Annotated in this window: 39 protein-coding genes; 17 read left to right on the top strand and 22 right to left on the bottom strand. The window is 64.8% G+C overall.

The features are described from left to right. The first annotated feature begins 287 nt into the window (after nucleotides 1-287). Entirely contained in the window at nucleotides 288-1049 is a 762-nt protein-coding gene (locus tag AC4HIX_RS15150; protein WP_490399563.1) for an NAD kinase, read from the top strand. A 438-nt stretch (nucleotides 1050-1487) separates the two neighbouring features. Here the strand turns inward: AC4HIX_RS15150 and AC4HIX_RS15145 are convergent, their stop codons facing one another. The 4 genes from AC4HIX_RS15145 to AC4HIX_RS15130 all read right to left on the bottom strand — a co-directional run bounded on the left by AC4HIX_RS15145 (nucleotide 1488) and on the right by AC4HIX_RS15130 (nucleotide 7946). After that, nucleotides 1488-2933 (bottom strand): amidase family protein, encoded by a 1446-nt coding sequence (locus tag AC4HIX_RS15145; RefSeq protein WP_490399562.1) that lies wholly within the window; start codon nucleotides 2931-2933, stop codon nucleotides 1488-1490. A gap of 145 nt (nucleotides 2934-3078) precedes the next feature. Beyond that, a complete protein-coding gene (gene prpE / locus AC4HIX_RS15140; protein ID WP_490399561.1) occupies nucleotides 3079-4968 on the bottom strand; it encodes a propionate-CoA ligase PrpE in 1890 nt (629 codons plus the stop codon). A 263-nt stretch (nucleotides 4969-5231) separates the two neighbouring features. Then, nucleotides 5232-5624 carry a GFA family protein gene (locus AC4HIX_RS15135; protein ID WP_490399560.1) on the bottom strand — a complete coding sequence of 131 codons (393 nt, stop codon included), beginning with the start codon at nucleotides 5622-5624 and terminating at the stop codon, nucleotides 5232-5234. Nucleotides 5625-5672: 48 nt separating this feature from the next. Continuing rightward, complete coding sequence (locus tag AC4HIX_RS15130; protein WP_490399559.1) at nucleotides 5673-7946, bottom strand: NADP-dependent malic enzyme; 2274 nt, start codon at nucleotides 7944-7946, stop codon at nucleotides 5673-5675. A gap of 164 nt (nucleotides 7947-8110) precedes the next feature. Here AC4HIX_RS15130 and AC4HIX_RS15125 point away from each other — a divergent pair, with 164 nt between their 5' ends. From AC4HIX_RS15125 to AC4HIX_RS15100, 6 genes are all read left to right on the top strand, one after another. After that, complete coding sequence (locus AC4HIX_RS15125) at nucleotides 8111-9199, top strand: cupin domain-containing protein (protein ID WP_490399558.1); 1089 nt, start codon at nucleotides 8111-8113, stop codon at nucleotides 9197-9199. Between the two features lie 66 nt (nucleotides 9200-9265). Then, nucleotides 9266-9682, top strand: coding sequence for a cytidine deaminase (locus AC4HIX_RS15120; RefSeq protein WP_475051328.1), 417 nt, complete (start codon nucleotides 9266-9268; stop codon nucleotides 9680-9682). Beyond that, nucleotides 9682-10986, top strand: coding sequence for a thymidine phosphorylase (locus AC4HIX_RS15115; RefSeq protein ID WP_490399557.1), 1305 nt, complete (start codon nucleotides 9682-9684; stop codon nucleotides 10984-10986). The genes AC4HIX_RS15120 and AC4HIX_RS15115 overlap by 1 nt, the downstream gene beginning before the upstream one ends. Next, nucleotides 10986-12197: a phosphopentomutase gene (locus AC4HIX_RS15110; protein ID WP_490399556.1), complete on the top strand. Its 1212-nt coding sequence runs from the start codon at nucleotides 10986-10988 to the stop codon at nucleotides 12195-12197. Before AC4HIX_RS15115 ends, AC4HIX_RS15110 begins: the two co-directional genes overlap by 1 nt. A 75-nt stretch (nucleotides 12198-12272) precedes the next feature. Continuing rightward, complete coding sequence (gene upp / locus AC4HIX_RS15105; protein WP_475051332.1) at nucleotides 12273-12905, top strand: uracil phosphoribosyltransferase; 633 nt, start codon at nucleotides 12273-12275, stop codon at nucleotides 12903-12905. Between the two features lie 180 nt (nucleotides 12906-13085). Continuing rightward, complete coding sequence (locus AC4HIX_RS15100; RefSeq protein ID WP_490399555.1) at nucleotides 13086-14429, top strand: SPOR domain-containing protein; 1344 nt, start codon at nucleotides 13086-13088, stop codon at nucleotides 14427-14429. Between the two features lie 85 nt (nucleotides 14430-14514). Here AC4HIX_RS15100 and AC4HIX_RS15095 read toward each other — a convergent pair whose 3' ends face one another. The 3 genes from AC4HIX_RS15095 to AC4HIX_RS15085 form a co-directional block, all read right to left on the bottom strand. Then, nucleotides 14515-15327 (bottom strand): class I SAM-dependent methyltransferase, encoded by an 813-nt coding sequence (locus tag AC4HIX_RS15095; protein ID WP_490399554.1) that lies wholly within the window; start codon nucleotides 15325-15327, stop codon nucleotides 14515-14517. A gap of 112 nt (nucleotides 15328-15439) precedes the next feature. Beyond that, complete coding sequence (locus tag AC4HIX_RS15090; RefSeq protein ID WP_490399553.1) at nucleotides 15440-16450, bottom strand: hypothetical protein; 1011 nt, start codon at nucleotides 16448-16450, stop codon at nucleotides 15440-15442. Nucleotides 16451-16554: 104 nt separating this feature from the next. Continuing rightward, complete coding sequence (locus tag AC4HIX_RS15085; RefSeq protein WP_490399552.1) at nucleotides 16555-18183, bottom strand: AMP-binding protein; 1629 nt, start codon at nucleotides 18181-18183, stop codon at nucleotides 16555-16557. Nucleotides 18184-18258: 75 nt separating this feature from the next. Here AC4HIX_RS15085 and AC4HIX_RS15080 point away from each other — a divergent pair, with 75 nt between their 5' ends. The 3 genes from AC4HIX_RS15080 to AC4HIX_RS15070 all read left to right on the top strand — a co-directional run bounded on the left by AC4HIX_RS15080 (nucleotide 18259) and on the right by AC4HIX_RS15070 (nucleotide 20854). Then, the gene (locus AC4HIX_RS15080) at nucleotides 18259-19182 is read left to right on the top strand and encodes a DMT family transporter (RefSeq protein ID WP_490399551.1); all 924 of its coding nucleotides are present in this window, start codon (nucleotides 18259-18261) and stop codon (nucleotides 19180-19182) included. A 143-nt stretch (nucleotides 19183-19325) separates the two neighbouring features. Beyond that, a complete protein-coding gene (locus tag AC4HIX_RS15075; protein WP_490399550.1) occupies nucleotides 19326-19991 on the top strand; it encodes a sulfotransferase family 2 domain-containing protein in 666 nt (221 codons plus the stop codon). Between the two features lie 182 nt (nucleotides 19992-20173). Further along, entirely contained in the window at nucleotides 20174-20854 is a 681-nt protein-coding gene (locus AC4HIX_RS15070; protein WP_490399549.1) for a Hint domain-containing protein, read from the top strand. A 70-nt stretch (nucleotides 20855-20924) separates the two neighbouring features. Here the strand turns inward: AC4HIX_RS15070 and AC4HIX_RS15065 are convergent, their stop codons facing one another. The 9 genes from AC4HIX_RS15065 to AC4HIX_RS15025 all read right to left on the bottom strand — a co-directional run bounded on the left by AC4HIX_RS15065 (nucleotide 20925) and on the right by AC4HIX_RS15025 (nucleotide 30243). After that, nucleotides 20925-23126, bottom strand: coding sequence for a 3-hydroxyacyl-CoA dehydrogenase NAD-binding domain-containing protein (locus AC4HIX_RS15065; RefSeq protein ID WP_490399548.1), 2202 nt, complete (start codon nucleotides 23124-23126; stop codon nucleotides 20925-20927). Then, nucleotides 23123-23608: a cupin domain-containing protein gene (locus tag AC4HIX_RS15060; protein ID WP_490399547.1), complete on the bottom strand. Its 486-nt coding sequence runs from the start codon at nucleotides 23606-23608 to the stop codon at nucleotides 23123-23125. Before AC4HIX_RS15060 ends, AC4HIX_RS15065 begins: the two co-directional genes overlap by 4 nt. Further along, nucleotides 23608-24819 (bottom strand): acetyl-CoA C-acetyltransferase, encoded by a 1212-nt coding sequence (locus tag AC4HIX_RS15055; protein WP_490399546.1) that lies wholly within the window; start codon nucleotides 24817-24819, stop codon nucleotides 23608-23610. Before AC4HIX_RS15055 ends, AC4HIX_RS15060 begins: the two co-directional genes overlap by 1 nt. 10 nt (nucleotides 24820-24829) lie before the next feature. Next, nucleotides 24830-25462, bottom strand: a complete 633-nt coding sequence (locus AC4HIX_RS15050; RefSeq protein ID WP_490399545.1) for a glutathione S-transferase family protein — start codon at nucleotides 25460-25462, stop codon at nucleotides 24830-24832. A 278-nt stretch (nucleotides 25463-25740) separates the two neighbouring features. Then, entirely contained in the window at nucleotides 25741-26889 is a 1149-nt protein-coding gene (locus tag AC4HIX_RS15045) for an acyl-CoA dehydrogenase family protein (RefSeq protein ID WP_490399544.1), read from the bottom strand. Between the two features lie 26 nt (nucleotides 26890-26915). After that, nucleotides 26916-27128, bottom strand: coding sequence for a hypothetical protein (locus AC4HIX_RS15040; protein ID WP_008556741.1), 213 nt, complete (start codon nucleotides 27126-27128; stop codon nucleotides 26916-26918). 73 nt (nucleotides 27129-27201) lie between these two features. Beyond that, a complete protein-coding gene (locus tag AC4HIX_RS15035) occupies nucleotides 27202-28983 on the bottom strand; it encodes an acyl-CoA dehydrogenase C-terminal domain-containing protein (protein ID WP_490399543.1) in 1782 nt (593 codons plus the stop codon). Nucleotides 28984-29059: 76 nt separating this feature from the next. Next, nucleotides 29060-29461, bottom strand: coding sequence for a MerR family transcriptional regulator (locus AC4HIX_RS15030; protein WP_475051355.1), 402 nt, complete (start codon nucleotides 29459-29461; stop codon nucleotides 29060-29062). A 413-nt stretch (nucleotides 29462-29874) separates the two neighbouring features. Beyond that, nucleotides 29875-30243, bottom strand: coding sequence for a MerR family transcriptional regulator (locus AC4HIX_RS15025; protein WP_475051356.1), 369 nt, complete (start codon nucleotides 30241-30243; stop codon nucleotides 29875-29877). 124 nt (nucleotides 30244-30367) lie between these two features. Between AC4HIX_RS15025 and AC4HIX_RS15020 the strand changes: the two genes are divergently transcribed. Genes AC4HIX_RS15020 through AC4HIX_RS15010 form a run of 3 tightly spaced genes read left to right on the top strand, consistent with a single transcriptional unit; the run spans nucleotide 30368 to nucleotide 32629 of the window. Next, on the top strand, nucleotides 30368-30790 hold the full coding sequence (locus AC4HIX_RS15020; RefSeq protein WP_475051358.1) for a PaaI family thioesterase: 423 nt from the start codon (nucleotides 30368-30370) through the stop codon (nucleotides 30788-30790). Continuing rightward, complete coding sequence (locus AC4HIX_RS15015) at nucleotides 30787-31305, top strand: PaaI family thioesterase (RefSeq protein WP_421056055.1); 519 nt, start codon at nucleotides 30787-30789, stop codon at nucleotides 31303-31305. Before AC4HIX_RS15020 ends, AC4HIX_RS15015 begins: the two co-directional genes overlap by 4 nt. A gap of 4 nt (nucleotides 31306-31309) precedes the next feature. Continuing rightward, on the top strand, nucleotides 31310-32629 hold the full coding sequence (locus AC4HIX_RS15010; protein ID WP_490399542.1) for an MATE family efflux transporter: 1320 nt from the start codon (nucleotides 31310-31312) through the stop codon (nucleotides 32627-32629). A 111-nt stretch (nucleotides 32630-32740) separates the two neighbouring features. Here the strand turns inward: AC4HIX_RS15010 and arsC are convergent, their stop codons facing one another. Genes arsC through AC4HIX_RS14995 form a run of 3 tightly spaced genes read right to left on the bottom strand, consistent with a single transcriptional unit; the run spans nucleotide 32741 to nucleotide 34472 of the window. Then, nucleotides 32741-33082, bottom strand: coding sequence for an arsenate reductase (glutaredoxin) (gene arsC / locus AC4HIX_RS15005; protein ID WP_490399541.1), 342 nt, complete (start codon nucleotides 33080-33082; stop codon nucleotides 32741-32743). Next, nucleotides 33079-34137: a quinone-dependent dihydroorotate dehydrogenase gene (locus AC4HIX_RS15000; RefSeq protein ID WP_490399540.1), complete on the bottom strand. Its 1059-nt coding sequence runs from the start codon at nucleotides 34135-34137 to the stop codon at nucleotides 33079-33081. The genes arsC and AC4HIX_RS15000 overlap by 4 nt, the downstream gene beginning before the upstream one ends. Next, nucleotides 34134-34472, bottom strand: coding sequence for a DUF952 domain-containing protein (locus tag AC4HIX_RS14995; RefSeq protein WP_490399539.1), 339 nt, complete (start codon nucleotides 34470-34472; stop codon nucleotides 34134-34136). The genes AC4HIX_RS15000 and AC4HIX_RS14995 overlap by 4 nt, the downstream gene beginning before the upstream one ends. A 253-nt stretch (nucleotides 34473-34725) precedes the next feature. Here AC4HIX_RS14995 and AC4HIX_RS14990 point away from each other — a divergent pair, with 253 nt between their 5' ends. Beyond that, nucleotides 34726-36306 (top strand): bifunctional metallophosphatase/5'-nucleotidase, encoded by a 1581-nt coding sequence (locus AC4HIX_RS14990; RefSeq protein ID WP_490399538.1) that lies wholly within the window; start codon nucleotides 34726-34728, stop codon nucleotides 36304-36306. Between the two features lie 152 nt (nucleotides 36307-36458). Beyond that, nucleotides 36459-36767 carry a DnaJ family domain-containing protein gene (locus AC4HIX_RS14985; protein WP_490399537.1) on the top strand — a complete coding sequence of 103 codons (309 nt, stop codon included), beginning with the start codon at nucleotides 36459-36461 and terminating at the stop codon, nucleotides 36765-36767. 6 nt (nucleotides 36768-36773) lie between these two features. On the opposite strand, the gene AC4HIX_RS14980 is transcribed toward AC4HIX_RS14985, so the two are convergent. Then, nucleotides 36774-38522 (bottom strand): tetratricopeptide repeat-containing sulfotransferase family protein, encoded by a 1749-nt coding sequence (locus AC4HIX_RS14980; RefSeq protein WP_490399536.1) that lies wholly within the window; start codon nucleotides 38520-38522, stop codon nucleotides 36774-36776. Nucleotides 38523-38612: 90 nt separating this feature from the next. Between AC4HIX_RS14980 and AC4HIX_RS14975 the strand changes: the two genes are divergently transcribed. Further along, nucleotides 38613-39302 (top strand): SOS response-associated peptidase, encoded by a 690-nt coding sequence (locus AC4HIX_RS14975; protein WP_490399535.1) that lies wholly within the window; start codon nucleotides 38613-38615, stop codon nucleotides 39300-39302. Nucleotides 39303-39306: 4 nt separating this feature from the next. Here AC4HIX_RS14975 and AC4HIX_RS14970 read toward each other — a convergent pair whose 3' ends face one another. Beyond that, nucleotides 39307-39798 carry a MarR family winged helix-turn-helix transcriptional regulator gene (locus AC4HIX_RS14970; protein WP_490399534.1) on the bottom strand — a complete coding sequence of 164 codons (492 nt, stop codon included), beginning with the start codon at nucleotides 39796-39798 and terminating at the stop codon, nucleotides 39307-39309. 162 nt (nucleotides 39799-39960) lie between these two features. Between AC4HIX_RS14970 and mnmH the strand changes: the two genes are divergently transcribed. Then, nucleotides 39961-41013, top strand: a complete 1053-nt coding sequence (gene mnmH / locus AC4HIX_RS14965; protein ID WP_490399533.1) for a tRNA 2-selenouridine(34) synthase MnmH — start codon at nucleotides 39961-39963, stop codon at nucleotides 41011-41013. Nucleotides 41014-41184: 171 nt separating this feature from the next. Here mnmH and selD read toward each other — a convergent pair. Next, the coding region (gene selD / locus AC4HIX_RS14960; RefSeq protein ID WP_490399532.1) for a selenide, water dikinase SelD at nucleotides 41185-42100 on the bottom strand (916 nt) is incomplete at its 5' end.

Here is a 42100-nt window from a genome sequence, read left to right as displayed (position 1 = left end):
TCAGCTCGATCTCGTCGCGCTGGCGGCCCAGTTCCGCGGTGATCGAAGCATAAAGCTCAGGATCGCGCTCGGCGAGGGATTGGGTGAAAAAGCCGGGATCACGGGTCGCTTCAGTCATGGTGGCTCCGTTTGAGCTGGGGTCAGAATTGAGGGATTTCCTATCGGAAACATCTTTGCGCAGGAAGCCTGTAAAGCGACATTTCCCTGCGACAGAACGGCAACTATGGCCTTTGGCGGAAAGCTGTGATTGTTTCGGAACCAGTTGCCTAATACCGGAAACAGATTTGATGGGTTTGAGAATCGCCTTTCTGGCCAGCGAGGTGGAGGTTGCCCAGAAAGCACTCGCCGAACTGACCCGCCGCTATGGGCAAGTGCCCCCCGAAGAGGCTGACATTATCGTGGCGCTCGGCGGTGACGGCTTCATGCTGCGCACTCTGCACACAATGGTCGATCACCCGGCGCCGGTTTACGGCATGAACCGCGGCACCGTTGGCTTTCTTATGAATGAATACCGCGAGGACGGGCTGATCGAGCGGCTCGGGGATGCGGTCAAGGAAATCATCAACCCGCTGTCGATGACCGCCATGGACCGCCGCGGCGAGGTGCACAAGGCGCTGGCAATCAACGAGGTGTCGCTGCTGCGCGCGGGCCCGCAGGCGGCGCGGCTCAGGGTGTCGGTGGACGGCCGGGTGCGGATGGAGGAATTGGTGTGCGACGGCGCGCTGGTGTCCACCCCTGCAGGCTCCACTGCCTACAACTACTCGGCGCATGGGCCGATCCTGCCGATCGGGGCCGACGTGCTGGCGCTGACCGCCATTGCCGCCTTCCGCCCGCGGCGCTGGCGCGGCGCGCTGTTGCCCAGCAATGCAATGGTGCGGTTTGACGTGCTGGAGGCGGACAAGCGCCCGGTGATGGCTGATGCGGACTCGATTTCGGTGGCCGATATCGACTGGGTCGAGATCCGCACCGATCCGGAGATCCGCCACAAGATCCTGTTCGATCCCGGCCACGGGCTGGAAGAAAGGCTTATTTCCGAGCAGTTTACTTAACTGTTTAACGGGACATTCACGAGTTTGTGAACTTCCCGGTAAGGATTCCATGCGATGCTTTTCCACAGGCAGATGTGGATGGCTTCTGCCGCAGGGCTGACGCGCCACGGTGCCGTGCCGGTGTGTTTCGAGTAACCAGTGTCATTGTTTTCCGCCGGTAACGCCCAGGGAGCCTGCGCCCCAAGCCGGGTTCGCCTGGTGTGGCGGGACGGCTGCTGTATGTAGTGAGTTGATTGGGTATGGAAGTTCCCCGGGGGCGGTTTACTCCGTTCCCGGGGACCTAAGCGACTATTGCGGAGCCATATCCATTGCGGAGGCAAGGTGCCTTCAGCGCTTCTTCGCCCTCAGCGCTACTTGGGATGAGTGAGCATCGCCGGGTTTATTTCTGTTAAGGGCCACAAGCCGGCACGCCGCCGTCTTGGCTTGAAACCTTACGGATCACGCAGTGCAACCCGACTGCATCTTCTCCCACAGCGGCAGGCACATGCGGCCGGCGCGGGCCTCGATTGCGGCGCAGGCGTCCACGGCCAGGTCCTCGCGCCAGCGGCGGGCGGCGATCTGCACATTGATCGGCTGGGGGCCGTTGGGCAGCTTCGCCAGCCGGGCCGGAACGGAGGCTGCAGGCAGGCCGAGGAAGTTCATCGCGTAGGAATAGACGGCACACCCCAGCACCTCATGCACGCCGTCCGCGCCCTCGGTGTCGCGGTCGGGCCGGAAGAATGGCTGCGGCAGGAAGGGTGACAGCACCAGCGGGTAGTCCTCCATGAACAGTGACCATTGCCGCGCGTAATGGGTCCGCTTGGCCATCATCTGCAGCAGCTCGTCGCCGGAGAAGGGCGGAAACTCCTGGAAGTAGACGGCGAAGATATCCCGCACGGTCTGCGAGCCGGCGGCATCCACGTCCTGCTTCATCAGCGCGTAGATTTCTCCCATCAAAGCGCGGTAGCCAGTGCGCCCGGCCTCAAAGACATTCGGCGGCTCCGCCTCCTCGACAGCATAACCGGCATCTGCCAGCGCATCGCGGGCAAAGTCGAGCGCTGCTTTGACCTCCGGGTGGAGCTCACAGCCGTGGGTGTTTTTGGTAAAGGCAACCTTGATGGGGCCGTCCGGCGCCGCGCCGTGCCAGGGCATCGGCACATGGAAGGGGTCGCGCGGATCGGCGGCAATCAGCGAAGGCATCGACAGGTTCAGGTCCTCTGCCGTGCGGGTGATCAGCCCCTGCACAGACATCAGTTGCGCCAGCAGCCCGCGTTCCGCCGTCTGGCTGGGGTTCCAGGCAGGCACCCGGCCCAGGCCCGGCTTTACCGTCACGGCGCCGTTGGCCGCGGCGGGAAACCGCAGGGAGCCGCCGATGTCATTGCCGTGCGCCAGCGCGCCGATCCCGGCCATCACGGCCGCCCCCGCGCCGCCCGAGGATCCGCCGGGCGAGATATGGCGCCCCCAGGGGTTATGGGTGCGGCCAAACAGCGGGTTGTCGGTATCGGCCCGGAAGGAGAACTCCGGAGTATTGGTGCGCCCGATCACCACCGCGCCGGCCTTGTGCAGGTTCTCCACCACCGGGGCGTCCGCCGGGGCAATCAGGTCTTTAAGCGCGGTAACGCCGTTGGAGGTGGCGTGGCCCTTCTGGTCAACGTTGATCTTGATGGTGACCGGCACCCCTTGCAGCGGGCCGGGCTGCGCGCCGCCTGCACGCGCCGTGTCCAGCGCGTGGGCGCGTTCCAGCGCCTCGGCACTCAGATCCTCAACCACTGCGTTCAGGCTGGGGTTCACCGCGTTCATCCGGCTGATGGAGGCTTGCACTGCGTCCTCGGCGCTCAGATCCCCGGCGCGGGTCAGGGCAGTCAGTTCAGTGGCGCTCAGTTGCCAGAGTTCCGGTTTTGTCATGCTCAAGCCTCCCTGGCCGCAGCCTAGGCGGGCAGGGCGGAGTTGCAAGCAAAACCGGACGGAAAACAGGCTCCGCCTGCGGGCGGAGCCTTCAAAAAATCCTCGCAAGATTTTGGGCCGTTTCCAGCGCCGGGAAACTCGCGCGTTACTTGGCGTAGCCGATGGTCTGCAGCGCCGCGGTGATCTCGTCCAGGATCGCGGGATCGTCGATCGTCGCGGGCATCTTCCACGGGGTTCCGTCAGCGATGTTCACCATGGTTCCGCGCAGGATTTTGCCGGAGCGGGTCTTGGGCAGCCGGTCGACCACAACCGCCAGCTTGAAGGCAGCCACCGGGCCGATCTTCTCGCGCACCAGTTTCACGACCTCGGACACCACTTCGCCATGATCGCGGTCCGCACCCGCGTTCAGGCACAGGAAGCCAACGGGCATCTGCCCCTTGAGGCTGTCCGCCACGCCGATCACCGCGCATTCGGCGACATCCGGATGACCCGCCAGTACTTCCTCCATGCCGCCTGTCGACAGCCGGTGGCCGGCCACGTTGATCACGTCATCGGTGCGCGCCATGATGTAGAGATAGCCGTCCTCGTCCTTCATGCCGGCGTCGCCGGTCTCGTAATAGCCGGGGAAAGTGTTGAGATAGCTCTTCTTGAACCGCTCTTCCGCATTCCACAAAGTCGGCAGGGTGCCCGGCGGCAGCGGCAGTTTCACCGCAATCGCGCCTAGCTCGCCCGCCGCAACAGGGTTGCCGCCCTCATCAAGGATATCCACCTCATAGCCCGGCATCGGCACCGCAGGCGAGCCGAGCTTGGTCGGCAGTTCCTCGATCCCCAGGGGGTTGGCGGCAATCGACCAGCCGGTCTCGGTCTGCCACCAGTGGTCGACCACCGGCACCTTCAGCTGCTCCTGCGCCCAGGTGATGGTGTCCGGGTCAGCGCGCTCGCCCGCCAGATAGACTTGGCTAAGGCAGCTGAGGTCGTACTTCTTGACGTACTCGCCCTTGGGATCCTCCCGCTTCACCGCGCGGAATGCGGTGGGAGCGGTGAAGAAGCTTTTGACCTTATGCTCGGAAATCACCCGCCAGAAGGTCCCTGCATCCGGCGTGCCGACCGGCTTGCCCTCGAACACGATGGTGGTGTTACCGTGGATCAGCGGCCCGTAGCAGATGTAGCTGTGGCCCACGACCCAGCCCACATCCGAAGCGGCCCAGAACACATCGCCGGGATCGACGTTGTAGATGTTCTTCATGGTCCAGTTCAGCGCCACCAGCTGGCCTGCGGTGTGGCGGATCACCCCCTTGGGCTGGCCAGTGGTGCCGGAGGTGTAGAGGATGTAGGAGGGGTGGTTGCCCTCGACCGGCACACATTCGGCAGGTTCCACACCGTACTGGAAACCGTGCCAGTTCACGTCGCGGCCCGGGATCAGCTCCGCCACTTCCTGCTCGCGCTGGAAGATCACGCAGAACTCCGGCTTGTGCTCCGCCAGGTCGATGGCGCCATCCAGCAGCGGCTTGTAATGCACGATGCGGCCCGGCTCGATGCCGCAGGAGGCAGCGATGATCGCCTTGGGCTTGGCATCGTCGATCCGCACCGCCAGTTCGTTAGAGGCAAAGCCGCCGAACACCACCGAATGCACCGCGCCAATGCGGGCGCAGGCCAGCATCGCCTCCAGCGCCTCGGGGATCATCGGCATGTAGATGATGACGCGGTCGCCTTTCTCCACCCCCTTGGCGCGCAGCGCGCCGGCCAGGGTGGCCACGCGGTTGCGCAGCTCGACATAGGAGATTTCACGCTTGGTATGGGTGACCGGGCTGTCATAGATGATCGCGGTCTGCTCGCCGCGCCCCTCTTCGACATGGCGGTCAACAGCGTTGTAGCAGGTGTTCACCTTGGCATCGGCAAACCACTCATAAAGGCCGTCGCCCTTGTCAAACAGCGCCTGCTTCGGGGCCTCGTCCCAGCTGATGCCCTTGGCGGCCTCCATCCAGAAACCTTCCGGGTCCTGTTTCCAGGCGGCGTAAATGTCCTGATATCCCATGGTGTCTATCTCCTCCTGCCAAATGGGTAGGCGAGGAACCGGGGAGCGGGCAAGTTTTGCCGTTTCCGTACGCAAGGTTCGTCAAGGAATTTACAGGTTTCACCCGGATTTGCGCAGATGGTTTACCAGATTTACAAGTCTTGGCCGGTTTGCAGCCCGTCTGCTTTGCAAACCAGAGTTTGCTGCAGAATAATTCGGGAAGGCGCCGAAATTTTGCAAACCTGCAAATTCAGTTGCGGCCCCGCAGGCCCTGCCGCCGGGAATCACCCGGTAGAGGATTTGGCGTAGCGCGGCAGGCTGTCTTTCAGCTCCAGCCAGCTCACGTGGTCGGAATGGAACACATGGAACCTGGGCGGCATAGCGGCGGGGCTTTCCAGCGTGGCCGTGTAGAGGTGAATGTTCACCGGATCGCGGGCGGTGCGGTAGGCCATCTGGGTGCCGCAGGCGCCGCAGAACAGGCGTTCGACGCCTTCCGATGAATTGTAGGCCTTGGGTTCCGCACCGGACCAATTGACCGCCTCATGCGGCAGTCCGAAGAATGCGGTGACAGGTGCCGCGCAAATACGGCGGCAGTCGGCGCAGTGGCAATAGCAGCTCCAGGCCGCCTCGGCCTGGCTTTCCCAATGCACGGCGCCGCAGTGGCAATGCCCTTTCATCGCTGGCCTCCCTGGATGGGCGGCCAGCGGTATTTCGCGGCCGCGCAGTTAACCGTAGTGCGCCACCGGGGTGCCGGCAATGGCGGCCATGTTCAGCAGCCCGCGCGCGGTGATCGAGGGGGAGACGATGTGGGCGCGGTTGCCCATGCCCATCAGGATCGGCCCCACTTCCAGCCCGCCGGCCCGCATCTTCAGAATGTTGCGCACGCCCGAAGCCGCATCGGCATGGGCAAAGATCAGCACATTGGCCGCGCCCTCCAGCCGGGAATTGGGGAAGATCCGCGCCCGCAGTTCCGGGTCCAGCGCGGTGTCGATATTCATCTCACCCTCATAGGCGAAGTCCCGGCGCTTGTCGTCGAGGATCTCCAGCGCGGCGCGCAGACGGCTGCCGGTATCGCAGGAGATATTGCCGAACTGCGACTGCGAGCACAGCGCGATCTTGGGCTCGATCCCGAAGCGGCGCACGTGCCGGGCCGCGCCGATCACGGTTTCGGCAATCTGCTCCGGCGTCGGTTCGATCCGCACATGGGTGTCGGCGATGAACAGCGGCCCGTCCTCCAGGATCATCATCGACAGCGCTCCGTGCGGGGAATAGCTGTTGCCGCCCAGAACCTGCTGCACATAGTTCAGATGCCAGCGGTACTCGCCGAAGGTGCCGCACAGCACGCTGTCCGCCTCACCGCGGTGCACCATGATGGCGCCGATGGCGGTGGTATTGGTGCGCATGATCGCCTTTGCCAGATCCGGCGTCACGCCTTGGCGCTGCATCACCTTGTGATAGCTGTTCCAGTAATCGTAATAGCGCGGGTCGTTTTCCGGGTTCACCAGCTGGAAATCGCGGCCTGGGCGCACGTCCAGTCCCAGCTTCTCGCAGCGGCGCTCGATCACCTCGGGCCGGCCGATCAGGATCGGGGTTTCGGTGGTCTCCTCCAGGATAGCTTGCGCCGCGCGCAGCACACGCTCGTCCTCGCCTTCGGCAAAGACAATGCGGCGGGCCGCGGCACGGGCGGCCTCGAACACCGGCCGCATCAGCAGGGCGGATTTGAACACGGTCTGGTTCAGCTTCTGCTTATAGGCCTGGATATCCTCGATCGGGCGGGTCGCAACACCGCTCTCCATCGCGGCCTTGGCCACGGCAGAGGAGACCACTGCCACCAGCCGCGGATCAAACGGCTTGGGGATCAGGTAGTCGGCGCCAAAGGTCAGCTGCTCACCCTTGTAGGCCGCAGCCGCCTCGGCCGAAGTGGTGGCGCGGGCCAGCTCGGCGATGCCGTCGACGCAGGCAATCTGCATCTCGTCGTTGATCTCGGTCGCCCCCACGTCCAGCGCCCCGCGGAAGATGAAGGGGAAGCACAGCACGTTGTTGACCTGATTGGGGAAATCGCTGCGGCCTGTGGCAATGATCGCATTCGGCGCGACCTTGCGCGCCAGGTCGGGCATGATTTCCGGGGTCGGGTTGGCGAGCGCAAAGATGATCGGCCGCTCCGCCATCTTCTCCACCATCTCCGGCTTCAGCACATTGGGGCCGGAGAGACCAAGGAACAGGTCCGCACCATCCATCACCTCATCCAGCGTGCGCAGGTCCGAGGACTGGGCAAAGGCCGCCTTCTGCGGGTTCATGTCCTCCTCGCGGCCCTCGTAGACCAGCCCGTGAATGTCGCACAGCCAGATGTTTTCCCGCTTCACGCCCAGCTTCACCAGCATGTTGAGGCAGGCAATCCCCGCCGCGCCGCCGCCGGTGGAGACGATCTTGATCTCTTCAAACGACTTGCCCGCCACATGCAGCGCGTTCTTGGCCGCGGCGCCGACCACAATCGCGGTGCCGTGCTGGTCGTCGTGGAATACCGGAATGTTCATGCGCTCGCGGCAGATTTTCTCTACCACAAAACAATCCGGCGCCTTGATGTCCTCCAGGTTGATCGCGCCAAAGGTCGGCTCCATCGAGCAGACGATCTCTGCCAGCTTTTCAGGGTCGCTCTCGTTGATTTCGATGTCAAAGCAGTCGATGCCCGCGAAGTTCTTGAACAGAACCGCTTTGCCTTCCATCACCGGCTTGGAGGCCAGCGCGCCGATGTTGCCCAGCCCCAGCACCGCCGAGCCGTTCGACACCACCGCCACCAGGTTGCCGCGCGAGGTGTAGCGGGCCGCATTGGCTTCATCCGCCTTGATCTCGGTGCAAGCCTCCGCGACGCCGGGCGAGTAGGCGCGCGCCAGATCGCGCCCGTTGGCCATCGGCTTGGTCGCCCGGATCTCCAGCTTACCGGGGCGCGGAAACTCGTGATAATTGAGTGCGGCTTGGCGCAGGTTCTGTGAATCGGACATCTGGCGCTCCTCGAAAATCGTATTGTTTAGTGTTAAACCATTTTTCCTGCCGGAAACCTAGCGCAAACTGACGCAATCGGACGCGGCGGCGACCGGACGGCGGCTTCTTGCATAAATCCTGCCCCGCGGCCACAGTTCCGGGCAAATGAAAAGGGAGTGAAAAAGTGAGCGATACAATCGCCGAAATCCGCCTGCCCACGCAGGAACTGCGCGACGATATTCCGTTCTACACCAAGGTCTTGGGCATGAAGATGGACATGATCTATCCGGCAGATGATCCGCGCACCGCAGTGTTTTCCGGCCACGGTTTGCGCCTGCGCATCGAAAAAGGGGCAGAGGAAAGCCCCGGCACAATCCGCATTCTGACTGAAGATCCTGATGGATTTGCCGAAGGCCAGCGCCGCCTGACCGCGCCCAATGGCACCAAAGTCGAGATCGAGGAGCGCCACCCGCCGATGGTGATGCCGGAAACGGTGCACAGCTTCGTGGTCCGCCGTCTCAAGGACCAGGCGCCCTGGATCATTGGCCGTGCGGGGATGCACTACCGCGACCTGGTGCCGGACCGTTTGGGCGGCTCGATCATTGCCAGCCATATCCGTATCCCGGACGGCGGCCCGGTGCCGGATATGGTGCATTTTCACCGCGTCGGCTTCCAGCTGATCTTCTGCATCCACGGCTGGGTCGATGTGGTCTATGAGGACCAGGGAGACAAGATGCGGCTGACCGCGGGCGACTGCTTCATCCAGCCGCCGGAAATCCGCCACCGGGTGCTGGAGGCCAGCGACAACGTGCAGGTGATCGAGATCGGCGTGCCGGCAGAACATGTCACTGAAATCGACCACGAGATGACCCTGCCGACCCCGCACTACCGCCCCGAACGGGAATGGCAGGGCCAGCGTTTTGTCTACAACAAGGCCGAGGGTGCCGCGTGGATGCCGTTCCGCCTGCCGGGCTACATCTGCCGCGACACCACGATTGCTGAGAACACCAAGGGCGTGGCCGGCGTGCAAGTGGTGCGCCGGGGCGAGGGCGCGCCGCAATGGGCGGCGCATGATACTGACATCCATTTCACGTTCGTCATGAACGGCGAGGTGACGCTGGAGGGCGAGGGCCGCGAGCCCTACCGGCTGGAGCAGGGCGACGCCTTTGTCATCCCGCCCGGCATGAAGACCCGCCTCAGCGAGCCGTCGCAGGACGTGGAACTGCTGGAGGTGACCTTGCCCGGCGTGTTCAATACCATGCTGGGGCAGTGACGGAACCGCACCCGGGGGGCTTTCGCTTCCCGGGCCGTTTCCGCTATCCTGCGGCATCTTGACCAAATGATCAAAAACCGGGGAATCGCCATGAGCCTCAAAGCCGCTGCCGCCGCCGTCCGCGAAAACGCCCACGCGCCTTATTCCAACTTCAAGGTCGGCGCTGCCGTGCGCTCTGCCTCCGGCCAGATCTACGTTGGCTGCAACGTCGAAAACGTCGCCTACCCCGAAGGCACCTGTGCCGAGGCCGGCGCCATTGCGGCGATGGTGGCTGCGGGGGAGACGGAACTGGCAGAGGTCTATGTGATCGCAGACTGCCCGACCCCGATCACGCCCTGCGGCGGCTGCCGTCAGAAGATCAAGGAATTCGCCAGCGGCGATGTGAAGGTCATCATGGCGACCACCGACGGCGCTGAGCAGGAGACCACCATTGGCGGCCTGTTGCCGGGGGCCTTTGACGCGGATCACATGGAGCGGAGCTGATGGACGCCCGTGCCATCAACGCAAAGCTCCGGCGCGGCGAGACACCGGGCGAAGCGGACTTGCGCTGGTTTGCCGAAGGCCTGGCCAGTGGCGCGGTTTCTGACGCGCAGGCCGGGGCTTTTGCCATGGCCGTCTGCCTGCAAGGCCTCAGCGTCGAGGGCCGCCGCGCCCTGACGCTGGCGATGCGTGACACCGGCGATGTGCTGCAATGGGATCTGGACGGCCCGGTGCTGGACAAGCATTCCACCGGCGGGGTGGGGGACTGCGTCTCGCTGCTGCTGGCGCCGGCGCTTGCGGCCTGCGGCGCCTATGTGCCGATGATTTCGGGGCGCGGCCTCGGCCACACCGGCGGCACTCTGGACAAGCTGGAAGCCATTCCCGGCGTCTCCATCAACGTCAGCGAAGACGATCTGCGGGGCATGATGCGGGATGCTGGCTGCGCCATTGTCGGCGCTACTGCCCAGATAGCGCCTGCGGACAAGCGGCTCTATGCTATCCGCGATGTAACCGCGACCGTGGAAAGCGTCGACCTGATCACCGCCTCGATCCTGTCCAAGAAGCTGGCCGCCTCCCCGGACGCGCTGGTGCTGGACGTGAAAATCGGCTCCGGCGCATTTATGAAAACCGCCGATGAGGCCCGCGCGCTGGCGCAATCGCTTTGCGATACGGCCAACGCGGCGGGCTGCCGGACCTCGGCGCTGATCACCGATATGAACCAGCCGCTGGCGCCCGCGCTTGGCAACGCGCTGGAGGTGGCGGAGGTAATGCAGGTGCTGACAGGCGATGCGTCCGGCCCGCTGGCGGAAATCTCCGCGGTGCTGGGCGGCGAGCTGCTGGCCCACGCCGGTCTGGCCGCGGATGCGGCAAAGGGCGCGGCTCAGATCACCGCCACCCTCACCGATGGCCGCGCTGCGGACCGCTTTGCCCGGATGATATCGGCCTTGGGCGGCCCTGCGGATTTTGCCGCCACGTGGCAGGACCATCTGCCCGGCGCCGAAGTCGTGCGTGACGTCAAGGCACCATCGGCGGGTCATATCTCTGCCATGAACGGCGAGGCGCTGGGGCTGGCCGTTGTCAGCCTAGGCGGCGGCCGCATGGTGGAAAGCGACCGCATCCACCCCGGCGTCGGGATTTCGGACATCGTCCGCCTGGGCCAGCAGGTCGGGGCAGGGGACACTCTTGCCCGCATCCACGCGGCCAGCGATGATGCGGCAGAGGTGGCGGAGGCGGCCATTCTCGCGGCAATCTCCATCGGGGAGGCGCCGGACGCCCTGCCGCCGCTGGTTCACGAAAGGATCTCCTGATGCCCCGTGCCTTTCTTGTGGTGATGGATTCCGCCGGCATCGGCGGCGCGCCGGATGCCGGGACCTTCTTCAATGGCGACTTGCCGGACCTGGGCGCCAATACGCTGGCCCATATCGCCCAGGCCTGCGCTGCCGGCAAAGCGGAGGACGGCCGCAGCGGGCCGCTGCACGTGCCGAACATGGAACGCCTCGGTCTCGGCGCAGCAATGCGGCTGGCGTCCTCGGTCCCGTTTCCGGGGCTGGAGGCAGAGCCGCAGGGCCGTTGGGGCTGCTCCCGCGAACTGAGCCGCGGCAAGGACACGCCCTCAGGCCATTGGGAGCTGGCGGGCCTGCCGGTCCCCTGGGACTGGCACTATTTCCCTGATCAGGCGCCGTCCTTTCCCGATGATCTGACCGCCTTCGTCGCGGAGCAGGCGGGCACCGATGGCATCCTGGGCAACTGCCACGCCTCCGGCACGGTAATTCTGGACGACCTCGGCGCGGAACACATGCGGACCGGCAAACCGATCTGCTATACCTCCGCCGACAGCGTTTTCCAGATCGCCGCGCATGAGGAGACCTTCGGCCTCGACCGTCTCCTGAAACTGTGCGAAGCCATCGCCCCGCGCCTTCACGCGATGAAGGTGGGCCGGGTCATTGCGCGTCCCTTCCTTGGCTCGGCGGAGGAGGGCTTCACCCGCACCACCAACCGCCGCGATTACGCCATCACCCCGCCTGCGCCGGTGCTGACCAACTGGGTGCAGGACGCAGGGCGCAAGGTTCACGCCATCGGCAAGATCGGCGACATCTTCTCCATGTCCGGCATCGGCACATTGAAAAAAGGTGCGGATGCCAAGCTGATGGAGCATCTGTTTGACGCGGTTGAGACGGCGGAGGAGGGCAGCCTGACCTTTGCCAACTTCGTCGAGTTCGACAGCCTGTACGGCCACACCCGCGATATCTCCGGCTATGCCCGTGCGCTGGAGTGGTTCGACGGTGAAATCGGCCGCCTGCTGCCCAAGCTGCGCAAGGGCGACATGCTGGTGCTGACTGCCGATCACGGCAATGATCCCAGCTGGCCCGGCTCCGACCACACCCGCGAACAGGTGCCGGTGCTGATCGCGGGACTTGACGCGGGCCCCATCGGGCAGGTCAAATTCGCCGATGTGGGCGTCTCCATCGCGGCCCACCTGAATGTTCCGGCCCAAGGCCCCGGCAAGAGTTTTCTTTGACCTCATGGTCAAAACCCGCTTGCCTGCCGCGGCGAAGGCCGTAAAAGCGCTGCAACCAAATCTGAGGAGTGCCCCATGACCGACCACCTGACCGTTGTTGATCACCCGCTTGTGCAGCACAAGCTGACCCTGATGCGGGACAAGGGCACGTCCACCGCGGGCTTCCGCCGCCTGCTGCGCGAGATCACCCAGCTGCTGGCCTATGAAATCACCCGCGAAATGCCGCTGACCACCACCAACATCGAAACCCCGATGGAGGAAATGGAAGCACCGATCCTGGCGGGCAAGAAGCTGGCGCTGGTCTCCATCCTGCGGGCGGGCAACGGCATGCTCGACGGCGTGCTGGAGCTGATCCCCTCGGCCCGTGTCGGTTTTGTCGGCCTCTACCGCGACGAGGAAACCCTGCAGCCGGTGCAATACTACTTCAAGGCGCCCGAAGGGCTGAAGGACCGGCTGGTGATTGCAGTGGACCCGATGCTGGCCACCGGCAACAGCTCGGCTGCGGCCATTGACCTGCTGAAAGAAGCCGGCGCCAACAACATCCGCTTCCTGTGCCTGCTGGCCTCGCCCGAGGGCGTTGCCAAGATGAAGGAAGCCCACCCCGACGTGCCGATCGTCACCGCCTCGCTGGACCGCGAGATCAACGCCAAGGGCTATATCCTGCCGGGCCTGGGCGATGCCGGCGACCGGATGTTCGGCACCAAATGACCGCTGGTGCGCCAAGGCGCCGCCGCGCGCCTTGGCCGCTTTCCGGGACAATCCGGAACCGGTGCCAATTAGGTTCAATTGGCGCAAAAATTGCCGGGATGCGGCCGTATTGTTGCCGCAGAATCTTTACTCACTCACCAGAGTCGGGCATCCTGCAGCCATATTTTGTGGGGCGCAGGAATGAAAATAACTAGAATTATTGCACTGGCCATCATCGCGGGGACAACAGGCGCAGCAGGTATACAGGCACAAACCCTGCGTCCGTCCAGCCCGCCGTCCGAATATCCGCCAGCCTCTTACAAAGGGAGGCAATTCGTCGACAGCCGCGGTTGTGTCTACATCCGGGCGGGCATAGACGGCAATGTAACCTGGGTGCCGCGGGTAACCCGCTCGCGCAAGCAGGTTTGCGGATACAAGCCGACCAGGCTGGCCGGGACCACACGGCAGCAGCCGCAAGCCTCGGCGCCGGAACTGATCACGCTGGAACCCAGCCAGCAGCCCGCTCAGTCCGCAGCCGCCAAGCCAGCCCCCGCGAAACCTGCGCCTGCCGCGGCCCAACCGGCGGCGGCCAGCCCGCCGCCCAAGGTGGTGACCACCGCCAAGCCGCGGCGCACGCCGCAAACCACCAGCGCCCGTCCAGCCCCCGCGGCCGCCCCGTCGCCCAAACCCGCAGCCAGAAAAGTGGTGCGCACGGCCCCGAAACCGGCACAGGCACCGGCCGCTGCTGCGCCGCAGCCCTCCGCCGGCAGCCCCTGCGCAGGTATTTCGGAGATCAGCCGCAAGTACACGAACTCCACCGGCGCGCGCTGCGGCCCGCAAACAGCCCCGCCTGTTACCTACGTTGGTCCGCAATCCTCTTTGCGGCTGACACCCAACACACGCGTTGTGCAGGCACACATCCACCAGGACCGCCGCCTCAGCAACAGTTTCACGGTGCCCAAGGGCTACCGCCCGGTCTGGACCGACGGCCGCCTGAACCCGCAGCGGGCGACACGCACGGTGCGCCCCGCGGTGGTGACCGGCTTTTCCCAGGCTCCTGCCGGGTATCTGATGGTGGAGCGCGCGGATGGCCGCCTGAACCCCATGCGCGGCGTCCGCACGCCTCAAGGGGACGCGCAGATGGCTCAAATCTGGAGCGACGGCGTGCCGCGCAAACTGGTGCAGCTGCCGCTCGACCGCCCCACGGTCAGGCTGCCGCGCGAAGCCCGCCGCAGCCCGGCTGAGGCCAGGGTATCAAAGCTGCGCCTTTCCACTCGCTCTGCCCCCGGCGCGGCTGCGCCCAAGCAAGCCGTGACCGCGCAGCGCTATGTCCGGGCCGCAACCTATGCAAACGCGGATCAGGCCCGGGCCGCCGCCCGCAAGCTGGCGGCGTCCGGTCTGCCGGTGCGGATGGGGACCGTCAGCCGCAAGGGGCAGCCGCTTAAGGTCGTTCTGGCGGGACCGTACCGCGATAGCGGCCAGGCAGCAGCGGCATTGGCCAAGGTGCAGCGCGCAGGTTTCAGCGGCGCCCGGCTCAGCAAGTAGCATCATTGGCGCAATCGGATGCAAAGGCCGGGTTTCTGCCCGGCCTTTTGACGTTGTGTTGCCGGCAAAAGCCCGCGGCGGGCTGCTATTGCCGCCGGCAGGTAAACACGACAGCGGCAAGGGGCATTTGCAACGGCGGCGGCCCGAAGCGGCGGCGCAAGGCGTCCAGAATGGCACTGGCGACTTCGTCGGGATCCACCCCGCCGCGGGAACGGATTTCTTCGATCAGCGGGTTGCCATAGACCAGCGCTTCGGCAAATCTCTCTGCGTCACCGATGGGTTTTTCCAGCCTGACCCCGTCGTGGCTGACATCTGCCCAGTCGTTACCATTCAGGTCTGCGGTCACAGCCGCGGTATCGCCATAGTGGAACGGCACCTTGTAGAACCCCGGCGGATCATCGGGAAAAAACTGTGCTGCTTCGGTGTGGGCAATCTCTGCAAACGGGTTCTCCGTCATGGGTGCCCAGACGCTGAAAAGATAGTGCCCGCCGGGTTTCAGCACCCGCGCGGCCTCCCGGAAGGCGGCAGCCTTGTCCGGAAAGAACATCACCCCGAACTGGCAGGCAACCAGGTCAAAGCTGCCGTCCTCAAAAGGAAGCTCCATCGCATCGGCAGCGTGAAAAGATACATTCGTGATGCCGGACAGCTTGGCCTGCGCCAGCTTCAGCATCGGCTCGTTAAGGTCCGTGACGGTCAGCTTGCTTTCCGCAGGCAGCCTCCTCCTCAGCCGCTGCGACACGATCCCGGTTCCTGCGGCAAGCTCCAGGACATCTTTCGGGCTGTGTCGGCGGCACCGGTCCGCCAGATCATCTGCATAGTCATGAAAAATGACCGGCCCCAGGCCCCTGTCGTAATGGCTTGGAATATCCCCCGTGAAACTGGTTGCATTCCCCGGCATGGCGCAATCCCCCCTGAATGTGCATGTGCCCAGATGCGGCGGATCATAGCAGATCCGGCACCTTCAGGCGATTGCCGGGGACTTCAAGCGGGCCGGAGGGCAGCAGGCAGGGTCAGCCGCAGATGTTTTGCAGCTGCACCCAGTCGCGGTCGTTCAGCACCGGCTGCAACTCGCGGCCGGCCATCGGGTCGGCCTCGATCAGCCCCAGAACCGACTCGCCGGTGATGTCCAGCGCATAGGCATAGGGCGAGGAGGGCAGGGCGGCGCGGGCGAACTCCGCCAGCAGCACCTGGTCCGGCACAGCGGGCCGCGGGCTGGCCAGGGTGGCTTCGGAATAGGCGTCCAGCGTGGACCGGTCCAGATCCCCGGTGGTCAGCAGCTTGAACGCGGCTGTCACCCCGCCTGCCTGCAGCAGCTCGTGCATCGGATCGCTGGCTTCAGCGCGCGCGCGTTCGGCCAGGATCGCGCCGGCCGCAACCGCCGGATCTTCGAAGTCCTCAACAAAGGACCGGTTCAGCAGCACGATGCCGCCGGGCAGATGCAGGCTGCCGGGAATGCCGGAGCGCAGGATCGCCAGCTGCCGGACCCCGGTCCGCTGCGCCAGGTCCCTCAGGATCGGGGCGGCTTCGGGGGTGGCGCAGGCAGGGCCGGAGACCCGCTCGATCCGGCCCAGCAGGGCCTGGCCGATGGCCTTGCGCTTGATCTCAGGCACCACGCTGACGGCATGGCGGGTGACCGCCCCCGGCAGCCACAGCACCATCAGCGCCAGAACCAGCGCGAGGACCCCCAGGATACTCACCGCGCGCAGCCGCCCGGGGTGCGCGCGGGACCGGCCGATGGCGTTCTGCACCCGTGCAATCGCTTCCAGCATTGCGGTCTCGTCCTGGGTGATTTCCAGCGTCTCGCCGGGGTCGCCATCAGGGTGGAAGAGGGCCGGAAACTCGCCGGGATTGGCGCGCTCCACCGCGGCCAGCGACCAATGCGCCAAAGGGCGGTCGTTCATGCTGGCAATGGTCAGCGTCGCATCGCCCAGCGAGATGATCACATCCCGCCGCTGTGCCTCAGGATCCGCGCGCCACAAGCCCGCAGCCTCCAGCCGCTCAAATTCCTTCAATGCCGTCATGCAGCCTGCCCGGCCCCCGTGTTTTTGATTGCCGCCAGAATAATCACATAAAACAGGGGCGGCAATTTGCTTTGCCGCCCCGGATGCCATTTCGTCCGAAAATCTTAGAGTGACTTGGCGATTTTTCTCAGTTCGAACTTCTGGATCTTGCCGGTGGAGGTCTTGGGCAGCTCCTGGAACACCACTTTCTTGGGCGCCTTGAAACCCGCCAGCGTCTCCCGCGAGAAGGCGATCAGGGCGGCCTCGTCGGTGCTGGAGCCGGGCTTCAGCTCGACAAAGGCGCAAGGCACCTCGCCCCATTTCTCATCCGGCATCGCCGCAACCGCGGCCAGCAGCACATCAGGATGCGCCATCAAGACGCCCTCCACTTCGACAGAGGAGATATTCTCGCCGCCCGAGATGATAATGTCCTTTGCCCGGTCGGCAATCTGGATGTAGCCATCCGGGTGCTGCACGGCGAGGTCGCCGGAGTTGAAATAGCCGCCTTTGAAGGCCTCGGCAGTGGCTTCAGGGTTCTTCAGATAGCCCTTCATCACCACATTGCCGCGCAGCGCGATCTCACCCTGGCTCTGGCCGTCCATCGGCAGCACATTGTGCTCGCTGTCGCGCACCACCACCGGCTCCAGCATCGGCATCGCGACACCCTGGCGGGATTTCCTGGCGGCAATACCCGCCTTGTCCAGCCCGTCCCATTCGCCTGCCTTCCAGTAGCATTCGGTGACATGGCCGAAGGTCTCGGTCAGCCCGTAGACATGGGTGATGTTGAAGCCGAGGTCCTCGATCTTCGACAGCGTTGCCGGGGCGGGCGGGGCGCCTGCGGTGAACACCTCGACCGTGTGATCGAACGTGCGGCGCTCTTCGTCCAGGGCGTTGACCAGCATGTTCAAAACGATCGGCGCGCCGCCGAAATGGGTGACGCCTTCGTAGTGAATGGCGTTGTAGATGTTCTGCGCTGAGATATCGCGGCAGCAGACCAGGGTGCCGCCGACCAGCGGCATCATCCAGGTGTGGTTCCACCCGTTGCAGTGGAACAGCGGCACGATGGTCAGATAAACCGGGTGCAGCACCATCCGCCAGGACACCACTGTGCCCATGGTCATCAGATAGGCGCCGCGGTGGTGGTAAACCACGCCCTTGGGCCGCCCGGTGGTGCCGGAGGTGTAGTTCAGCGCCAGGCTTTCCCACTCGTCCTCAGGCATGATCCACTGGAACTCCGGATCGCCGCCGGCCAGCAGTGCCTCATATTCCGTATGCCGGCCGGTCGCGTGCCAGCTTGCCTGATCGTCTGCCACCTCAATCAAGACCGGAGCAGGGCCTTCCATCTCCTCCACCGCGGCCTCGGCCAGTTCCAGGAACTGGGGGTCGACCAGCACTGCCTTGGCCTCGCCGTGATCAAAGATGTAGGACACCGTGCCCGCATCCAGCCGGGTATTTATGGTGTTCAGTACCGCGCCGCAGGCAGGCACGCCGAAATGCGCCTCGGCCTGGGCCGGGATGTTGGGCAGCAGAGTCGCCACCACATCGCCAGGCTTCACCCCCAGCTTGGCCAGACCCGAGGCGAGGCGGCTGCAGCGCTCGTGGTACTCGGCATAAGTCTTGCGGTGCTTTCCATAGCTTACTGCCAAGTGGTCCGGGAACACCTGCGCCGCCCGTTTCAGATGCGACAGCGGCGTCAGCGGCACATAATTCGCGGCGGTCTTCTCAAGACCGGTTTCATCCGCCATCCACCCCATCAGTTTCCTCCCTGAATCACTTTGATGTCGTTTAGAGAACAGATATTGCGGAAAGTTGCGGGCAATGGGAAGAGCATGAAACAAACAGCAACGCTTAATGCGGAGACCAGCAGCCAAGCGGCAGCAGCCCAAGCCATGCTTGCGGCCATGCTGATCATCGGCATCACCGACAATGCCGTGCCGCTGATGGCTGAGCATATCGGCCTGGGGCAGTTCTATCTGATGCGCAGCTTTGTGGCGCTGCCGTTCCTGTGGCTGATGGCACGGGCCGGGCTGGGCGGGCTCCGCTGCCGCAACTTCGGCGCCGTGCTGTTGCGCGCGGTTCTGGTGGCGGTGTCGATGGTGTTTTACTTCTCCGCCGTGGCGCTGATGCCGATTGCGCAGGCGCTGGCGGGGCTGTTCACCTCGCCGATTCTGATCGTGGTGATCTCTGTCCTGTTCCTCAGAATGCGGATCGGCTGGGTCCGGGTTGCGGCCGTGCTCTGCGGCTTTGCAGGCGTGCTGATGGTGCTGCAGCCTGATCCCGCGGCCTTTAACTGGCTGATCCTGGTGCCGGTGGCGGGCGGGCTGTTCTATGCGCTCGGTTCGCTGGCGACCGGGTTGTACTGCCAGGGGGAAAGCACCGTCGCGATGCTGTTCATCTATCTCCTGGTCCAGGGTTTTCTGGGCGCGATGCTGCTGGCCGGGCTGGAGATCTGGCCGCAGGCGGTGCCCGCGGGCGCCGATGGCTTTGTCACCCGCGGATGGGTCTGGCCGCTGTGGGATATATCGCATCTGATCCTGCTGCAGGGCTGCGCCGCAGTCGGCGGCGTGTTCCTGATCACCAAGGCCTACCAGCTGGGCGAGGCGTCCTTTGTGGCAGTGTTCGAGTATTCGGTGATGATCGTCGGCCCGGGCGTTGCCTGGGCCTATTGGGGGCAAGCCCTGAACGTCTGGCAGCTGCTGGGGATCGCGCTGATCATCGCGGCGGGGTCAACCATCGCGCTGCGGTCGCGATAGCCGGGGCAGGGGCGCTGCCCCTCTTGGCCCCTCGGGCCAATTCACCCCGGAGTATTTTTGCAAAGGTGAAATGGCGGGGGCGTCTGAGCCAGCGGGTGCGGATCGGCATTTCCATCTCCGGATCAATGCCATAGGGTTTGCCCATGATCCTGTCCCAAGGCCGCCGGTACGTCTTTATCCATATTCCCAAGACCGGCGGCACCGCGCTGTCGCTGGCGCTGGAGGCGCGCGCCATGGCGGACGACATGATGCTGGGCGACACGCCGAAAGCGCTGAAACGCCGCCGCCGGCTGAAGGACGCACATGCGCGCGGCCGTCTGTGGAAGCACTCCTCCCTTGCCGATATCGAGGGGCTGGTGCCGGAAGAAACCCTGCGCGGGCTGTTTGCCTTTACCATGGTGCGCAACCCCTGGGACCGCGCGGTGAGCTATTATCACTGGCTGCGGGAGCAAAGCTTTGATCATCCGGCCATCGGCCTGGCGCAAAGCCTGGCGTTCCGCGCCTTTGTGCAGCACCCTGATGTCATCAAAGCCTTCCGCGGCAGCCCGGCGTCCTCCTACATGCGCCATGCCGACGGGACTGAGCAGTGCGGTCTCTATATCCGGCTGGAGCATTTCAAGGACGACGCGCAGCCGCTGTTCGACCATCTCGGCTTTGCGCTGGATCTGCCGCGCGCCAACGAAAGCGGACGGCAGCGCGACTGGCGGCCCTATTATGACGATGCCTCAGCTGACGCCATTGCCACCGCCTGCGCGCAGGATATCGCGCAATTTGAATACTCTTTTAACGATTCCCTCCTATCCAAGTGACGTGATGCAGCGCTGAGATTGGCAGGCTGGGACTTGAACCGGCACCGGCCATCCCGATTGGCGCGAAAACGTAAACATTGACCGGTTTTTGCCTCAATTCCGGCCCATAAGCGGCAAGGAATAAAAGAAAAGATCGGATCGGCCAAAGGGCGCGCCGCCTTGGCTGCAGGAAAGGAACGCAGATGCTGGATTGGCTTCTGAAACGCTCACAGGTGCCGATGGAACGCGCCATGAACAGCGGCTTTCCCCTGATCACTGTGGGTCAGGGCGGTTTTCTGGCGGGCACGCATGTGGCCTCCAACCTGGGCTGGCGTCCGGTGGAGGCACTGACGCCGGGCGACAAGGTGCTGACTTTTGATCACGGAATGCAGGTGATTGCGGAACTGCAGCGCGAAACCATCCTGCCGGGCGAGGGCGAGCTGGAACCGGCCCGCTGCCCGCTGCTGGTGCCGCGGGATGCGCTGATGAACCGGGTGCCCCTGTGGCTGATGCCGGATCAGGGCGTGCTCTTGGAGAGCGAGCTGGTCGAGGACGCACAGGGCGACCCATTTGCTGTTGTTCCGGCCTGCGCGCTGGAGGGCTACCGCGGCATCCGCCGGATGCATCCGGGCGCGCAGCTGGATCTGGTCACGCCGCGCTTTGCTCAGGACCAGGTGATCTATCTGGAGGCTGGCATGCTGGGCTTCTCAGCCGCGCCGCGCAACCTGATGTGCGGCCGGGTTTTCCAGGAGGACAGCGCCTACAGGGTGCTGCCGCCCGAGGAGGCGCGCGGGCTGGTACTGTCGATCATGGCTGAAGATGAGCATTGGACTGCCCCTGGCGCCGGCGGGGTCCGGGCAGACTGCCAGCCGCCGCTGAGCTGATAGGCGGCACCGGAATTTCAACTGAAAACGGCCAGGGTCATCCCTGGCCGTTCTGTGTTTAAAAAGGCCGTCAGGCCGCCGCGGAGTCTTCCGGGGCAAAGCGGGTGTAGAAGCTCTGGCCTTTCTCCGCCATCTCACGCAGCAGCGCCGGGCAGGTGAAACGCTCGCCGAACTTCTCCGTCAGGCTGTCGCAACGCTCGGCTGCGTAGGGCGTGCCCAGGATGTCCAGCCAGCTGAGCGGCCCGCCCGACCAAGGCGCAAAGCCCCAGGCCAGGATCGCGCCCACGTCGCCCTCGCGGATGTCCATCAGCACGCCTTCCTCCAGCGCCCGCACCGCTTCCAGCACCTGCGCAAACATCAGCCGTTCCTGCACTTCGATCAGATCGGGCTGCTCGGCCGCCAGCGGGTACTTCTCCTGCAGGCCTTTCCAGTACTCAACGCGCTTGCCCTTGTCGTCATACTCGAAGAAGCCCGCGTTCGACTTGCGCCCTAGACGGCCCTGTTCCTCCATCCAGAAGATCAGGTCATCAGCCGGGCTTTCCGGGTAGGCATCGCCCATCGCCGCCTTGGTGGCGCGGGCGATCTTGGCGCCCAGATCAATCGAGGTCTCATCGGTCAGCTGCACCGGCCCCACCGGGAAGCCCAGCTGCCGCGCCGCGTTGTCGATCAGGACGGGCGAGACGCCCTCGGTGATCATCCGCATCCCTTCGTTGATGTAGGGGATGATGCAGCGGTTGGCGTAGAAGAAGCGCGCATCGTTGACCACGATCGGCGTCTTGCGGATCTGGCGCACATAGTCCAGCGCCTTGGCCACCGCGCGGTCCCCGGTTTCCTTGCCCTTGATGATCTCCACCAGGAACATCTTCTCAACCGGCGAGAAGAAGTGGATGCCGATGAACTGATCCGGACGGCTCGAGGCCTTGGCCAGCTCGGTGATCGGCAGGGTAGAGGTGTTGGAGGCAAAGATGCAGTCTTCGGGGATGATCGCCTCGACCTTCTTGGTCATCTCGGCCTTGACGCCCGGATCCTCGAACACCGCCTCGATGATCAGGTCGCAGCCCTTCAGCGCCTCCAGATCGGTGGTCGCGGTGATCTGTGCGAGCAGCGCCTCTTTCTTTTCCTCGGTCGCCTTGCCGCGCTTGATGCCCTTGTCCATATAGGACGCGGAATAGGCCTTGCCCTTGTCGGCAGCCTCCTGGTCGCGGTCGATCAGCACCACTTCCATGCCCGCCTGGGCGGAAACTAGCGCGATGCCTGCGCCCATCATGCCGGCACCCAGCACGCCGACCTTCTTGACCGACTGGTCCGGCACGCCCTTGGGCCGCACTGCGCCTTTTTCCAGCGCCTGCTTGTTCAGGAACAGCGAGCGGATCATGGCGGAGGACGAGGGGTTCATCAGCACCGAAGTGAAGTGCCTTGCCTCGATCTTCAGCGCGGTGTCGAAATCGACCAGCGCACCCTCATAGATCGACGACAGCAGCGCCTTGGCCGCCGGAAACGCGCCTTGGGTCTTGCCGTGCACCATTGCCGAGGCACCGACAAAGGTCATGAAGCCCGCGGGGTGATAAGGCGCGCCGCCCGGCATCTTGTAACCCTTGGCGTCCCAGGGCTTGACCAGATCGGCGTCCTTGGCGTTCAGCACCCATTCCTTGGCCGCCGCCAGCGGATCCTCGGCCACGGCGTCGATCAGCTGCGCGCCCTTGGCCTTCTTCGGGTCCATCATCTTGCCTTCCAGCAGGACCGGAGCCGCCGCCATCGCGCCCACCATACGGGAATAGCGCATGGTGCCGCCGCCGCCGGGGAAGATACCGATCATGATTTCCGGCAGGCCGATCTTGGCCTTCGGGTTGTCGGTCATCACCCGGTGATGGCAGGCCAGCGCAATCTCGGTGCCGATGCCCGCGCAGGTGCCGTTGATGGCGCAGGCCACCGGCTTGCCGCCCTTCTTGGTCTTCGGGTCCATGCCCGCCAGCTCCAGCTTGCGCAGGATGCGGTGGCCGCCCATGGTGAAGTCGAACAGGCCCTGGGCCGGGTTGTCACCGGATTCCTCGCGGATGGTGGCCAGCACGTTCAGATCCATGCCACCGGCAAAGTCTTTCTTGCCAGAGGTGATGACGATGCCTTTGACGGCTTCGTCTTCCAGTGCCCGGTCAACATATTCTTCCACCAGGCCAAAGGCTTCGCGGGTGAGGACGTTCATGCTCTTGCCCTCGGCGTCCCAGGTGATGATTGCGACGCCGTCCGCGTCCACGTCGTATTTGAAATCGCTCATGTATCTTCTCCAGTCTGGTCAGCCGTCAGCGGGCTGCCGTCCTTACGGGTGAAGGTGAACTGCCCTTCGGCAAATTTCACCATCATGTCCAAATCGCTGTAATAGCCGGTCTCGGTTGCGGTGCGGGTGCCCACCACCAGGAAGGCGGCAGGCTTGTCGGAACGGTTCACCAGATGATGGCCGTTCTCGTCTCCCGCCGGGAAGGCGGCACAGTCGCCGGGCATCATCTCGTGCGCACCCTGATCGTCGATCAGGGTGCAGGTGCCCTCTGTCACCATCACGAACTCTTCCTGCTCCATGTGGTAGTGGCGCAGGGACGACATCGCGCCCGGCTCCAGCCGCACGATGTTGACGCCGAACTGGCTGAGCCCGCCCGGATCGCCCAGCGGCTGCACGCTGCGGCCGGCACAGGCCTCAGCCAGCTTGCCGGGGTAGCCCGAGCCGGTCCGCCAGGGGAGCTGGGAGAGGTCCAGCTTCGGCATCAGACCCGCTCGATGATGGTGGCTGCACCCATGCCGGATGCAATGCACAGGGTGGCGAGACCGGTCTGCTTGTCCTGCCGTTCCAGCTCATCCAGCAGGGTGCCGATGATGATCGCGCCGGTGGCGCCCAGCGGGTGGCCCATCGCGATTGAGCCGCCGTTGACGTTCACCAGCTCCGGGTCGACGTCAAATGCCTGCTGGAACCGCAGCACGACAGAGGCGAAGGCTTCATTGACTTCGAACAGGTCGATGTCGCCGATCTGCATGCCGTTGTCGGACAGGATTTTCTCGGTCACCGGCACCGGGCCGGTCAGCATGATGGTGGGATCGGTGCCGATCTTGGCGGTCGCCTTGATCCGCGCGCGCGGCTTCAGGCCGTGCTTCTCGCCAAACTCCTTGTTGCCGATCAGCAGCGCCGCGGCGCCGTCGACGATGCCGGAGGAGTTGCCCGCATGGTGAATGTGGTTGATCCGCTCCAGATGCGGATACTTCAGCATCGCCACCTTGTCGAAGCCCGGCATCTGTTCGCCCATCATCTGGAAGGCCGGGTTCAGCGAGCCAAGCGCCTGCATGTCGGTGCCGGGGCGCATGTATTCGTCATGATCCAGGATCGGCAGGCCGTTCTGATCGCGCACGGTAATCACCGACTTCTCGAACCGCTTCTCTTCCCACGCCTTCGCCGCGCGGCGCTGGGACTCCATCGCCAGCGCATCGGCCTGATCCCGGGTAAAGCCGTACTCGGTCGCGATGATGTCGGCGGAGATGCCCTGCGGCACGAAATAGGTCTCCATCGCGAGGCTCGGGTCAACGGCAATCGCGGCGCCGTCGCTGCCCATCGCCACCCGGCCCATCATCTCCACGCCGCCCGCGATATAGGCATCGCCCGCGCCGCCCTTCACCTGGTTTGCCGCCAGGTTCACGGCTTCCATCCCGGAGGCGCAGAAGCGGTTGATCGCCAGGCCCGGTATGCGCTCATCGAGGTCGGAGGCCAGCACGGCAGAGCGCGCCAGGCAGCCGCCCTGTTCCATCACCTGGGTCACGTTGCCCCAGATCACATCCTCGACCGCGTGGCCTTCCAGGTTGTTGCGCTCCTTGATCGCGTTCAGCGTCAGGGCGGAGAGGCGGACTGAGGTCACCTCATGCAAGGAGCCGTCCTTGCGTCCCTTGCCGCGCGGGGTGCGCAGCGCGTCATAGATATATGCGTCTGTCATCTTGCTCTCCTCAGGCCCGGTCCGACGGGTTGCCGGGCATCAAGTCATAGGGGTGTTTCCAGCCGGGCAGGGTGCTGATGCGGCCCAGCCAGGCGTCGATATGGGGCCACGCGGCCCGGTCGAAGCCAAAAGGCTCCGGGTAGAACAGGTAGCCGCAGCAGGTAAGATCCGAATTGGTGAGCTGATCGCCCACGATCCACTCGCGGTCCTGCAAATGGGTGTCCAGGGTTTTGAAGGCCGCTTTCAGGCGGCCCTGCATGAAGGCAATCACCTCCTGCGGGCGTTTGTCTTCGGGGATGAAGTTCATCAGAAAGCGGGTCATGCCGGCCTGGCTGGACAGTTTGTGGTTGTCCCACAGGACCCAGCGCAGAACTTCGTATTTGTCTTCCGGCGCGCCGGCGAACTTGCCGGTCTTGTCGCTGATGTACTGCTGGATCACGCCGGACTGCGACAGGCGCAGATCGCCGTCCACCAGCATCGGCGCCTCAGCCATCACATTGAGGCCGCGGTAATCATCGGTGCGGTGCGCGCCGCCGAAGAAATCGACAAACACCGGCTCCCAGGCCAGGCCCGACAGCTCCAGCGCCAAGGCTGCCTTGTAGGAATGGCCGCTTTCGCCGAAGCAATGCAGTTTGATTGTCATGTGTTGCTCCCTGTGTCTGCTGGCGGAGCGGGGGGTTCACACCCCCGCGCCCCCGTGGAGTATTTTTGGAAAGATGATGGGGCATTAACCCGCGTCTGCGCGCGGCGTGCTACCCTGGTCTTGCGGTACAGGCTGGAGAGCCGATGGCCGTGAAAGGTGAAGACGTCCCTGCCCATTTGGCGAAGGCTTGGGGGCAGGGACACTGCCTTTGCTTCATCTTTCCCCAAATACTCAAAATCCATCATCGGCCTCCCGCGTCGCCGCCGCGGCCCCTGCGCCTACAGCGACCGCGCAATCAGCTCCTTCATGATCTCATTGGTGCCGCCGTAGATCCGCTGCACCCGGGCATCGGCCCACATCTCGCCCACCGCATATTCCTGCATGTAGCCATAGCCGCCGTGCAGCTGCAGGCATTCGTCCAGCACCTCGCCTTGCGTGTCGGTGATCCAGTATTTCGCCATTGCCGCTTTCTCGACGGTGAGCTTGCCCTCCAGGTGTTCGGCGATGCATTCGTCGAGGAAGGCGCGCGCAACCTTGGTCTTGGTCAGGCATTCGGCCAGCTTGAAGCGGGTGTTCTGGAACTGCAGGATCGGACCGCCAAAGGCTTCGCGCTCCTTGCAGTAGGCGATGGTGCGCTGCACCGCGCCTTCCATCGCGCCAACCGCGCCGCAGGCGATGATCAGGCGCTCTTGCGGCAGCTGCTGCATCATCTGGTAAAAGCCCTGGCCTTCGGCACCGCCCAGGATGTTCTCCGGCGGGATCTCCACGTTATCAAAGAACAGCTCGGAGGTATCCGCCGCGTGGCAGCCGATCTTGTCGAGGTTACGGCCGCGGCTGAAGCCCGCGGCGCCGTCGGTTTCCACCGCCACCAGCGACACCCCCTTGGCGCCCGCCGCCGGGTCGGTCTTGGCCGCGACCAGGATCAGGTTGGCGTGCTGGCCGTTGGTGATGAAGGTCTTCTGCCCGGTCAGCCGGTAGGCATTGCCGTCCTTCACCGCCTTGGTCTTGATCGCCTGCACGTCGGAGCCGGTGGAGGGCTCGGTCATTGCCAGCGCGCCGACCAGCTCGCCGCTCACCATCTTGGGCAGCCAGCGCGCCTTCTGCTCCTCTGTACCGTAGGCCAGGATGTAATGCGCCACGATGCCAGAGTGGATGCCGTGGCCCCAGCTCGCCAGATTGGCGCGGCTGCCTTCCATCAGGATCACAGCTTCATGCCCGAAATCGCCGCCCGCGCCGCCGTGTTCTTCGGTAACCGAAGGGCACAGCAGGCCCAGTTCGCCGGCCTGCTGCCAGGTCTCCCGGTCCATCATGCCCTGCTTGCGCCAGGCCTCGAACTTGGGCGTCCATTCATTGGTGATGAACTGAGCCGTCATTTCGGCAAGCATCTGGTGCTCTTCGGTCATCCATGCGGACTGCGTGCTGGTCATCTCTCTCCCCTTGGCCGCGTGCGGCCCTATTTCTTGCGTGCCTCCAGCTCGGCGTTGAACAGCCGCAGCCGGTGGGTCAGGTTCTCTTGGTCCGTCACACTGTCGAAATGCTCGAACAGGAATGACAGCGCTTCTCCCTCATCCAGCCCGGCCTCCTGGGCAAACTTTCTGAGCTTGCGGTAGCCGTCCTCGGTCATCGCGACGGGGAAGCGGCGGGTCAGGCGGAATCGTTTCGGCATTGTTCGGTCCTTTGCATGTCAAGGCACCGGCCGGGGCTGGTCCGGGCGCCCCGCGAGGGGGCGCCCAAGGGCATCAGAAGGCGTCCGCGTCCAGTGCCATCACCGTGTCCGCGCCGCTTTCGATGCGGGCCAGGTGCAGCTTGGTGGCGGGCAGCCGACGTGCCATATAGTACCGGCCGGTTGCGAGCTTCGTCTCATAGAACGCCGCGTCATCGGCCCCGGCGTCAAGCGCTTCCTGCGCCGCCTTGCCCATCTTGGCCCACATCAGGCCCAGGCAGACCTGACCGAACAGATGCATGAAGTCATAAGAGCCCGCCAGCGCATGGTTGGGATCCTTCATGCCGTTCTGCATGAAGAACATGCCAGCCGCCTGCAGATCCTTGGAGGCCGCCTGCAGGGGTTTGATGAAGTCCTTGGTGTATTCCTCGGAAATATCTTTGTTTTCCTGGCAGAAGCTCTTCACCAGATCAAAGAACGCCAGAACGTATTTGCCGCCGTGCTGGCCCAGCTTGCGGCCCACCAGGTCCAGCGCCTGCACGCCGTTGGCGCCCTCGTAGATCATCGCGATGCGGGCGTCGCGGGTGTATTGCGACATGCCCCATTCCTCGATGTAACCGTGGCCGCCATAGACCTGCTGCGCCTGCACGGTCATGTCATAGCCCTGATCGGTCAGGAAGCCCTTGATCACCGGGGTCATCAGCGAGATCAGCCCGTCGGCGTCCTTGTCGCCCGCACGGTGCGCCTGGTCGATCAGGGTGGCGCCCCACAGCAGGAACGCGCGCGCGCCCTCGGCAAAGCTTTTCTGGTCCATCAGCGAGCGGCGGATGTCCGGGTGCACGATCAGCGGATCGGCGGGGCCGTCCGGGTTCTTGGCGCCGGTCACGTCGCGCCCCTGCAGCCGGTCCTTGGCGTATTCCAGCGCGTTCTGATAGGCGGCCTCGGCCTGCGCCAAACCCTGCATGCCGACACCCAGGCGGGCCTCGTTCATCATGGTGAACATGGCGCGCATGCCCTTGTGCTCTTCACCCAGCAGCCAGCCGACTGCGCCGTCATAGTTCATCACGCAGGTGGAGTTGCCGTGGATGCCCATCTTCTCCTCGATCTTGCCGACCGAGACGCCGTTGCGCTCGCCCAGCGAACCGTCCTCGTTCACCAGGAATTTGGGCACGATGAACAGGCTGACACCCTTGATGCCCTCGGGGCCGCCGGGGATCTTGGCCAGCACCAGGTGCACGATGTTGTCCGCCATGTCGTGATCACCGGAGGAGATAAAGATCTTCTGGCCGGAGATGCGGAAGCTGCCGTCGCCCTGCGGTTCCGCCTTGGTGCGCATCAGGCCCAGGTCGGTGCCGCAATGCGGCTCGGTCAGGTTCATGGTGCCGGTCCACTCGCAGGAGACCATCTTGGGCAGATAGGTTGCCTTCTGCTCATCGGTGCCATGCGCCAGGATCGCCGAGGCGGCGCCGTGGGTCAGGCCCTGGTACATCGTGAACGCCTGGTTCGCGGCCGAGAAGAACTCGCCCACTGCGGTGCCGATCACATAGGGCATGTTCTGGCCGCCGAACTCTTCCGGCATGTCGATGCCCGGCCAGCCGCCTTCCTTGACCTGCTCAAAGGCTTCCAGGAACCCTTTGGGCGTGTAGACCACGCCGTTTTCCAGGCGGCAGCCCTCCTGGTCGCCCACCACGTTCAGCGGGTGCAGCACTTCGCTGGCGATCTTGCCCGCTTCTTCCAGCACGGCACCGGTGAACTCCGGCTCCAGCTCGTTGTAGCCGGGAATATCCTGGCCGGAGACCTTCAGGACATCATGCAGGATAAACTGAGCGTCTTTCGCGGGGGCTGTATAAGAAGGCATTAGGATCCTCTTCGGGGGGGCTTGTTGGGCTTGGTTTGGGTGCCGGACAAGCCGGCAGATGGGGCAGGGCGGCTGCCTATTCGGCAGCCTTTTTCTGGGCCCGCATTGAGGCGATCATCTTTTCACCCCAGGCGAGCTGGTCTTTCAGGTCCTCGATCGCCTCGGTCAGCTCCTCGCGCTGGCGCTCCATATCGTTGAGCCGGTCCTTGGCAATCTCGTATGTCTTGGTCAGCTGCGTCACCTGCTGGTCGCCGACATGGTACAGGTCCAGCAGCTGGCGGATTTCCTCCAGGCTGAATCCGAACCGCTTGCCGCGCAGAATCAGCTTCAGGCGGGCGCGGTCGCGTTTGGTGAACAGCCGCTTCTGGCCGTCACGGATCGGGAACAGCAGTTCCTTGGCTTCGTAGAACCGCAAGGTACGGGGCGTTACGTCAAAGGCCTCGCACATCTCGCGGATGGTCATGGTTTTCTCTGTCATCATCGTCACTCTTACGGCTTGGTGCAGCCCTAAGCTGAGCACTTCCGGCCTTTCGATCAAGACTGACTTTACGTTTACGTAAGTTGTACGTTGCGTCACTTCTAGGGGCGGTAACAGTTCGCAAAACGAACGTTAAATGACGCAACGTACCAATGAAGGGCAGCGGCCCGACCGGCAGCGGCCCCTGCTTGAAAAGGGCGGGCAGGGCCGAATCCGGTGGCCGGAACTCAGGCCGCAGGCACCGGGCCAGCGCCTGCCTGCGTCACGCGGGCCGGTGCTATTGCGGTCCAGAAGCTTGTTCAGAAATGAGAGCTGGCTGGCTGGGAAAAGGTGGCCAGCACGCGGTGCCGGCGCCATCCCGCCGGAGGGGGCGCTAGTCCGGCAGGCGCTTGCGCTAAGCCGGACCTGGCATCTTATTTCAGCTGCGCCTTGGTGCTGGCGCGCAGCGCGCTCAGCTCGTCGATGGCTTCGGTGATCTGTTCGCGCTGCTTTTCCAGCTCCACCAGCTGGCGGTCGGCCATCTCCATAAAGGCGTGGTTCTGGGCGTCGTTGCCCTCTTCCTCATAGATCAGCAGCCACTGGCGGATCTCTTCCAGCTGGAAGCCGAATTTGCGCCCGCGCAGGATCAGCTTCATCCGGGCGCGCTCCCGCGCACCGTAATACCGCGACCGGCCTTCGCGGTCCGGCTGCAGCAATTCGATGTATTCATAGTAGCGCAGCGTCCGCGGCGTAACGTCGAACTCTGCGCACATTTCTTTGAATGACAATCTGTTGTCGGTCATCCGTCGTCTCCCTTGCCGGGAACCTATGCACTTGCAGCGAACAGTGCAACCTCCGTGGCGGCACACTTGCGCTTTCGCCGGGCCGCAGCCAAAGATAGGGCAGAGATTTCAAAGGGACAGCCCCATGGCCGACAAGACCCAGCTCGCTCGCCAGTTCATCGAAGCGATCCCCCATGCCAAGCAACTGGGGATGAAACTGACGGAGATCGGCGACGGCACTGCAGAGATCCGCATGGCCTATGACGAAAAGCTGATCGGCGACCCGGCGACCGGGGTGATTCACGGCGGCGCGGTGTCGGCCCTGATGGACACATGCTGCGGCGCGGCGGTGATGAGCCACCCTTCGGCCCCCGGCGGCACCGCCACCATCGACCTGCGCATCGACTATATGCGGCCCGCCACACCCGGCCAGGCAATCACCACCCGCGCGACCTGCCACCACATCACCCGCACCGTTGCCTTTGTCCGCGCCGTGGCGATGGACGAGGACGCGGACCGCCCCGTCGCCACCGCCGCAGGCGCCTTTACCGTGGAGAAGAAGTTTTGAGCCGCCCCCGTCCCGAACCGATCCAGGTGGTCAAACAGCGCCGCGATGCCGCGCTGTCGGCGCTGGTGGACTCGGTGCCGTACATCCGCTTCCTGAACGTGACCTTCGACCGCCGCGGCGATGAGCTGACGGCGCAGCTCAACTTCGATGACAAGCTGATCGGCAACCCGTTTCTGCCGGCGATCCACGGCGGCGTGACCGCGGCGTTTCTCGAGATCACGTCGATGGTCACTCTCAATTGGTCCTTCCTCTGGCCGCGCATCGAATCCGGCGATCTGGACCCGGCGGAGATGGCCAAGGGCAACCTGCCGCGCCAGCCCAAGACCATCGACTTCACCGTCGACTACCTGCGCTCCGGCCTGCCGCGCGACGCCTATGCCCGCGCCCGGGTGAACCGCTCCGGCCGCCGCTATGCCTCGGTGCATGTGGAGGCCTGGCAGGACCACAAGGACAAGCTGTTTGCCCAGGCCACCGGCCATTTCCTGATGCCGCAGGACGCGAACGGCAAGGACTGACCCCATGACCAGCGCGGCTTCGGACATCACCCACAAACGGGTGCTCAGCATCGCGTTGCCGATTGTCCTGTCCAATGTCACCGTGCCGATACTGGGGGCCGTGGACACCGGCGTGGTCGGCCAGATGGGGCAGGCCGCACCGATTGGCGCGGTCGGCATCGGCGCGGCGATCCTGGCGGCGGTCTACTGGATTTTCGGCTTCCTGCGCATGGGCACCACCGGCCTCGCCGCTCAGGCGCGCGGGGCAGGGGACTGGGCCGAGACCGGCGCACTGCTGATGCGCGGCCTGCTGCTGGCCTTTGCCGCCGGCGCGCTGTTCATCATCGCGCAAGCGGCGGTGTTCTGGGGCGCCTTCGCACTGGCGCCTGCCAGTCCCGAGGTCGAAACCCTGGCCCGCGGCTATCTGGAGATCCGCATCTGGGGCGCGCCTGCTACCATTGCGCTTTATGCGGTGACCGGCTGGCTGATCGCGGTCGAGCGCACCCGTGGTGTCTTCCTTCTGCAGGTGTGGATGAACGGGCTGAACATCGTTCTGGACCTGTGGTTCGTGCTAGGCCTGGGCTGGGGTGTCGAGGGTGTCGCCCTGGCCACGCTGATTGCCGAATGGACCGGTCTGGCGCTGGGGCTGTACCTGTGCCGCGATGCCTTTGCGGGCGAGCAGTGGCGGGACTGGGCGCGGGTGTTCGATGCGGTGCGGCTTAAGCGGATGATGCAGGTGAACGGCGACATCATGGTGCGCTCGGTGCTGCTCACGGGGTCCTTCACCACCTTCCTGTTCATCAGCTCCGGCGTCGGCGACGTGAACCTGGCCGCCAACCAAATCCTGCTGCAATTCCTGTCGGTCACCGCCTTTGCGCTGGACGGATTTGCCTTTGCCGCCGAAGCGCTGGTGGGCGGTGCAGTCGGTTCCCGCGCCCGCGTAAGGCTGCGCCGTGCGGCGGTGATTGCCGCGCAGTGGAGCACCGGCGGTGCGCTGCTTCTGGGGGCGGGGTTCGCCTTGGCCGGGCCTGCGGTGATCGACCTGATGGCCACCGCGCCCGAGGTGCGCGATGCAGGCCGTGTCTATCTGCTGTGGGTGGTGCTGGCCCCGGTGCTGAGCGTGGCAAGCTACATGTTTGATGGCATCTATATCGGCGCCACCTGGACCCGCGAGATGCGGCGGGCGATGGTGCAGGCAGTGGCGGTCTATGTGCTGGCACTGCTGCTGCTGGTGCCGGTTTTCGGCAATCACGGGCTGTGGGCGTCGCTGATGGTTCTTAACGTGGCCCGCGGTGTGACCCTGGGCCTGCGCTATCCGCGGCTGGAGGCGCAGGTGGGCACCTGAGCGCCCCGGAATTCTGCGAAAATTCCGGCCCGTTTTCCGGCGCGGAAAACAGCCGCTTCGCGCCAAAAAATCCTCGCAGGATTTTTGGCCGTTTCCCGAGCCGGGAAACGGTCACAGCAGCGTTTCAATCGCCTCGGTGGGGCGGCCGATCACCGCTTTGCCGTCTTTGATCGCAATCGGGCGCTCGATCAGGATCGGATGCGCGGCCATCGCCGCCAGCAGGTCCGTTTCGGCGCTGTCCTTTCTGAGGCCCAGCTCCTTGAAGACCTTCTCGCCGGTGCGCATCATCTGAACCGCGGATACGCCAAGCGCGGCTTGCACCTGCTTGATCTCCTCAACTGACGGCGCATCCTGCAAATAGAGCCGCGGCTCTACCTCAGCACCGCGCTCTTCCAGCAGCGCCAGGCCAGCCCGGGATTTCGAACAGCGCGGGTTATGCCAGTAGGTGATCACAGCCAGTCCTTCCGTTTCGAGCCAACCGCTTGCGCGACGTTCTCAAACCCGTCGCGGGCCAGCAATTCATCCAGTCCGCGGGCAATATCGCCCGCCAGTGACAGCCCGCCATAGACCATCGCGGTGTAGAACTGCACCGCCGAGGCCCCGGCGCAGATCTTGGCATAGGCCTGTTCCGCCGTGCTGATGCCGCCGACACCCACCAGCGGCACTTGGCCCTCCAGAAGCTCCGACAGCTGCGCCAGAACCCGGGTGGATTTCTCAAACAGCGGCGCACCGGACAACCCGCCGGCCTCGCCTTTGTGGGCACTCCGCAGACCGTCGCGCGACAGGGTGGTGTTGGTGGCAATCACCGCGTCGATGCCGCTCTCAACGGCGACGGCGGCAATGTCCTCAATCCCGGCGCGGTCCAGATCCGGGGCGATTTTCAGGAACACCGGCACCCGGCGGCTGAGGCTGTCGCGGGTTTCGATCACCCCTGCCAGCAGTGCCGACAGCGCGGCCTTGCCCTGAAGGTCGCGCAGCTTCTCAGTGTTTGGAGAGGACACATTGACGGTGGCAAAGTCCAGATGCGCGCCGCAATGGGCCAGCACCTTGGCAAAATCCGCAGCGCGGTCGGCGCTGTCTTTGTTGGCGCCCAGGTTCAGCCCGATCACTGCATCGCGCGGCCGCTGGGAGAGGCGCATACCAATCGCCTCCATGCCCTCGTTGTTGAAGCCGAAGCGGTTGATCGCCGCCTTGTCCTCGGTCAGGCGGAACAGGCGCGGTTTGGGGTTGCCGGGCTGCGGGCGGGGCGTTGCCGCGCCAACCTCAATGAAGCCGAAGCCGGATTTCGCCAGCGGCGCCAGCGCCTCAGCGTTCTTGTCATAGCCCGCGGCCAGACCAACCGGGTTCGGCAGCTCAATCCCCGCCAGCGTGGTCTTCAGCCGCGCCGAAGTCACCGGGCCGGGGGCAGGCGCGAGCCCCATGGTCAGCGCCTTGACCGACAGCCCGTGCGCTGCTTCCGGATCAATCCGGTGCATCGCCGCCAGGGCCAGTTTCTCCGTCAGCTTCATGCCATCTCCTCCGGGAAACGGTGGCTGCCCTCCACCAGCGGCAGCGGCTTGGCCCAGATCACGTCGGACATGCGGACGTTGCGGTAGAGATGCGGGAACTTGGCACCGCCGCGGGACACTTCCCACTTCAGGTCATCGCCCATCGCGTCTGCATCGCAGGCCAGCAGGGTCAGCCCCGCGGCGCCTGCAAAGTGCTTGGCTGCGGTTTCCACGGCCTGGGTTGCGGTGGAGAAATGGACATAGCCGTCCGCCACATCAATCGGCGCGCCCGGCGTCTCGCCCTCGGCTTGCAGCGCGGCCCATTCGTCCGCCCGGAAAATCTTGTAAATCAGCATGCACGCCTGATGCCCTGCGTCGGCGGATGAATCAAGGGGGATTGGGGATAACTGCAATTTCAGAGGGCCGCGCCTGACCCTGGGAGGGTGCAAAAGCACCCTCCCGTGGGGAGGGTCGGGCGCGGCCCGGGCTTATGCCCGCGCCAATTTGTTTGGCTTACGCAAGGAGACACAACCTTCTGTCTTTTCCCCTTTGACCGGCGCGGGCTTTGGGCGCAGGCTTGGTCAAAACGGAACAACGGGAGCGCTCCTCATGATTGCACGCATTCTCACATCGGTTGCAGCCCTGGCCCTGTCTGCCGGTACGGCGGCGGCGGAGTACAAGCTGACCATCCTGCACACCAACGACTTCCACTCGCGGTTCGAGCCGATCAACAAATACGACAGCACCTGCGATGCCGAGGATCAGGCCGAGGGCAAGTGCTTTGGCGGCACCGCGCGGCTGGTGACGGCCATCGCGGACGCGCGGGCGCGGGCGGAGAATGCGATCCTGGTGGATGGCGGCGACCAGTTCCAGGGTTCGCTGTTCTATACCTACTACAAGGGCAAGGCCGCGGCGGAGTTCATGAACCAGCTGGGCTATGACGGCATGACCGTCGGCAATCATGAGTTCGACGACGGCCCGGAGGTGCTGCGCGGGTTCATGGATGCGGTGGGCTTTCCGGTGCTGATGTCCAATGCCGATGTGTCGGCGGAACCGGCGCTGGCGGATGTGCTGAAGAAATCCACGGTGATCGAGCGGGGCGGCGAGAGGATCGGCCTGATCGGCCTGACGCCGGAGGACACGCATGAACTGGCGAGCCCCGGTGAGAACGTGCATTTTTCCGACCCGGTGGCGGCGGTGCAGGCGGAGGTGGACCGGCTGACCGCCGAAGGGGTGAACAAGATCGTGGTGCTCAGCCACTCCGGCTATGGCGTCGACCAGCGGGTGGCGGCGGAAACCACCGGGGTGGATGTGATCGTCGGCGGTCATTCGAACACCTACCTCTCCAACACCTCGGATAAGGCCGCGGGGCCGTACCCGACCGTGGTGAACGGGGTACAGATCGTGCAGGCCTATGCCTATGGCAAGTTCCTGGGCGAGCTGAACGTGACCTTCGACGATGCAGGCAATGTTGTCAGCGCCACCGGAGAGCCGCTGATCATGGATGCCGCGGTCAGTGAGGACGCGGACACCCGCGACCGGATTGCTGAGCTGGCGCAGCCCTTGGACGAGATCCGCAATAAGGTGGTGGCGGAGGCCGCGGAACCCGTCGAGGGCAGCCGCGATGTGTGCCGGGTGCAGGAATGCCAGATGGGCAATCTGGTGGCTGATGCCATGCTCGACCGGGTCAAGGACCAGGGCGTGACCATCGCCATCGCGAACTCTGGCGGGATCCGTGCCAGCCTGGACGCGGGGGAGGTCACCATGGGCGAGGTGCTGACCATCCTGCCATTCCAGAACACGCTTTCCACTTTCGAAATTGACGGCAAAACGCTGGTGGAGGCCTTGGAGAACGGCGTCAGCCAGGTGGAGGACGTCAAGGGCCGCTTCCCGCAGGTGGCGGGGCTGAAATTCAGCTGGGACAGCTCTGCCGCGCCGAATGCGGGCCGCATCACCGAGGTGATGGTGGCAGAGGGGGATGGCTTCGTTCCCATTGATCCCGCCAAGACCTATGTGGTGGTCACCAACGACTATGTCCGCAATGGCGGTGATGGCTATGCGATGTTCGAAGGGGACGACAAGAACGCCTACGACTTTGGCCCGGACCTGGCCGATGTTCTGGCGGAGTATCTGGCAGCGCAAGGCCCGTATACGCCCTATACCGACGGGCGGATTGCGCAGGTGAACTAAGCGTTCGCATATAGGTCCGGACCGGACCCAATGTTTCGCGCGCGAAACATTCGGGCAGGAGGGCTGCCGCATTATTTTGAGAGGCTGGCAACCTTTGCCGGCGCTTCGTTAACGGGCTGGCGGGTGGCTTGGCGGCATGGCAGAATGCCCCCATGGACCACCCGCTGATCGACCTCATCAACGCCCGCATCGAAGCCGCCGAGAAGGATGGCGCCTTTGACAATCTCGCTGGCGCAGGCAAGCCGCTGCCCAAATGCGATGACCCGGAAAACGAGCTGGTCAACCGGCTGGTTCGTGAAAGCGGCGGGGTGCCGGAGTTCGTCAGCCTGTCGCGCGAGTTGCAGCGGCTGCGGGCGGAACTGCGCGAGACCGGCGACCGCAGCCGCCGGCAGGAGATCCTGAAAGAGATGTCGATGATGGACGCGCGGATCGAGCTCGCGCGCAAGGCCTACGCGAAGTAGGTCCTCTTACCCTTTGATTTCCGGCCAGATTTCCGGGTCCAGCCCGTCGATGAACGGCGCCAGCACATCGGCGTATTTCTCCCACTTGCCGATCGAGCGGGTGTGCGCCGTCTGCCGGACCTGGGTGTTTGAGAGCGTCAGCACCTGGCCCTCGTGCCGTTCCGGGTGGGCCATGTCCTCGACCCAGTCCAGTCCGCAGAAGTCTGCCAGCTTGCGGCTTTCGCCCTCGATATCCGCAACCAGATCTTCATAACGCAGGTCATAGATCCGGCCCGGCATCACCTGCCGCCAGTGCTGCATCAGCCGGCCATAGAGGTTGAAGCGGTGCGCCATCGCCTTGAGGTCATAGGCATAGGTGAGCGAGCTGCCGGAGAAATAGCCGCGCCAGATCGACAGCGCCACGTCGCGCGGGTCGCGGCAAAGATGAACAAAGCGTGCATCCGGGCAGGCGGTCAGCAGATGGCCCAGGAGGCGGTAGTTGTCGGGCATCTTGTCGACATAAGCCGTGGTGCCCTCGGGCATTTCCGGCAGGCGGCTGATGTCCTCCGCTGCGAAATTGCGGGCGGCCTCGGGCGTGAACTCCTGGTCCTTGTCGATATAGGGATGCAGCAGGAAGGCCGGCACGCCGCGTTCGCCCAGCGGGAACACATCGGGGTGCAGGCCGATCACGGTCTCGGTGAGAGTGGTGCCAGAGCGCGGCATCCCCACCACATAGATCGGGCGCGGGCCTTCTGGAGCGGTCTCAGCCGGGGTGATCTGGCCTGGGAAGGCAGCCATGATGCGGCTGAACTGGCGTTCGCTTTCCTCGTAGTCATAGGGGGTCTGCGCCGCCATACAGGCGTTGGCCTCGTCATTGTGGGCTGCAAAGGCCTCCTTGTCGCCGGCCTGATCGGCAATCCGGGCCAGAGCAAAGGCGGCGTTGGCGCGGTCGAGCGAGCGGGCGGGCGCCGCCTTGAGCGCTTTCTGTGCGATGGGCAGCAGTTCCGCGTTCTGCTCGCGGCTGTTGATCCGGGCCAGCATCTCCAGCACCTGGGTGTCCTTGGGGTCCAGCTCCAGCAGCGCCAGGCAGTGGCCGCGGGCTGCGGCGGAGTCGCCGTTGGAAATCAGCTGGCTGGCCAGGCGCCTGCGCGCCTCGATGTTTTGCGGTGCCACGGCGACGGCCTTTTGTGCGGCCTCGGTGGCCTCATCCTGCCGCATCAGGCGGGCGAGCAGCAGGCTGGCGTTCTGCAGCGCGTCGGCGTCGTTGGGGTTCACCTTGAGCGCTGCCTGGTAATCCGCCAGCGCCGCCTTTTCATCGCCCAGCGTGTTCCATGCAGTGGCGCGCAGCCGCAGCATCCGCGGCTGGCGCGGGTCGCGGGCCAGAGCGGCGGTGGCGGTTTCAATCGCGGCCTCGGGGGCGTTCATCACCAGATGTGACTGCGCCTGCAGATACAGTGCCGCCTGATCTCCGGGCTGGTCCTTGAGCACCCGGTCCAGCAGCTTCATCGCCTGCTCGCCCTGCTGCAGGAACAGCAGCGTCTGCGCCAGGTTCTTGCGGGCGTCGTGAAAGCCGGGGGCCAGCGCCAGCGCTTTCTTGAAATACGGGACGGCATCGCGGTGCTTGCCGAGGCCGGACAGGGAGATGCCGGCGATATTGGGAAAGTCCGGGTGGCTCTTGTGCCGCTTCATGCCGCCCTTGGATTGTTTCAGCGCCTGCTTGAACTTGCCCTGATTGAGAAAGCCCAAGGCGGACTGGAGATCATTCTGAAGAGTCATGAGGCCTATCTATCATCCTGTCAGGGCGGCTGAAAACCGGCGGCCAAGGGAAGCTTTGCATCTGCGCCCCGGCCCGGGTTAGAAATCAGCATGTGCGGACGATTTGCCACAACCCTGCCTGCGGATGCAATGGCACAGCTGTTTGCGGCGCAGCCCGCGAACGATCTGCCCAAGGTGCCCGATTACAACGTCTGCCCGACCAACCAGGTGCATGTTGTGCAGGCGGGGGAGGCCGGGCGGCAGCTGGTGGCGATGCGCTGGGGGTTCCTGCCGCATTGGTACAAGAGCGAGACCGCTGGACCACTGCTGATCAACGCGCGGGCAGAGACGATTGCGGAGAAGCCCGCCTTTGCCAAGTCCTGCCGCGAGCGGCGCTGCCTGATCCCGGCCAGCGGGTTTTATGAGTGGACCAAGTCGGAGGAGGGCGCCCGGCTGCCCTGGTACATATTCCGCAGCGACGGCGCGCCGCTGGCGTTCGCCGCCGTGTGGCGCAGCTGGGGGGCGGAGGAACCCGTCAAGACCTGCGCCATTGTCACCACCGCCGCCAATCAGGGGCTGTCGGCGATCCACCACCGGATGCCGCTGATCCTGGAGCCTGAGGACTGGGGCAAATGGCTGGGCGAGGAGGGGCATGGCGCCGCGGCGCTGATGCAGCCGGGGGCGGAAGGAATCCTGGAGTATCACCGGGTCGATCCGGCGGTGAACTCCAACCGCGCCGAAGGGCCGGAGCTGATCGAGCCGTTTGAAGAGGGCGATACCCCGCGCGGCCGCCTGATCTGAGCTTTTATTCTGCCGCCTGGCTGCCGGGCAGGTCGCGCTGCGGCGCCCGGCTCAGTTCGTTTGCAGCCAGGGTCGCCTTGCGCAGCAGCGCCACGAAGGTTTCCTGCTCCGCCTCGGTGAGGCCGGTGAAGATCGCGGGCTGGGCTGCCTGAACCACCGGCAAAAGCCGCTCCAGAAGCGCCTCGCCGTCACGGGTCAGGCTGACCTCGCGGGCGCGGCGGTCCGCGGCAGAGATCCGGCGCGCCACCAGTCCCTTGTCCACCAGCCGGTCCACCACCTTGCCCAGGGTGGCGCGGTCATAGGCGATCAGCCCCGCAACCGAGGCCTGGTCGATGCCCGGATGGCGGCGGATGGCGGCCATGGCGGAGAACTGCACCGGGGTCAGGTCGGCGCCTTCCTCGGCCATGCGCTCCATGAACTGGGCCACGGAGATCTGGTGCAGCCGCCGGATCAGATGGCCGGGCAGCGCGTGTATGTCCAAAGGGTCGGTGTCCATGGGTCCTGGTCCTTGCCGGTGCGGCGCCGCGGGGCCTTCGCCCGGGCTGGTCTGTTCGCTCCGTTTGCCTTACTGCCCCGTGCGCAGTGCGCGCAAGTATTATTGCCGCGGAGCGGGCATTTGCGGCTTTTCCTTGCGCATGGGGCGCGGTAGGCATGGGCCATGGCGCTGACATTCACCTCCCTGCAAGAGTTCTATGGCCACGGGTTCGATACCGTGATCGACGTGCGCAGCCCGGCGGAATACGCCGAGGACCACGTGCCCGGTGCGATCAGCCTGCCGGTTCTGGACAACGAGGAGCGCGCTGAGGTCGGCACCATCTATGTGCAAGAGAGCCCCTTCAAGGCGCGCAAGCTGGGCGCGGCGCTGGTGTTCCGCAATGCCGCGAACCACATTGAGCAGAGCCTGAGCCACCATGATGGGGGCTGGAAGCCGCTGGTCTATTGCTGGCGCGGCGGCCAGAGGTCGGGGTCGTTCACCTGGATGCTGCAGCAGATCGGCTGGCGTGCCGAGGTGGTGCAGGGCGGTTATCAGACCTACCGCCGGCTGGTGCACAAGGCGATGTACGAGACCGCGCTGCCGCACCGGCTGGTGGCGCTGGACGGCTATACCGGATCGGCCAAGACCGAGGTGCTGAAACGTGCCGGCGAGCTGGGCGTGCAGGTGCTGGACCTGGAGGGGCTGGCCAATCACCGCGGCTCCCTGCTGGGGGACATGCCGACGCCGCAGCCCTCGCAGAAAGCGTTTGAATCCGCTGTGGCGGGGGCGCTGATGCGGCTGGACCCCGCCCGCCCGGTGCTGGTGGAGGCGGAGTCCAACAAGATCGGCCAGCGGATCATTCCGCCTGCGGTCTGGGATGCCATGAAGCAGGCGCCCAGGATCGAACTGCAGGTGCCGGTGGCGGCGCGCTGCCGGTATCTGGTGCAGGCCTATGACGACATCCTGTCGGACGCGGACCGGCTGCGCGAGAAGCTGGGCCCCTTGCGCGCCCACCGTTCCGGGGCGGTGGTGGACGGCTGGTTTGCGCGGATTGCCGAGGGCGACAAGGCGGGGCTGACCGGGGCGCTGATGACAGAGCATTACGATCCCGCCTACCGCAAGTCCCGGGCCGCGATCGGGGCGGAGGTGGCCGCCACGGTGGAGGCCGCTGACCTGGACGAGCCGGGCCTGAATGCGGCGGCGGCCCAAATAGCAGAGATCATGGCTGGATTGTAAGCGGCAACAGGGCACTCCCGCCCGTCGCCGGGGCATCTGGGATGCCCCGCTCCCGTTGGGCGTGGCGCTGCGCTGACGCGCAGCGCGCCTCCGGCGGGAGTATTTTTGCAAAGGAGAAGACCAGAAGCAGCGCTTCTATCCGGCCCGGAGTTTTCTTTGGACCGGCAGCCGTTAGCTGCTGAACGTGATTGCCCCCGGGTTTGACGTCACTTTGCCGATAATGGCTGCGGGGCAGCCAGCAGCGCGCAGCTGCTCCAGCAGGTTTTCCGCCCGGTCTGCGGCAACAGCCGCCAGCAGCCCGCCTGCGGTTTGCGGGTCGAACAGCAGGTCTTGCCAGCCGGCGGTTTTCAGCTCCGGCAGCGCCGCCTGGTTGGCAGTCAGCAGCGAGGAGCGGATGCCGCGCTCGGCCAGTTCGGCGGCGCCCTGCATCAGGGGCACCTGACCGGTGAAGACCTCGGCGCCTGCGCGGGAGGCCTCGCAGATGCCGAGCAGATGGCCGAGGAGGCCAAAGCCAGTCACGTCGGTCATTGCATGGGCGTCTTGCAGGATGCGGGCGGCGTCGCCTTGCGGCTGGCTCATCTGCTCCAGCGCCGCGGCCACCCAGTCTCCTTTGGCCTCGCCCGCCATCTCGGCGGCCATCAGCACGCCGGAGCCGATGGGCTTGGTCAGGATCAGCGCGTCGCCGGGCTTGGCGCCTGCAAGGGTGATTGCGGGGCGGGGGCAGAGGCCGGTAACAGTGAAGCCCACGGTCAGCTCATCACCCAGCGACGTGTGGCCGCCGACGATGGCGGCGCCGGCCTCTTGCATGACCTCCGTGGCGGCTGCCATGAGTTCCTGCAGGGTGCGGGCCTGCAGGTCCGGCGACATGCGCGGCAGGATCAGGTTGGCGGTGGCCGCCTGCGGCTCAGCGCCCATTGCCCAGATATCGCCAAGCGCGTGCACGGCGGCGATGCGGGCCATCATGACCGGATCATTGGTGAAACTGCGCAGGTGGTCGGTGCTGATCACCTGTTTGACTCCGCCAGTGGTCAGCAGCGCGGCATCGTCGCCGGGCAGGGGTGTGATGTCATCACGGCCATGGCTGTTC

It is taken from the genome of Leisingera sp. (genome assembly GCF_982940295.1).
Note: the sequence above shows the minus strand (reverse complement) of the source record. Positions and strands in the feature narration are given on the sequence as shown.

Bases quoted from the DNA above. Each gene is read 5' to 3' on its own strand.
- AC4HIX_RS15150 (WP_490399563.1), top strand. From the start codon at position 288: ATGGGTTTGAGAATCGCCTTTCTGGCCAGCGAGGTGGAGGTTGCCCAG.
- AC4HIX_RS15145 (WP_490399562.1), bottom strand. From the start codon at position 2,933: ATGACAAAACCGGAACTCTGGCAACTGAGCGCCACTGAACTGACTGCC.
- prpE (WP_490399561.1), bottom strand. From the start codon at position 4,968: ATGGGATATCAGGACATTTACGCCGCCTGGAAACAGGACCCGGAAGGT.
- AC4HIX_RS15135 (WP_490399560.1), bottom strand. From the start codon at position 5,624: ATGAAAGGGCATTGCCACTGCGGCGCCGTGCATTGGGAAAGCCAGGCC.
- AC4HIX_RS15130 (WP_490399559.1), bottom strand. From the start codon at position 7,946: ATGTCCGATTCACAGAACCTGCGCCAAGCCGCACTCAATTATCACGAG.
- AC4HIX_RS15120 (WP_475051328.1), top strand. From the start codon at position 9,266: ATGATCAAAAACCGGGGAATCGCCATGAGCCTCAAAGCCGCTGCCGCC.
- AC4HIX_RS15115 (WP_490399557.1), top strand. From the start codon at position 9,682: ATGGACGCCCGTGCCATCAACGCAAAGCTCCGGCGCGGCGAGACACCG.
- AC4HIX_RS15110 (WP_490399556.1), top strand. From the start codon at position 10,986: ATGCCCCGTGCCTTTCTTGTGGTGATGGATTCCGCCGGCATCGGCGGC.
- upp (WP_475051332.1), top strand. From the start codon at position 12,273: ATGACCGACCACCTGACCGTTGTTGATCACCCGCTTGTGCAGCACAAG.
- AC4HIX_RS15100 (WP_490399555.1), top strand. From the start codon at position 13,086: ATGAAAATAACTAGAATTATTGCACTGGCCATCATCGCGGGGACAACA.
- AC4HIX_RS15095 (WP_490399554.1), bottom strand. From the start codon at position 15,327: ATGCCGGGGAATGCAACCAGTTTCACGGGGGATATTCCAAGCCATTAC.
- AC4HIX_RS15090 (WP_490399553.1), bottom strand. From the start codon at position 16,450: ATGACGGCATTGAAGGAATTTGAGCGGCTGGAGGCTGCGGGCTTGTGG.
- AC4HIX_RS15085 (WP_490399552.1), bottom strand. From the start codon at position 18,183: ATGGGGTGGATGGCGGATGAAACCGGTCTTGAGAAGACCGCCGCGAAT.
- AC4HIX_RS15080 (WP_490399551.1), top strand. From the start codon at position 18,259: ATGAAACAAACAGCAACGCTTAATGCGGAGACCAGCAGCCAAGCGGCA.
- AC4HIX_RS15075 (WP_490399550.1), top strand. From the start codon at position 19,326: ATGATCCTGTCCCAAGGCCGCCGGTACGTCTTTATCCATATTCCCAAG.
- AC4HIX_RS15070 (WP_490399549.1), top strand. From the start codon at position 20,174: ATGCTGGATTGGCTTCTGAAACGCTCACAGGTGCCGATGGAACGCGCC.
- AC4HIX_RS15065 (WP_490399548.1), bottom strand. From the start codon at position 23,126: ATGAGCGATTTCAAATACGACGTGGACGCGGACGGCGTCGCAATCATC.
- AC4HIX_RS15060 (WP_490399547.1), bottom strand. From the start codon at position 23,608: ATGCCGAAGCTGGACCTCTCCCAGCTCCCCTGGCGGACCGGCTCGGGC.
- AC4HIX_RS15055 (WP_490399546.1), bottom strand. From the start codon at position 24,819: ATGACAGACGCATATATCTATGACGCGCTGCGCACCCCGCGCGGCAAG.
- AC4HIX_RS15050 (WP_490399545.1), bottom strand. From the start codon at position 25,462: ATGACAATCAAACTGCATTGCTTCGGCGAAAGCGGCCATTCCTACAAG.
- AC4HIX_RS15045 (WP_490399544.1), bottom strand. From the start codon at position 26,889: ATGACCAGCACGCAGTCCGCATGGATGACCGAAGAGCACCAGATGCTT.
- AC4HIX_RS15040 (WP_008556741.1), bottom strand. From the start codon at position 27,128: ATGCCGAAACGATTCCGCCTGACCCGCCGCTTCCCCGTCGCGATGACC.
- AC4HIX_RS15035 (WP_490399543.1), bottom strand. From the start codon at position 28,983: ATGCCTTCTTATACAGCCCCCGCGAAAGACGCTCAGTTTATCCTGCAT.
- AC4HIX_RS15030 (WP_475051355.1), bottom strand. From the start codon at position 29,461: ATGACAGAGAAAACCATGACCATCCGCGAGATGTGCGAGGCCTTTGAC.
- AC4HIX_RS15025 (WP_475051356.1), bottom strand. From the start codon at position 30,243: ATGACCGACAACAGATTGTCATTCAAAGAAATGTGCGCAGAGTTCGAC.
- AC4HIX_RS15020 (WP_475051358.1), top strand. From the start codon at position 30,368: ATGGCCGACAAGACCCAGCTCGCTCGCCAGTTCATCGAAGCGATCCCC.
- AC4HIX_RS15010 (WP_490399542.1), top strand. From the start codon at position 31,310: ATGACCAGCGCGGCTTCGGACATCACCCACAAACGGGTGCTCAGCATC.
- AC4HIX_RS15000 (WP_490399540.1), bottom strand. From the start codon at position 34,137: ATGAAGCTGACGGAGAAACTGGCCCTGGCGGCGATGCACCGGATTGAT.
- AC4HIX_RS14995 (WP_490399539.1), bottom strand. From the start codon at position 34,472: ATGCTGATTTACAAGATTTTCCGGGCGGACGAATGGGCCGCGCTGCAA.
- AC4HIX_RS14990 (WP_490399538.1), top strand. From the start codon at position 34,726: ATGATTGCACGCATTCTCACATCGGTTGCAGCCCTGGCCCTGTCTGCC.
- AC4HIX_RS14985 (WP_490399537.1), top strand. From the start codon at position 36,459: ATGGACCACCCGCTGATCGACCTCATCAACGCCCGCATCGAAGCCGCC.
- AC4HIX_RS14980 (WP_490399536.1), bottom strand. From the start codon at position 38,522: ATGACTCTTCAGAATGATCTCCAGTCCGCCTTGGGCTTTCTCAATCAG.
- AC4HIX_RS14975 (WP_490399535.1), top strand. From the start codon at position 38,613: ATGTGCGGACGATTTGCCACAACCCTGCCTGCGGATGCAATGGCACAG.
- AC4HIX_RS14970 (WP_490399534.1), bottom strand. From the start codon at position 39,798: ATGGACACCGACCCTTTGGACATACACGCGCTGCCCGGCCATCTGATC.
- mnmH (WP_490399533.1), top strand. From the start codon at position 39,961: ATGGCGCTGACATTCACCTCCCTGCAAGAGTTCTATGGCCACGGGTTC.